This is a genomic window from Lutimaribacter saemankumensis, assembly GCF_900100005.1.
GTDB lineage: Bacteria > Pseudomonadota > Alphaproteobacteria > Rhodobacterales > Rhodobacteraceae > Lutimaribacter > Lutimaribacter saemankumensis.
On record NZ_FNEB01000009.1, the window covers coordinates 109,255 to 165,845 of the forward strand.

At 61.2% G+C, this 56,591-nt stretch carries 55 protein-coding genes and 1 pseudogene (2 of these 56 only partly in view); 43 read left to right on the forward strand and 13 right to left on the reverse strand.

The genetic code is table 11. The annotated features are described in order from the left end of the window. Positions 1-56 carry the start of a hypothetical protein gene (locus BLT50_RS19080; protein WP_175491500.1) on the reverse strand. The gene continues 340 nt to the left of window position 1, outside the view, so the window shows 56 of its 396 coding nt (coding positions 1-56); its start codon is at positions 54-56; its stop codon lies beyond the left edge, outside the window. Between the two features lie 176 nt (positions 57-232). Between BLT50_RS19080 and BLT50_RS15830 the strand changes: the two genes are divergently transcribed. From BLT50_RS15830 to BLT50_RS19090, 3 genes are read left to right on the forward strand one after another with little or no spacing between them, the layout of a single operon-like run. Continuing rightward, complete coding sequence (locus tag BLT50_RS15830; protein ID WP_139170549.1) at positions 233-829, forward strand: hypothetical protein; 597 nt, start codon at positions 233-235, stop codon at positions 827-829. A gap of 26 nt (positions 830-855) precedes the next feature. Then, complete coding sequence (locus tag BLT50_RS19085; protein WP_139170550.1) at positions 856-1,071, forward strand: hypothetical protein; 216 nt, start codon at positions 856-858, stop codon at positions 1,069-1,071. Positions 1,072-1,081: 10 nt separating this feature from the next. Further along, the gene (locus tag BLT50_RS19090; protein ID WP_139170551.1) at positions 1,082-1,261 is read left to right on the forward strand and encodes a hypothetical protein; all 180 of its coding nucleotides are present in this window, start codon (positions 1,082-1,084) and stop codon (positions 1,259-1,261) included. A gap of 767 nt (positions 1,262-2,028) precedes the next feature. Here the strand turns inward: BLT50_RS19090 and BLT50_RS15840 are convergent. Continuing rightward, entirely contained in the window at positions 2,029-3,345 is a 1,317-nt protein-coding gene (locus BLT50_RS15840) for a hypothetical protein (RefSeq protein ID WP_090029694.1), read from the reverse strand. A gap of 490 nt (positions 3,346-3,835) precedes the next feature. Between BLT50_RS15840 and BLT50_RS15845 the strand changes: the two genes are divergently transcribed. Next, the gene (locus BLT50_RS15845; RefSeq protein ID WP_090029696.1) at positions 3,836-4,063 is read left to right on the forward strand and encodes a hypothetical protein; all 228 of its coding nucleotides are present in this window, start codon (positions 3,836-3,838) and stop codon (positions 4,061-4,063) included. Positions 4,064-4,094: 31 nt separating this feature from the next. Then, entirely contained in the window at positions 4,095-4,799 is a 705-nt protein-coding gene (locus tag BLT50_RS15850) for an IS6 family transposase (protein WP_090029699.1), read from the forward strand. A 53-nt stretch (positions 4,800-4,852) separates the two neighbouring features. Here the strand turns inward: BLT50_RS15850 and BLT50_RS19095 are convergent. Beyond that, positions 4,853-4,993 (reverse strand): annotated as a pseudogene (locus BLT50_RS19095) (IS3 family transposase); the annotation flags it as partial. Between the two features lie 53 nt (positions 4,994-5,046). After that, complete coding sequence (locus tag BLT50_RS15855) at positions 5,047-5,562, reverse strand: SDR family NAD(P)-dependent oxidoreductase (protein WP_281241656.1); 516 nt, start codon at positions 5,560-5,562, stop codon at positions 5,047-5,049. Between the two features lie 179 nt (positions 5,563-5,741). Here BLT50_RS15855 and BLT50_RS15860 point away from each other — a divergent pair, with 179 nt between their 5' ends. Continuing rightward, entirely contained in the window at positions 5,742-6,518 is a 777-nt protein-coding gene (locus BLT50_RS15860; protein WP_090029702.1) for a short-chain dehydrogenase/reductase, read from the forward strand. Between the two features lie 15 nt (positions 6,519-6,533). Here BLT50_RS15860 and BLT50_RS15865 read toward each other — a convergent pair whose 3' ends face one another. Genes BLT50_RS15865 through BLT50_RS15885 form a run of 5 tightly spaced genes read right to left on the reverse strand, consistent with a single transcriptional unit; the run spans position 6,534 to position 12,077 of the window. Continuing rightward, entirely contained in the window at positions 6,534-8,195 is a 1,662-nt protein-coding gene (locus tag BLT50_RS15865) for an amidohydrolase (RefSeq protein ID WP_175491501.1), read from the reverse strand. 52 nt (positions 8,196-8,247) lie between these two features. Next, positions 8,248-9,276 (reverse strand): ABC transporter substrate-binding protein, encoded by a 1,029-nt coding sequence (locus BLT50_RS15870; protein ID WP_090029708.1) that lies wholly within the window; start codon positions 9,274-9,276, stop codon positions 8,248-8,250. Between the two features lie 27 nt (positions 9,277-9,303). Beyond that, positions 9,304-10,104: an ABC transporter permease gene (locus tag BLT50_RS15875; RefSeq protein WP_090029710.1), complete on the reverse strand. Its 801-nt coding sequence runs from the start codon at positions 10,102-10,104 to the stop codon at positions 9,304-9,306. Beyond that, a complete protein-coding gene (locus BLT50_RS15880) occupies positions 10,097-10,999 on the reverse strand; it encodes an ABC transporter permease (protein ID WP_090029714.1) in 903 nt (300 codons plus the stop codon). The genes BLT50_RS15875 and BLT50_RS15880 overlap by 8 nt, the downstream gene beginning before the upstream one ends. A gap of 4 nt (positions 11,000-11,003) precedes the next feature. Then, positions 11,004-12,077, reverse strand: coding sequence for an ABC transporter ATP-binding protein (locus tag BLT50_RS15885; protein ID WP_090029717.1), 1,074 nt, complete (start codon positions 12,075-12,077; stop codon positions 11,004-11,006). 275 nt (positions 12,078-12,352) lie between these two features. On the opposite strand from BLT50_RS15885, the gene BLT50_RS15895 reads away from it, so the two are divergent. From BLT50_RS15895 to BLT50_RS15965, 15 genes are all read left to right on the forward strand, one after another. Further along, positions 12,353-13,981 (forward strand): thiamine pyrophosphate-binding protein, encoded by a 1,629-nt coding sequence (locus BLT50_RS15895; protein ID WP_090029722.1) that lies wholly within the window; start codon positions 12,353-12,355, stop codon positions 13,979-13,981. Positions 13,982-14,087: 106 nt separating this feature from the next. After that, entirely contained in the window at positions 14,088-14,690 is a 603-nt protein-coding gene (locus BLT50_RS15900) for a hypothetical protein (RefSeq protein WP_090029724.1), read from the forward strand. Positions 14,691-14,718: 28 nt separating this feature from the next. After that, positions 14,719-15,108 (forward strand): carboxymuconolactone decarboxylase family protein, encoded by a 390-nt coding sequence (locus BLT50_RS15905; protein WP_090029726.1) that lies wholly within the window; start codon positions 14,719-14,721, stop codon positions 15,106-15,108. 128 nt (positions 15,109-15,236) lie between these two features. Continuing rightward, positions 15,237-16,919, forward strand: coding sequence for a sulfatase-like hydrolase/transferase (locus BLT50_RS15910; RefSeq protein ID WP_090029728.1), 1,683 nt, complete (start codon positions 15,237-15,239; stop codon positions 16,917-16,919). A gap of 147 nt (positions 16,920-17,066) precedes the next feature. After that, complete coding sequence (locus BLT50_RS15915) at positions 17,067-17,927, forward strand: lysophospholipid acyltransferase family protein (RefSeq protein WP_090029731.1); 861 nt, start codon at positions 17,067-17,069, stop codon at positions 17,925-17,927. Between the two features lie 306 nt (positions 17,928-18,233). Continuing rightward, positions 18,234-19,556 (forward strand): ABC transporter substrate-binding protein, encoded by a 1,323-nt coding sequence (locus tag BLT50_RS15920; RefSeq protein ID WP_090029846.1) that lies wholly within the window; start codon positions 18,234-18,236, stop codon positions 19,554-19,556. Between the two features lie 71 nt (positions 19,557-19,627). Then, the gene (locus BLT50_RS15925; protein WP_090029733.1) at positions 19,628-20,530 is read left to right on the forward strand and encodes a branched-chain amino acid ABC transporter permease; all 903 of its coding nucleotides are present in this window, start codon (positions 19,628-19,630) and stop codon (positions 20,528-20,530) included. Further along, on the forward strand, positions 20,530-21,468 hold the full coding sequence (locus tag BLT50_RS15930; RefSeq protein ID WP_090029735.1) for a branched-chain amino acid ABC transporter permease: 939 nt from the start codon (positions 20,530-20,532) through the stop codon (positions 21,466-21,468). Before BLT50_RS15925 ends, BLT50_RS15930 begins: the two co-directional genes overlap by 1 nt. Beyond that, positions 21,465-22,217, forward strand: a complete 753-nt coding sequence (locus BLT50_RS15935; protein ID WP_090029738.1) for an ABC transporter ATP-binding protein — start codon at positions 21,465-21,467, stop codon at positions 22,215-22,217. The genes BLT50_RS15930 and BLT50_RS15935 overlap by 4 nt, the downstream gene beginning before the upstream one ends. Then, entirely contained in the window at positions 22,214-22,894 is a 681-nt protein-coding gene (locus BLT50_RS15940) for an ABC transporter ATP-binding protein (protein WP_090029741.1), read from the forward strand. Before BLT50_RS15935 ends, BLT50_RS15940 begins: the two co-directional genes overlap by 4 nt. 80 nt (positions 22,895-22,974) lie before the next feature. Beyond that, positions 22,975-23,739, forward strand: a complete 765-nt coding sequence (locus tag BLT50_RS15945; protein WP_090029743.1) for a FadR/GntR family transcriptional regulator — start codon at positions 22,975-22,977, stop codon at positions 23,737-23,739. A gap of 28 nt (positions 23,740-23,767) precedes the next feature. Next, positions 23,768-25,366, forward strand: a complete 1,599-nt coding sequence (locus BLT50_RS15950; RefSeq protein WP_090029746.1) for a class I adenylate-forming enzyme family protein — start codon at positions 23,768-23,770, stop codon at positions 25,364-25,366. Positions 25,367-25,405: 39 nt separating this feature from the next. Continuing rightward, positions 25,406-26,605 (forward strand): acyl-CoA dehydrogenase family protein, encoded by a 1,200-nt coding sequence (locus tag BLT50_RS15955; RefSeq protein ID WP_245723414.1) that lies wholly within the window; start codon positions 25,406-25,408, stop codon positions 26,603-26,605. Further along, complete coding sequence (locus BLT50_RS15960) at positions 26,602-27,675, forward strand: phosphotransferase (RefSeq protein ID WP_245723415.1); 1,074 nt, start codon at positions 26,602-26,604, stop codon at positions 27,673-27,675. Before BLT50_RS15955 ends, BLT50_RS15960 begins: the two co-directional genes overlap by 4 nt. Continuing rightward, positions 27,672-28,457, forward strand: coding sequence for an enoyl-CoA hydratase/isomerase family protein (locus BLT50_RS15965; RefSeq protein WP_090029750.1), 786 nt, complete (start codon positions 27,672-27,674; stop codon positions 28,455-28,457). The genes BLT50_RS15960 and BLT50_RS15965 overlap by 4 nt, the downstream gene beginning before the upstream one ends. A gap of 3 nt (positions 28,458-28,460) precedes the next feature. On the opposite strand, the gene BLT50_RS15970 is transcribed toward BLT50_RS15965, so the two are convergent. Both BLT50_RS15970 and BLT50_RS15975 read right to left on the reverse strand, forming a co-directional pair. Next, on the reverse strand, positions 28,461-29,354 hold the full coding sequence (locus BLT50_RS15970; RefSeq protein WP_090029753.1) for a DMT family transporter: 894 nt from the start codon (positions 29,352-29,354) through the stop codon (positions 28,461-28,463). A 174-nt stretch (positions 29,355-29,528) separates the two neighbouring features. Beyond that, entirely contained in the window at positions 29,529-30,074 is a 546-nt protein-coding gene (locus BLT50_RS15975; protein ID WP_090029756.1) for a VPLPA-CTERM sorting domain-containing protein, read from the reverse strand. A gap of 351 nt (positions 30,075-30,425) precedes the next feature. Here BLT50_RS15975 and BLT50_RS15980 point away from each other — a divergent pair, with 351 nt between their 5' ends. The 5 genes from BLT50_RS15980 to BLT50_RS16000 all read left to right on the forward strand — a co-directional run bounded on the left by BLT50_RS15980 (position 30,426) and on the right by BLT50_RS16000 (position 36,190). Then, positions 30,426-31,403, forward strand: coding sequence for a response regulator (locus tag BLT50_RS15980; RefSeq protein ID WP_090029758.1), 978 nt, complete (start codon positions 30,426-30,428; stop codon positions 31,401-31,403). Next, complete coding sequence (locus tag BLT50_RS15985) at positions 31,390-31,752, forward strand: Hpt domain-containing protein (RefSeq protein ID WP_090029760.1); 363 nt, start codon at positions 31,390-31,392, stop codon at positions 31,750-31,752. Before BLT50_RS15980 ends, BLT50_RS15985 begins: the two co-directional genes overlap by 14 nt. Before the next feature lie 112 nt (positions 31,753-31,864). Further along, positions 31,865-33,895 carry a sensor histidine kinase gene (locus BLT50_RS15990; RefSeq protein ID WP_090029763.1) on the forward strand — a complete coding sequence of 677 codons (2,031 nt, stop codon included), beginning with the start codon at positions 31,865-31,867 and terminating at the stop codon, positions 33,893-33,895. Between the two features lie 175 nt (positions 33,896-34,070). Next, entirely contained in the window at positions 34,071-35,789 is a 1,719-nt protein-coding gene (locus BLT50_RS15995; RefSeq protein WP_175491502.1) for a PAS domain-containing sensor histidine kinase, read from the forward strand. A 20-nt stretch (positions 35,790-35,809) separates the two neighbouring features. Then, on the forward strand, positions 35,810-36,190 hold the full coding sequence (locus tag BLT50_RS16000; protein WP_090029767.1) for a response regulator: 381 nt from the start codon (positions 35,810-35,812) through the stop codon (positions 36,188-36,190). A 222-nt stretch (positions 36,191-36,412) separates the two neighbouring features. Here the strand turns inward: BLT50_RS16000 and BLT50_RS16005 are convergent, their stop codons facing one another. Continuing rightward, positions 36,413-37,819, reverse strand: coding sequence for a sensor histidine kinase (locus tag BLT50_RS16005; protein WP_090029769.1), 1,407 nt, complete (start codon positions 37,817-37,819; stop codon positions 36,413-36,415). Between the two features lie 341 nt (positions 37,820-38,160). Between BLT50_RS16005 and BLT50_RS16010 the strand changes: the two genes are divergently transcribed. From BLT50_RS16010 to BLT50_RS16065, 12 genes are all read left to right on the forward strand, one after another. Further along, positions 38,161-39,552 (forward strand): hypothetical protein, encoded by a 1,392-nt coding sequence (locus tag BLT50_RS16010; protein ID WP_245723416.1) that lies wholly within the window; start codon positions 38,161-38,163, stop codon positions 39,550-39,552. Between the two features lie 99 nt (positions 39,553-39,651). After that, positions 39,652-40,848, forward strand: a complete 1,197-nt coding sequence (locus BLT50_RS16015; RefSeq protein ID WP_245723417.1) for a M20 aminoacylase family protein — start codon at positions 39,652-39,654, stop codon at positions 40,846-40,848. A gap of 102 nt (positions 40,849-40,950) precedes the next feature. Then, positions 40,951-41,859 carry a LysR family transcriptional regulator gene (locus BLT50_RS16020; RefSeq protein WP_090029779.1) on the forward strand — a complete coding sequence of 303 codons (909 nt, stop codon included), beginning with the start codon at positions 40,951-40,953 and terminating at the stop codon, positions 41,857-41,859. A gap of 117 nt (positions 41,860-41,976) precedes the next feature. Further along, entirely contained in the window at positions 41,977-43,137 is a 1,161-nt protein-coding gene (locus BLT50_RS16025; RefSeq protein WP_090029852.1) for an ABC transporter substrate-binding protein, read from the forward strand. A 59-nt stretch (positions 43,138-43,196) separates the two neighbouring features. Further along, positions 43,197-44,186: an ABC transporter ATP-binding protein gene (locus BLT50_RS16030; protein ID WP_090029783.1), complete on the forward strand. Its 990-nt coding sequence runs from the start codon at positions 43,197-43,199 to the stop codon at positions 44,184-44,186. After that, positions 44,179-45,123: an ABC transporter permease gene (locus tag BLT50_RS16035; RefSeq protein ID WP_090029785.1), complete on the forward strand. Its 945-nt coding sequence runs from the start codon at positions 44,179-44,181 to the stop codon at positions 45,121-45,123. Before BLT50_RS16030 ends, BLT50_RS16035 begins: the two co-directional genes overlap by 8 nt. Then, positions 45,113-45,919 (forward strand): ABC transporter permease, encoded by an 807-nt coding sequence (locus BLT50_RS16040; RefSeq protein ID WP_090029788.1) that lies wholly within the window; start codon positions 45,113-45,115, stop codon positions 45,917-45,919. Before BLT50_RS16035 ends, BLT50_RS16040 begins: the two co-directional genes overlap by 11 nt. Before the next feature lie 17 nt (positions 45,920-45,936). Further along, on the forward strand, positions 45,937-47,361 hold the full coding sequence (locus BLT50_RS16045) for a gamma-aminobutyraldehyde dehydrogenase (protein ID WP_090029855.1): 1,425 nt from the start codon (positions 45,937-45,939) through the stop codon (positions 47,359-47,361). 214 nt (positions 47,362-47,575) lie between these two features. Next, positions 47,576-48,436, forward strand: coding sequence for an FAD binding domain-containing protein (locus tag BLT50_RS16050; RefSeq protein ID WP_090029790.1), 861 nt, complete (start codon positions 47,576-47,578; stop codon positions 48,434-48,436). Then, positions 48,436-48,918: a (2Fe-2S)-binding protein gene (locus tag BLT50_RS16055; RefSeq protein WP_090029793.1), complete on the forward strand. Its 483-nt coding sequence runs from the start codon at positions 48,436-48,438 to the stop codon at positions 48,916-48,918. The genes BLT50_RS16050 and BLT50_RS16055 overlap by 1 nt, the downstream gene beginning before the upstream one ends. Then, positions 48,915-51,179 (forward strand): xanthine dehydrogenase family protein molybdopterin-binding subunit, encoded by a 2,265-nt coding sequence (locus tag BLT50_RS16060; RefSeq protein ID WP_090029795.1) that lies wholly within the window; start codon positions 48,915-48,917, stop codon positions 51,177-51,179. The genes BLT50_RS16055 and BLT50_RS16060 overlap by 4 nt, the downstream gene beginning before the upstream one ends. After that, entirely contained in the window at positions 51,179-51,424 is a 246-nt protein-coding gene (locus BLT50_RS16065) for a MoaD/ThiS family protein (RefSeq protein WP_090029797.1), read from the forward strand. Before BLT50_RS16060 ends, BLT50_RS16065 begins: the two co-directional genes overlap by 1 nt. A 20-nt stretch (positions 51,425-51,444) precedes the next feature. On the opposite strand, the gene BLT50_RS16070 is transcribed toward BLT50_RS16065, so the two are convergent. Further along, positions 51,445-52,038 carry a helix-turn-helix domain-containing protein gene (locus BLT50_RS16070; RefSeq protein WP_090029800.1) on the reverse strand — a complete coding sequence of 198 codons (594 nt, stop codon included), beginning with the start codon at positions 52,036-52,038 and terminating at the stop codon, positions 51,445-51,447. Between the two features lie 122 nt (positions 52,039-52,160). Between BLT50_RS16070 and BLT50_RS16075 the strand changes: the two genes are divergently transcribed. The 5 genes in view from BLT50_RS16075 to BLT50_RS16095 are tightly spaced (at most 53 nt apart) and all read left to right on the forward strand, a layout consistent with a single transcriptional unit that may run on beyond the window. Beyond that, a complete protein-coding gene (locus BLT50_RS16075) occupies positions 52,161-53,297 on the forward strand; it encodes an NAD(P)/FAD-dependent oxidoreductase (RefSeq protein WP_090029803.1) in 1,137 nt (378 codons plus the stop codon). Beyond that, the gene (locus BLT50_RS16080) at positions 53,294-54,583 is read left to right on the forward strand and encodes a TRAP transporter large permease (RefSeq protein ID WP_342706709.1); all 1,290 of its coding nucleotides are present in this window, start codon (positions 53,294-53,296) and stop codon (positions 54,581-54,583) included. Before BLT50_RS16075 ends, BLT50_RS16080 begins: the two co-directional genes overlap by 4 nt. A 53-nt stretch (positions 54,584-54,636) precedes the next feature. After that, the gene (locus BLT50_RS16085; RefSeq protein ID WP_090029805.1) at positions 54,637-55,617 is read left to right on the forward strand and encodes a TRAP transporter substrate-binding protein; all 981 of its coding nucleotides are present in this window, start codon (positions 54,637-54,639) and stop codon (positions 55,615-55,617) included. A gap of 4 nt (positions 55,618-55,621) precedes the next feature. Beyond that, positions 55,622-56,167 carry a TRAP transporter small permease gene (locus tag BLT50_RS16090; RefSeq protein ID WP_090029808.1) on the forward strand — a complete coding sequence of 182 codons (546 nt, stop codon included), beginning with the start codon at positions 55,622-55,624 and terminating at the stop codon, positions 56,165-56,167. 10 nt (positions 56,168-56,177) lie between these two features. Beyond that, positions 56,178-56,591, forward strand: the start of a protein-coding gene (locus tag BLT50_RS16095; RefSeq protein WP_090029811.1) for a M81 family metallopeptidase. It continues 1,038 nt past the right edge of the window; the window shows 414 of its 1,452 coding nt (coding positions 1-414); it begins with the start codon at positions 56,178-56,180; the stop codon falls past the right edge of the window.

Genomic DNA, 56,591 nt, shown 5'->3' on the forward strand with positions numbered 1-56,591 from the left:
TATGCAGGCAGTGTGAGAAACGTAAGCGCCGCGATAGCAGCAACCAATTTCATCATATTTCCTTTATTCAATCAGGCTAGGCACTGCGCATGATCATTTTCGTTTGACCATAGTCTGCCCGATTTGTGCTGTTGCTGACAACATCAGGCACCCCGGACACGGGTGGGTTTTTGACATGCTTGAGGTGGATAGGCATTCTAAGAAAAGAATGAACTTCTGAGCGGGGTCGAAAATGCACAATTTTTTTCGCATTGCATCAACAGCTTTAATTGTAGCGCTTGGAACAATGCTGCCTACACAGACAAAAGCGGAGGTAACTAGCTGGAAAACGGTAGGCGATTGGGATGTTGATTTCTACTCAGGGCTACCGGGATGCTTAGCCAGCACCAACTATGAAGGTGGCACATTATTTATGATCGGCTTCATAAAGAGAGACGACAAAATTCTGTTGGATGTAACGCTAATGGATGACGCATGGGCAAGCATCGAAAACGGCAAGGAATACAACGTCAAAGTTTTTTTTGGTGATGAAACTCCTTGGACGCTCGAAATGACCGGGCGAGATTTCAATGGAAATCCAGGCTTAACCTTTTCTTTTGATGCCTCGACAGAGCAATCTGGGCAGTTTGCTAGAGAGTTCATGAAGGAAACCGAAATGAAGTGGTATTACAGAAATACCATGCTTGGGCATTACAGCTTGAGAGGCTCAAGACAAGCCTTTGATACGGCTGTCGAGTGCCAGAAATCCTTTCATGAGGCAGTCTCAGGCCTATCGGACCCCTTCGGTGGATCGTCTGGCAACTCGAACACTGACCCATTTTCCCAATAGGTTATCTGGCAGAGAGAGTGCCTGTCTTGAGCGAAGAAAAAGGAGCCCACATACTAGCTTGGATTATCGTTCCGATCCTTTGGGTAATGACTGGTGGGATGATGACGGTTCACTTTGTGTCGTTTGTGCTTGGAGCGACAAGTGCAGTGCTTCTGGGTGTAGGTATCTTTATTCCGCCAGTTGGGATCGTGAACGCACTTATCTTCCTTTTCACGGGTCAATCACTAAACGCCTATTTCTAGGGGAAATTCTATGGAATTTATGTGGATCATACCTGCTATGTTCTCGGTCTCGGGGGTCGTCGCCGGGCGTTACTTTTGGCAGGCTGGCGGATGGTTAAACGTTGTTTTTGCCCTGATCTGCTTTGGCACAGGTGTATTCTTTGCCTATGGCGCCGCTGCCCTTCTTGGCGTTGTACCTTTTGTTGGTTGAGCGCGAACTGCGCGCTAAGGCAGTTTCCGCACTTCACCTACCGCGAAGGGATTAACGCCTCCACCCCATTTCGTGGGTCGGTTTTGGTGCTGGCTTAGGCTTCGACCGTTCCACCTTTTTCCCTAATCCCTGCGCGGTGCTGTGGTCTTGGTGCTGACGCCTGTTTTGCTTCAATCCTTCTTCGCGGTTTCAGTGCCAGATAGAGCAAGATCTTCACGCATGTTTCTCCTGGTAGGGTATCTTTTACGCAACTACGCATTTGCGCTTTTAAGATATTCCGCAAGTGCGGCTTCCAATATCGCCTGGTGCGTCTGGCCAGTTTGGGCGGCATAAAGCCCCAGGCGGTTGTATGTCTCGCCATCGCCTGGTGCAACGTCGCGCCTTTGGGGTGGGCATGTGACAGGGACAAGCCATCCGAGATGGAAGCATGGTGGGCGGTCGCGGGAGGCGCAGATGATGCGCAGCTTGGCCAAACTACTTGGCGGGTTGTGAGGTCTGAAATGTGGATGGCCCGCAGCTACGTCAGCCAGGACAGCAATCACGAAGGTGGGCGCTCAAAAAATGATGCTTGCAAAGACGGTTTCTGAAGGGAAGAAGTTCTGAGACTTTGGCTGCCCTCGATCGGACACTGAGCTTTTCAACATAAAACAGCCGGGAGCTGCCATCTATCTCTTAACCCAAATCTGCAGCAACTGGCCTTCATCGCGTATGTCGCGAATATTAGCATACGCGCTGCGCTGCCATTCATGGCAGGCGTTTGGTGTTCGCTATTTTAGAGTTACGGTTGTGTCCAATTTGCTGCCGTCAAAATAAGTCTCTGTAAAGGTGACTTTTCCGTTTGCGGTCCGGTACGAGATTCTTTTGTTTTTCTCCCACTCGTACTGAGTCCGCCCAGGTTCATAGTCCCATAAAATGGAGAACGTTGCTTCACTTGAGTTGATGCCACAAAGAACTCGGAAAATCTTTCCATCAGCCGCCCTGCGGTATTCCGCCAAGTACACATCTTTAAAAGAGTAAGGGTTTGAGAAATTCGACGCGCTTGAAAGCTTTACATCGTCGAGAGAGGTCGCGCTCATAGTAGCCACTATTAGAGCCTTGCAAATCTCTTCACTCGTGTAAGGCCCCATATCTGAGGAAGTTTGCGTGCTGGGTCCTTTTTCTTCCTGTATCGTGCTAAGTTGATTATATATCGCGCTATATTGATTATATTTTTGACGATACTCTGAATTTTCAAAATCAAGAATAGTCAGCAGGCGGTACCCATCCATGTTTAACTTCGTCTCTGACGCCGGCAATGGCTTAACCATGGCCAGAGTAGCGCTTTCAAGCTCAGCGAGCTTGTATTCGCGAAGTGAGTCAATCTTTACTTCAGCAACTAAAATATTGCGAGCTTTTTCAAACTCCTTGTCTCTTATAGCAACTTCTAGGTCACGCATATTGTCTTGGAAATCCAAGACTTTTTGGTTTGATTTTTCGGCTGCGTTGACTTGGTTTTTGCACTCTTTTAGTTCAGCCTCAACAGAATCGCGCTTTGTTTGGCAAGCTGCTATCTCTGATTTTAGATTATTAATGGCAACGTTTTCATAATTCGTGTCAGTGGATATTAACTCAAAAAAAAGCGTCGAAATCTTGGCTTCAAATTCAGCCAGCCGTTGCTTTGGCTCTCCTCCTGGCTGTCTTAATGAAACCTCGCCCGCCTGCATCAATTCTTTGTATTTATCAATTTGATCTTCAAGCAATCCTACCTTGCCATTAATCTGTTCCACAAGCCTTTTAAAAAGTTCTTCATTTCCAACTGGCCAACCATCTAGTATTATGATCTGGCCTTTTTCAGAAAGAAAATACACGCCTTCATAATTGACTTTGCAAATGACGTTGTTTTGCGGGAACTCAACCTCATTGGGTGAAAAGATATAGGCTTCCCAAACTGCTGAATCTTTATCTAGATTGCGCCCCGTTGCTTTAGCAAAAATTTCTTGACAGGCTTTGATGTCGCCTGCCTCGTCAGCGAATACGGCAGTGCCTGTAGTGAACGCGCAAATGATGATGGAAAAAGCGGCGGTTGTATTGAAGCGCGTCGGCATTTACTCCCCCATGCAAGAATGCGTTCACTCAAGTCGCGCTCACGTGCGCGATTTTTTCAAATCAACGGTAAACCACACCAAGCAACTGTGTCACGGTGGTTTTTCCAAGTTCTTGGGCATAAACTCTCCGCTTCGAGCAGTCAGCTGAACCAGCGAAAGATGCTTATCAGGCTAAGACTCTTTGGCTGGTGGCTGCCAGTCGTCGCTGCCGGTTCCGAGATCCGCTATCATGAACCACCTAAGTCTTGCTGTATCAAACTGAGCTGGTCCATCCCGGAGCGGGCTTCTAAGCGGCGTCAGGCGGCGCGGAAGGGAGCGGCATCAAACAGGGCGAAGGCGCTAGCCCATGCTGAGAGCGTGTTGCCGATGATTGAGCGGATCAGGGCAGGGGCGCATCGTTTCCCGCGTTTTCTTCTCGTATAGGTCCGCAATCGAGCCAACCTTATCGGCGAGGTGTTGTTTGCGTGGAAGGATTGGCGCAGAATGCGGTATGAAATTTTTTCAAATTTTTGCAAAGCTACTTGCTTCCATAACAATTTGTACCCCAGCAACTGCTGAAACGCTGGAGTTTTTGTGTGAGTTCGACCGCTATCACAGCCCAGATGAAAACGTGCTCAAGTCTGCGGAAAACTTCCTGCTGGTCTTCAAGGTCGACGCAGTCACGAGAGAGGCTTACATGGAAGGCAACAATGGGTTTTGTCAGAAGGATTTCGGTTGAGACGGGCAGGACAGCCTCGTAGCGTCGAAACATGACCAGACCTGACCCGTTCAAGGGCTTCCACAGCAGCCCCGAGATCATCCGCCTGGCGGTGATGATGTACATCCGGTTCCCGCTGTCACTCCGGAACGTCGAGGACCTGCTCCACGAGCGGGGCGTCGATATCTGCCACGAGACCGTCCGCTATTGGTGGCAACGTTTCGGTCCGATGTTTGCAGCCGAGATCCGCAAGCGACGTGTGGCGGGTATGAAGTCGAGCCGCTGGCGCTGGCACCTGGATGAGATCTTCGTGAAGATCAATGGCGAGAGGCACTACCTTTGGCGGGCTGTCGATCACGAAGGGGAGGTGCTCGAAAGCTTTGTGACGAAGACCCGAGACAAGCAAGCCGCATTGAAATTCTTGCGAAAATCGATGAAGCGGCATGGTCAGCCCGAGGTCATCGTCACCGATCGGCTTCGTTCCTATGGTGCCGCCTTGAAGGAACTTGATGCGGCGAGCCGTCAGCAAACCGGCCGCTGGCTCAACAATCGAGCCGAGAATTCACATCTGCCGTTCCGACGACGCGAGCGGGCCATGCTCCGCTTTCGGCGGATGCGAAGTCTTCAGAAGTTCGTCTCCGTTCACGCCTCCCTCCTAAACCACTTTAACCAGGAACGAAGCCTCTCCAGCCGACCTCACTTCAAGGCCAACCGCGCCGCCGCTCTCGCTGAGTGGCGCGGTCTCTGCGCGGGATAAGGGACAATGCGACTGTCCTAGCAGAGACTGGTTCGCATTCGTCTGACAGCACCCTTGCGCCAGCGATAGTACGTCTGTTCAACAACGCCGATCTGTCGGATCGCGTCGAGACGGGACATGCCCTGTCCCATCAGCACCTCAACCTGTCGTAACTTCGAGACAATCTCTTCGGGCTTGGGTCGCCTGTTTGCCATTCTCGGTCCTCCGTTTCCTAAACATAGTGGTGGACCAGTTCAGTTGGGGAGGCTCACAGCGCGCCCTTGGACGCGGCGTAGGCGACAGAAGATCCGATCCCCTTGACGCCCGCAATCGATGAGGTGTTGAGAACCGCGCTGGACCGGCCCGTGGCCTGATGCGCCGCCGTCAGCAGTGGTTTGGCCGCCTGCAGCATCAGGTAAGGCCCGACGACATTGACCTCGTAGACATCCATGAAATCGGCCTTTGACAGCGCATCCAGGTCTGCATGATCGCGCGCGTGGCGGGTGATGCCGGCATTGTTCACCAGGATGTCCAGCCCGCCCCATTCACCCGCGGCCGCTGCCAGCGCGCGACAGCCGTCGGGATCGGCTACATTGGCCTGGACCAGCTTGACCTGCGCGCCTGCCGCCCGGCAGGTATCCGCCGCCTCTTCGGCGTCGGCCTTTGACCTGGAGTAGTTGATCACGACATCCGCCCCGCGTTCTGCCAGCTTGACGGCAATGGACCGGCCCAGCCCCGTGGCCGATCCCGTCACCAGCGCCTTGCGCCCCTCCAGATCCGACATGTCGTTTCTCCTGCTTGTCTCGGGTTGTGCGCGCAGAGTTGCATTGCCGTGACCGGAGGTCAAAGGCGGACCGCGCGGAGACTGGACAAAACCGCGCGGACGCGCACATCCTGCAGGGCCGGGACGCATCATCCGGCCCAGGGCGGTGGCCCGGTCGAAACAAAGGGGGAGGACAGGAAATGGACCTCGGATTGAAGGACAAGACGGTTCTGGTGACGGGCGGTTCGCGGGGTATCGGGTATGAAACGGCGCTGGCCTTTGCCCGCGAAGAGGCGCGGCCTGTCATCGCGTCGCGCGACGAGGCGTCGCTTGCCCGCGCGGCCGACGCGATCAAGGCCGAAACCGGCGTCGAGGTCGCGACCTTTGCCGCCGACCTTGCACAGGACGAGGCGCGCCTTGCCCTGGCCGAGGCGCATCCCGAAATCGACATCCTCGTGAACAATGCCGGCGCGATCCCGGGCGGTGGTCTGGCCGACGTTTCGATGCGGCGCTGGCACGAGGCGTGGGCTCTCAAGGTGTTCGGCTATATCCACCTGTCGCAGATTTACGTGCAAAGAATGAAGCAGCGTCAATCGGGGATCATCGTCAACATCATCGGGATGGGCGGGCGCGCGGTGCGCCCCGACTATATCTGCGGGGCGGCGGGCAACGCCGCGCTGATCGGTTTCACCAACGCGCTGGGGGCAGAAACGCCGGCCTATGGCGTGCGGGTGTTCGGGATAAACCCGTCGCCCACGCTGACGGACCGGGTGGTCGGGCTCTACCGGTCGCGCGCTGCATCGAAATTCGGTGACGAGGAACGCTGGAGCGAACTGCTCGACCAGGGGCTGATGCCGTTCGGACGCCTGAAAAAACCCGAAGAGGTCGGCGCACTGGCCGCGATGCTGTGCGCGCCGCAGGTCGAATACCTGTCGGGCACGGTGATCGACATGGATGGCGGCGGACAGTGGGGGTAAGGCACCCCCACCCGGTCACGCTTCGTATGTGACACGCCCGCCCGCGATGGTGATCTGTGCGCGGGCCTTGTCCAGATCCTGCGGGTCCATCGCCTCGAGGTCGTGGGACATGACCGCGACATCGGCCATCATGCCGGGCGACAGCCGGCCCTTGCGTGCCTCGTTGAACTCCACCCAGGCGTTGTCTGCGGTGTAGGATTTCAGCGTGTCATGCAGGCTCTGGCTCTGGTCGCGCCAGGGCGCGGGCATCTTCATGGGGGCCACGGCGGCCTTCACGTTCGGCATCACGTCCACCGGGATCACCGGCCAGTCGGTCGAAAACACCACCGGGGTTCCCGTGTCGCGGATATCCTGCCAGGCATAGGAGGTCGGGATCTGGTGGTCATGCAGCATCTTGCCCACACCTTCGGGCGGAAAGATGCCGCCGAAGGGCGCGTGCCCCGGCTGGATCGAGGCCACCACACCCATTTCGGCAAAGCGTGGCAGGTCGTCGGGATGCAGCACCTCGATATGTTCGATGCGGTGGCGGCTGTCGCGCCGGCCATTGGCGCGGATCGCCGCCTCGTAGGCATCGAGCGTCCAGCGAATGCCCTTGTCACCGATGGCGTGTACGGCGATTTGCAGGCCCATCTTGTCGGCGCGGATCACTGCCGCCTCGAAATGATCGTAGTCGAAAACCGCATCGCCCACGGTGTCGAGCCCCGGGTAGGGTTCCAGCATCAGCGCGGTCGAGCTTTCGACGACGCCGTCGATGAACATCTTGACCCGGTTGCACCAGACCCAGTCGCCCTTGTAGCGCGCGCGCATTTCCTCGGCCTCGGCAAAGCGGTCCAGGCTGTCGTGGCTTTTGAAATGGAACGGCACCTCGACGCGGGCCAGCAGGTCGCCATCGGCTTCGAGCTCGGACAGCAGTTCGAGATTGTAGAAATTGCCGTCCATGTTGTGCAGCCCGGTGATCCCGTGGCTGGCGCAGTGTTTCAGGCCGCGCGCGATGGCCGCCTTGTCTAGCGCGCGTTCCGCGGCGGTGGCGGGCGGCACGGGATCGGCCCCGGTGACAAGGCCCAGCATGTCGCGCCCGCCATGGCGCGTCAGCTTGAGCACCGGGGCATAGGCGCCGGGCTCGCGCAGCTCGCCCGTGGCGGTGCCGTCGGGGGCCATGACGATCTCGGCGCCCATGTCGACCGTGCCGCCATGCAGCAGGCCGGCAAGCTCCAATGCCTTCGTGTTGGCCCAGACGGTGTGATGATCGGGTGCGAACATCGCAAAGGGCCGGTCGGGCAGCGCCTTGTCCAGATCCTGCCGGGTCGTGTTCCGGCCCGGTCCAAGGATCGCGTAATCGGCCTGAACGGCGAAAACCACCTTGTCATCGGGGCATTGCGCCGACCATTCGCGCAGCTTCGCGGTCAACTGGTCCAGCCCCTGAACGCCGTAAAGGTCGAGATAGCCCAGTTCGACCGACCCGCCGAACAGATGCACGTGGCTGTCGATAAAGCCGGGCAGCACCGTGGCGCCGCCTGCGTCGATCACGCGCGTGCCGGACCCGGCCAGTGCGCGGATATCGGCGGTGTCGCCAACAGCCGTGATCGTGCCGCCCGAAATCGCCAGCGCCCCGGCGCGGGGTGTCGTGTCGTCGAATGTGATGAGGCTGCCGTTCAGGATGACGATATCGGGGGACATGGGTATCTCCGTGAAAGGAAAGGGCGGGCCACCAAGGCCCGCCCGCCGCGTGTTATTTCTGAAGCTCGGTCCAGATCGCGGTGTAGATCTTCTGCGCCTCGGGCGGGCAGGTCTTGGACAGCACGCCCGCCGCCTTCAGCTCGTCCGAGGGGTTCACCTCGGGCGCGTTCTTGAGGTCTTCGTCCATGTAGGCGTCAGAACCTTTGATGCCGTTCGCATACTTGGCGAAGTTCGACAGCATCGCCGCGTTTTCCGGCGCCATGATGAAGTTCAGGAACAGCTTGGCGTTCTCGACGTTCTGCGCATCGGCCACGATCGCGGCGTTGTCCATCCAAACGGGATAGCCGTCGATCGGATAGCCATAGGCGATATCGGGGTTCTGCAGGCGTGCCCGCATCGACGCGCCGTTCCAGTTCACGCCGGCGGCAAGGTCGCCCTTGGCGTATTTCTCGATGTTGCCGTAATCCATCGACAGCCAGTGGGTCTTTGCCTCGACCAGCTTGTCGCGGACTTTCTTCAGGACTTCCTTGTCGGTCGTGCACTGTTCGCCGCCCATGTAGTAGATGGCCGTCGACATCACATCCATCATCTCGGGGACGACGTTGATTTTGCCCTTCAGCTCATCGGGCGGATCGAGGTAGATCCCGGCGGTGTTGATGTCGCCGCCATAGACGCTGGTGTTGACCGTCATGCCCACGGTGCCCCATTGCCACGGCACGGTGTAGTTGCGGCCCGGATCGAACTCCACGTCCACCCATTGCGGGTCCATGTGCTTGAAGTTTTCCATCTCGTTGGGCTTGGATTCCATCAGCAGCCCTTCGGAGATGAAGATCGGCACATACGTGCCGGACGGCACGACGATGTCGAACCCATGGCCGCCCGCCTTGATCTTGGCCAGCGCGGTATCGTTGCTGTCGTAATCGGTGATCGTGACTTCGACCCCGTATTCCTTTTCGAATTTCTCGATCAGTTCGGGGCTGGTGTAGTTGCCCCAGTTGTAGATGTTCAGCGTGCCTTCGGCCTGTGCGGCCCCGGCCACGGCCAATGCGGCCAGTACGGCAAATGATTTGGTCAGTTTCATGGTGAACCCTCCTGTTGGTTCTGTCGGTTATTTCTTGTTTCTGCTGAGGAAAAAGAACGCGATGACAAGCACCACGGAAATCGCCAGAAGCGCCGTCGAGATCGCGTTGACCTCGGGGGTGACGACTCGGCGCAATTGCCCCAGCATGTAGGTGGGCAGTGTATCCTGCCCGGCGGATTTCACGAACTCGGTAATCACGACGTCGTCGAGCGAGATCACGAAAGCCAGCATCGCGCCCGCAAGGATCCCCGGCCAGAGCTGCGGCAGCGTCACCCGCCGGAACACGCGCCAGGGCGTGCCGTACAGATCCATCGCCGCCTGTTCCAGGCTCAGGTCCATGCCTTGCAGGCGTGCCCGTATGGGCATGTAGGCAAAGGGAATGCAGAACGCCGAATGCGCGATGATCAGGTAGAACAGCCCGGTATATCCGGTCGCGACCTTTATCATGGCGAAAAAGATCAGCAGCGCCACGGCGGTCACGATTTCGGGGACCATCAGCGGCTGGTTGATCATCGCGAAAACGAAGGTATAGCCGCGGAACGTGCCCTGGCGCGTGGTCGCCAGCGCGGCCAGCACGGCGCAGCTTGTGGCGATCACAGTGGCCCAGGACGCGATCACAAGCGACCGGATCGTGGCGGCCTGCACCTGTTCGTTCTGCCAGGCTGTCTGGTACCAGCGCCAGCTGAACCCTTCCCAGATCGCGACCGACGTGCCCGCGTTGAAGGAATAGACGACCAGCAGCACGATCGGCAGGTAGAGGATGACGAAACAGGCCATCGCGACCGTCGCGAACCCGGTCTGGCGGCGGATGTCGAAGCCCTTAGCCATGCCGCACCTCTTCGTTGCCCGCGGCACGGACGTAAAGGATCAGCGCCACCATCACGATGGCCAGCAGCGTCAGCGACAGCGCCGCGCCCAGTGGCCAGTTGCGGCCCGCGCCGAATTGCAGCTCGATCAGGTTGCCCAGCATCAACTGCTTGCCGCCCCCCAGAACCCGCGGCGTGACATAGGCACCCAGCGACGGCACGAAAACCAGGATCGACCCGGCGATCACGCCCGGCTTGGCAAGTGGGAAGATCACCTTGCGCAGCACCCGCCAGCGGGTTGCGTAAAGGTCATAGCCCGCCTCGACCAAGGTGAAATCGAACCGTTCGAGCGAGGCATAGATCGGCAGCACCATCAGTGGCAGATAGACATAGGCCATGCCCAGAAGGATCGCGAATTCCGTGAACAGCATCTGGATCGGCTCGTCGATGATCCCCAGCGCAAGCAGGGCGCTGTTCACCGTGCCCTCGGCGCGGATCAGTTCCATGATCGCGAAGGTGCGGATCAGCAGGTTCGTCCAGAACGGGATGATGATCAGCAACATCCAGATGTCGCGCTTTTCCTTGGGGCGCGTGGCGATGAAATAGGCGGTCGGAAAGCCGAAGATGAAGGTCAGCAGCGCTGTCATCAGCGACAGCTTGATCGACCGCCAGAAGATCGACAGATGCGCATCGGCAAAGCCGATTTCATCGGTAAAGAAATCCTGCTCCATGATGACGCTGAACCAGGCATCCCACGACAGGTTCCATTCCACACCGCCGTAATCGCCCGGCGTGAGAAACGAATAGATCAGCACGATCAGCAGCGGGCCTGACGCCGCGAAGACCAGAACCGCCAGCGCCGGGGCCAGAAGCAGCCAGCGGGACCGTGTCGCTCTTTTCGTGGCTGCGTCGCTCATCGGGTCAGTCTCTCAGCACCTGGCCGACACCGGGGGCCAGCGTGACCTCGACCCTGTCGCCCACCGTGCGGGTCTGGGCCTGGTCGGGCTGGTTCTGCTGACGCAGGACGAACCGCCCGCCGCCGTCCAGGTCCACGTGGTAATGCGTGTCGGTTCCGAAATAGACGACATTCGCAAGTGTGCCCGGCAGAACCGCGCCCGCGCCGCCGGACAGGCTGGCGTGTTCGGGGCGCACCGCCAGCGTCACCGGGCCGGGCGCGACGCCCTCGCCTGGGGCGCGAACCTGCGCCTCGGCGCCCGAAGGCAGGCGGACCGTGGCCTGTTCCCCCGCGATGGACAGCAATTCGACGTCCAGGAAATTGGTGTCACCGATGAAATCCGCCACGAACCGTTCGGCGGGGTGGTCATAGATGTCGCGCGGGCCGCCGATCTGCCGGATCTTGCCCGCGTTCATCACCGCGATCCGGTCGGACATCGTCAGCGCCTCTTCCTGGTCGTGCGTGACGAATACGAAGGTGATGCCGGTTTCGGATTGCAGCCGCTTCAATTCCAGCTGCATGTCCTTGCGCAACTTGAAATCCAGCGCGCTCAGCGGTTCGTCCAGCAGCAGAACCTTGGGCCGTGGCGCCAGCGCGCGGGCCAGCGCGACGCGCTGCTGCTGGCCGCCCGAAATCTCGGATGTCTTGCGGTCGGCCATTTCGGTCATGCGGACCAGCGCCAGCATCTCATCCACGGTTTTCTTGACCTCGGCGCGCGGCTTGTCGAGCATCTCCAGCCCGAAGGCTATATTCTGCGCGACCGTCATGTGAGGAAACAGCGCATAGGATTGGAAAACGGTGTTCACCGGGCGCTTGTAGGGGGGCAGGCTGACCAGATCCTGCCCATCGAGCGTCACCGTCCCCTTTGTCGGGTCGATAAACCCGGCGATCACCCGCAAGAGCGTGGTTTTCCCACAGCCCGAAGGGCCAAGAAGGGTGAAAAATTCGTTCTCGCGGATCGTGACCGAGACATTATCGAGCGCGGTGAAAGGAGCGCCGCGGCCGGTGAAAATCTTGCTGACTTCGTTGATCTCGATCACGTCTGAGCCCCCGATTCTTAATTTGATCAAAACTCAGCGCGGGTCCAAAAGCAAGTTTGCTGCGCGCTTTGCAGGCGGCGCAACGGGCATTTCGCGCCGGCGGTCAAGAATTGTGCAGGCCGAAAAATCCGCAGGCCCACCGGCGGCGGGCGGGTCACGCACAATGGCCGGACGCGGTCGATTTTCGCCCGTTTTCGCGGCGGTCCCTTGCATCCACCCCGGCCCGAAATGCAAGTTGGCGTCAGAGCGCGCACATGCAGAACAGGGGGTGATCCATGGCCGAAGACAAGATTTACACCTATCAATCCATCGCCAAGTCGGTGCAGGACCACGGAATCGACACCATGTTCGGCCTGATGGGCGACGCGAACCTGTTCATGGTGGATCACTACGTGCGCGCTTGCGGCGGCACGTTCGTTCCGGTCGCCTATGAGGGCAGTTCGGTCCTGATGGCTCTGTCATGGTCGCATGTCACGGGGCAGGTGGGTGTTGCCACCGTGACCCATGGACCGGCGCTTACGAACTGTGTCACCGCCCTGGCCGAAGGGGCGCGCGGCAACATCCCCATGGTGCTGCTGGCCGGTGATACGCCGGTGATGATCTCCCAGCATCTGCAAAGCATCGACCAGCGCGAAACCGTCAAGGCCGCCGGCGCCGGGTTCGAACAGATGCGGGCGCCGGAAACGGCCTCTTACGATTTCGCCAATGCCTATTACCGGGCGCGCGTCGAGCGGCGCCCCATCGTGCTGAACATGCCCGCGGATTTCATGTGGCAGGAGGTCGTGCACGAGAAAAAGATCTTTCCGGTCTTTTCCACCCCGTCCTACGTCCCCGAAGGCGACGGGCTGGACCAGGCGGTGGGCATGATCGCCTCGGCCCGGCGGCCGGTGATCCTGGCCGGGGCAGGGGCGGCGGGCGCGCGCGACCAGATCATACGCCTGGCCGACCGGCTCGAAGCGCCGCTGGCGACAACCCTCAAGGCCAAGGGGCTGTTCAACGACCACCCCTACAACATGGATATCTTCGGCACGCTCAGCACCGAGGCGGCCTATGATGTGATCGCCAAGGCCGATTGCGTCGTGGCCTTCGGCGCCAGCCTGCACAGCTTTACCACCGACCAGGGAAAGCTGATGAAGGGCAAGCGCGTCGTGCAGGTGAATGACGACCCGCGCGCGATCGGGCGCAACTTTCACCCCGACGCCGCGCTGGTCGCGGATGCCGGGCTGACCGCGGACAACATCGTCTACTGGCTGGACGAGGCGGAAATACCGGCGTCCGGCTTTACCGCCGAACTGGATATGGCCAAGCTCACCTGGCACCCGCCCGGCCAGCGCGACAAGGCGGCGCCGGGCACCGTCAATTATGTCTGGGCGCTGGACCGCCTGGAAGAGGCGTTGCCCAAGAACCGCTTGCTGACGACAGATGGCGGGCGCTTCATGACCGAGGTTTGGTGCCGTGTCTCGGCCCCCGATCCGCGCAGTTTCATGGCGACGACGAATTTCGGCTCGATCGGGCTGGGGCTGCAGGCCGCCGTCGGCATGAGCCTTGCCGACCCCGACCGTCCCGCCGTTCTGTTCACCGGCGACGGCGGTTTCATGATGGGCGGCGTGAACGAATTCAACACGGCGGTGCGGCTGAAACAGGATCTGATCGTAATCGTATGCAACGACAGCGCCTACGGCGCGGAACATATCCAGTTTCTCGACCGCAGCATGGATCCGGGCCTTTCGCAATTCGACTGGCCGTCCTTTGCCGATGTGGCCACGGCACTGGGCGGGCACGGTATCCTGGTGCAATCCGCCGAAGACCTTGAAGGCGCGCTGGAAAAGATCGAAAACCGCGACCGGCCGATCCTGCTGGAATTGCGGCTAGACCCGCACGACGTTCCGCGCATGCGCATCTGACAAAGCCGCGATGGACCTGTCGAGGGGCGTGCGCTAGGCTGGCGGCAATTGACTGCCGGCCAGTCCTTCTTTTTCGATACGTCATTTCCAACCGGCTGAAGGCCGCATGAGCCAGTCCAGCAGCGAAACACGCGTTCATGAAATCGTGCAGTCCCTGGCCTGCGGGTTCGAGGACTGGAAAACAGTATTCGGCGATCCGTGGTTTTCCGGCACGGTTTTCATGCTGGGCTATGGCGTGGCCGCTGTTCTCATGCTGCGCGTTGCCCGTCAGACCACGGGGCGCGAAGCCTTGTTCTGGCGCCTTTGCGCCATCGCCTTTTTCTTTCAGGTCGCGAACACGCATCTCGATCTGCACGCCTTCGTGGTAAGCTATGGCCGCTGCCTGGCGCGGGCGCAAGGCTGGTACGGCACACGCCACACCGTGCAGTATTTCGTTCTCGTCGGGTCGCTCGTGGCGCTGACCAGCGTCCTGTCGCTGTTGATGATCGTGTTTTTTCGCAGCATTTTCGGCAACCTGCTGCTGATCCTGGGGGTGGTCCTGGCGCTGGGCACCACGTTCGAAAAAGCGGTGAATTATCATGGGCTGGAGCAGTTGTACGCCGGCTATTTCGGGCAGTTTCGGGGCGTTGACCTGATCGAACTGGCCGGCGTGGCAATCGCGCTGCTTGCCAGCGTCCTGCGCTTGCGCAAATCTGCACGCGGCCCGTGAAGGGGCCCGCATCGCAAGGGAGGTCACGATGTCCGCATTCGACGAAGATCTGTTTCTCAAGGGGCTTGAACAGCGCAAGGCGACTTTGGGGGCCGAATATGTCGAACGGAACCTCGCCGCCGCAGATGACTTCACCCGCCCCTTTCAGGAGGCGATGACCGCATGGTGCTGGGGCTTTGGCTGGGGGGACGACGTGATCGACCCCAAGACCCGCAGCATGATGAACCTTGCGATGATCGGCGCGCTTGGAAAGATGACCGAATGGGAAATCCATTGCCGCGGCGCGCTGAACAACGGCGTGTCGCAGGATGAAATCCGCGCCATCATTCATGTGGTGGGCATCTATTGCGGCGTGCCGCAGGCGCTGGAATGCTTCCGCGTTGCGCGGAAGGTTCTGGCCGACGCGGAACCGCAATAACCGAGATTGCGCCGGCCGGCGTCAATCGCAGGTTCTAACCCCCTGCAACTGTTGCTAACCTGATCCCGCTACGAAAGGGAGGAGACGCCGCAGGCCCCGCGAAAAACCGGACTGCGCCGCAAGACATTATGGCCAAACCGAAAAACATCCTGTTCATCATGTTCGACCAGCTGCGCTGGGATTACCTGAGCTGCTACGGCCACAAGCACCTGCACACGCCCAATATCGACAGGCTTGCGGAACGCGGCGTCCGGTTCACCCGGTGCTACATCCAGTCGCCGATCTGCGGCTCGTCACGGATGAGCACCTATACCGGGCGCTACGTGCATTCCCACGGTGCCAGCTGGAACGGCATCCCCCTCAAGGTCGGCGAGATGACGATGGGCGATCACCTGCGCAAGGTCGGGATGGATTGCTACCTTGTCGGCAAGACGCACATGCGTGCCGACGAGGAAGGCATGGCCCGGCTGGGGCTGGAGCCGGACTCGATCATCGGCGCGCGGGTCAGCGAATGCGGGTTCGATGTGTTCGAACGCGACGACGGGATGCTGCCCGAGGGGCCCGACGGCTCTTACGACCCGGACGGGGCGAGGGAGTACAACAAGTGGCTCAAGGCCAAGGGCTACGAAAGCGACAACCCGTGGCACGATTTCGCGAATTCCGGCCTCGATGAAGACGGCAATGTGCTATCCGGCTGGTTCCTGAAAAACAGCACCGAGGCTGCCAACATCCACGAACCCGACAGCGAAACGCCCTATCTGACTGGGCGCGGGATCGAGTTCATGCAAACCCATGAGGGACCGTGGTGCTGCCACCTGTCCTATATCAAGCCGCACTGGCCCTATATCGTGCCCGAACCCTATGCCAGCATGTTCGGCCCCGAACATGTGCAGCCGGTGATCCGTTCGAACGCCGAACGCGAAAGCGATCACCCGGTGTTCCAGGCTTTCATGGGCAACAAGGTGGGCGAGGCGTTTTCGCGCCAGGATGTGCGCGACGCGGTGATCCCGGCTTATATGGGCCTGATCAAGCAGGCGGATGACCAGATGGGCCGGCTTTTCGCCTGGCTCGAGGAAACCGGCCGGATGGATGACACGCTGATCGTGCTGACATCCGATCACGGCGATTTCCTTGGCGATCACTGGATGGGGGAAAAGACGTTCTTTCACGACACGGCGACCGTCGTTCCGCTGATCGTCTACGACCCCAGCCCCGAGGCCGACGCCACGCGCGGCACGGTCTGCGACGCGCTGGTCGAATGCATAGATTTCGCGCCGACTTTCGTCGATTTCGCCGGGGGCGAGCCGCCGCTCCATATCCTCGAGGGCGAAAGCCTTTTGCCGATCCTGCGCGGGCAGGCCACCGACACGCGGCGCGGCTACGTGATCTGCGAATACGATTATTCGGCCTCGCCGGTGGCCCATGCGATGGGCGCCGAGGTGCGCGATGCGACCATGTTCATGGTGGCCGACAAGAAGTGGAAGCTGATGCATTTCGAAGGCGGCCACCGTCCGATGCTGTTCGATCTCGAAAACGACCCCGACGAACTGGTCGATCTGGGCGACAGCGATGAGCATGCAGAGGTCATCGCGCAAATGTATGACAAGCTGTTCGAATGGGCGCGCCGCCCCTCGCAGCGCACCACCCGCAGCGAAGAGCAATTGCGCGAAATGCGGACCAAGACCCGCCGCCGCGGCATCGTTCTGGGGGTCTATGACGAAAACGATACCCCGCTCGAGCTGACCGTGCGTTACCGCGGCCGCAAGGCGCCGAATATGAAAGACGGGCCGGGGGGGGCTAGCCAGCCGTGACGGGGCTTGGCGGTCAGTAAATGCCGTGACGTTCCGCCTGCCGCTTTGCCCGATGGTGCTTTATGTCACCGCACCCGCAAAGTAGAGTGTCGCGACGCCCCGCAGGCCAGACGTGCAAGTAACAGCCGGAAACCTATGATCTTTTAGATGGTGGACTATCTCATCAACCTTGTTGCAACGGCGATCATTCGATCGGCCTTGCTGCTGCCCTACGCGATCAGGGTCCGCTTTTTCGGGTGGGTCATGGCGAATTTCGTGGGCCGGATCGCCGGATACCTGAAGCGCGCGCGGTATCATCTGGGCTTTGTCTGGCCCGATATGCCCGATGTCGAACGGCGCCGGATCGCCCGTGCGTGCTGCAACAATTTCGGCCGCACCCTGATCGAAAATTACTCCGGCTCCGAACTGCAAAGTCGTGCCGAGGCCGCGCGGATCGTCGGTAATGGCCTTGCCGCCCTCGAAAAGGCCCGCGCCGAAAGCCGCCCGGTGATTTTCGTGTCGGGCCATTTCGGCAATTTCGAGGTTCCCCGCCGCGCGTTGACCGCGCGCGGCTTTGTCATTGGCGGTATCTACAGGCCCATGTCGAACCGGTACTTCAACGCCCATTACGAAAAGACGATGATGGATGTCTCGGGGCCCGTTTTCCCGCAAACGACCAAGGGGCTTATGGGCTTTCTTCGTGTGCTCAAGAAGGGCGGAATGGTCACGATCCTGGTCGATGTCCGGGGCGAAACATTCCCGGACCTGGATTTCCTTGGAAAGCCGGCCCCGACATCGACCTCGGCCGCGGAATTCGCGGCGCGCTTCAACGCGGTGATGGTCCCCTATTTCGGGCGTCGGTTGGAAAACGGTCTGGATTTCGAAGTCATCCTGGCCGATCCGATTCCGCCCGGGCAACCGTCCGAGATGATGCAGGCGGCCACCAACGCGATTGCCGATCTCGCCACAAGATACCCCGAGCAGTATTTCTGGGTTCACCGTCGCTGGCGTGACAGAACGGATATCTGACCGTCCCCGCCGTTGCCTTGCGCTTTGCTGGCAAGGCGATCCCTTCCAGACCATCAAAGTTTTGCCGCAACCCGCCCTGCGCGGGATAGCGCTGCGCTTCGGCTGTCGTTCTGCGCCGCGGCAAGGAATCTTCTTGACGCTTGGTCAGGCACATTTAATGTCCGACAAACGGACAATAGGGAACCGCGGCTGGGTGCTTTGCCCCGCGCGATTTCATCCGAATTCCGGGATGTTTCGGAGGAGGAGCCGATCCATCCCGGTCAACAGGGTCTGCGCGAGTCGCAGACCCGCAAAAGGGAGGAAGTCATGAATTCGACCAGCAAGAAGTTTGCAGGTGCGCTTACGGCACTTGCGCTCGCGGCGGGGGCCGCGGGTCCGGTTGCGGCACAGGATGATACGTTCAAGATCGGCGTCATCACCTTCCTGTCGGGCCAGGCCGCCGAAAGCTTTGGTGTGCCCGCTTGGAACGGTGGCAAGGTTCTGGTGGATATGCTGAACGAGGGCGGCAAGCTGCCTGCGCCCTATGACCAGAAGGGTTTTGGCGGAATGAATATCGAGGTCGTGCTGGTCGATGAAGCCGGCGGTGCGACCAAGCAGGTTCAGGAATTCCGCAACCTGGTGCAGCGTGAGGAAGTCGATGCCGTGGTCGGCTATGTGTCGTCGGGTGACTGCCTGGCCGTTCCGCCCGTCGCGGATGAATTGAAGGCGTTCACGATTCTCTACGACTGCGGCACACCGCGCGTCTTCGAGGATAACACCTTCGAATACGTTTTCCGCACCGCGGCGCACGCGACGATGGATAACGTCAGCCTGGCCCGCTACCTGAAATCCCGCGATGTCGCCATCGAAAGCTTTGCCGGCCTGAACCAGGACTACGCCTGGGGCCAGGACAGCTGGGCCGACTTCACCGGTGCGATGGCGCAGCTTTACCCTGATGCAGTCGTCAAGACGGCGCTGTTCCCGAAATTTGGTGCAGGCCAGTACGGCACCGAGATCTCGGCGCTGCTGCGCGAACGCCCGACGCTGGTGCATTCGTCCAACTGGGGCGGCGACCTGCAGGGTTTCGTGATCCAGGCAACCGCGCGCGGTCTGCATGAACGCTCGCAGATTGTTCTGTCGGCCGGCGACCACGTGATCCCGCAGCTGCAGCAGAAAATGCCCGAAGGCATCTATCTCGGCGCGCGCGGCGTGAACGGGCTGGCAGCAAAGGCACGCGGTGGCGAGCTGCAGGAACTGACCGACACGCTTTGGGACGCCTATGAGGCCGAATTCGGGGTCTTCCCGGTGCAGGCGCCGTTCCGCATGTGGCAGGCGCTCCTGGGTCTGAAGACGGCGGTTGAAAAGGCAATGGCCGAGAACGGTGGCAAGAAACCCACCAACGAGGAACTGGCCGCCGCCATGAAGGGCCTGTCCTGGGATGCGCCTTCCGGTCGTATCGAAATGGCGCTGGCCGACGGTCACCAGGCGATTCAGCCCAACGCGATCGGCACCACCAAGTGGAACGCCGAAAAAGGCGCGATGGAGTTGATCGACATCGAGTACTTCGACTCGCGCTGCGTCAACCCGCCCGCGGGGGTGAAGTCTGCCGACTGGATCGCGCAGGGCTTCCCCGGTGCGCAGTGTGACTGACGCCTGACTGCAAGCGCCCGCCGCCTTTGGGTGGCGGGCATCTTTCCCGGACCAAGATTTGGAGGCCGTAAATGGACCTCGCTGCAACCATCCTTGTCGATGGGCTCATATATGCTGGCTGGCTGTTCATCGTCTCTGTCGGCCTGACGCTGGTTTTCGGTGTGCTGAACATCCTCAATATCGCGCATGGCAGCCTTTACGCGATTGGCGCCTATGCCGCGGCCTCGATGGTTGGTGCCTATTTCGCCTGGGGCGGCGATGCCTTTCCCTATGGCAGCTATGTCGCGATGATCGTGGCTGCGCTTTTGGTGGCGCTGGTCCTCGGGCCCCTGCTGGAGCGCGGATTGCTGCGTTTCTTCTACGGCCGCGACGAGGTGCTGAACGTCCTTGTCACCTATGCGGTCTTTCTGATCCTCGAAGACGTGATGAAGCTGATCTGGGGCGTGAACCCCTATTTCGTCTACGAGCCTTACACGCTGTTGGGCGATGTCGAAATGGGTCCGCTTTTCTATGTCGGGTATGATTTCGCCGTGATCGCGGCCGCCATCATCGTCGGGCTTGCGGTCTGGCTGTCTCTCAACCGGACACGCATGGGCAAGGTCGTTCTGGCGGTGATCCACGACTCGGAAATGAGCCAGACAATGGGCGTGAACGTGCAGCGCATCTATCTCGGCGCGTTCATGGCAGGCGCTTTCCTTGCGGCCCTTGGCGGGGCGCTGACGGCGCCGATGATCTCGGTCACGCCGGGCCTTGGCGTCAACGTCATCATCGTGGCCTTCGCGGTTGTCATCATCGGCGGGCTGGGTTCGATCCCCGGTGCCGCGATCGGGGCCTTGATGGTGGGGATCAGCCGTGCCGCTTCGGTCCACATGCTGCCCGAGGCCGAACTGTTCATCATCTATTTCGTGATGGCCATCGTGCTGCTGTTCCGGCCCGAAGGCCTGTTTGCGAAAACCCAGGCGAGGAAAATCTGATGCGGACCAATCTGATGCTTTCCGCCGTGGGCGCATTTGTCCTGTTGGCGGCCGGAGCCGTCCTGTTGCCGGATTGGGCAATGTTCCTGTGCGCGATGGCGCTGGCCAAGGGGCTGGTCAGCCTCGGCATCGTCGGCATGATGCGGGGTGGGCTCGTGTCCTTCGGGCAGGGGCTCTATTACTGTCTCGGCGCTTACACGGCGACGCTGGTCGCCGGGCAATTGGGCGTATCCGACATCTTCTTGCTGACGCTGCTCAGTGCCGGGGTCTGCCTGGTCGTCGGTGCGCTTTTCGGGCCGCTGCTGGCAGGCTACCGCGGGATCTTTTTCGCGATGCTGTCGCTGGCGCTTTCGATGGTCCTTTACGGCACTTTGGCCAAGCTTACGGTTCTGGGCGGCACCGATGGCCTGAATATCGGCGCACCCACATTCTTTGGCTGGGACCCCGAAGGCCGGGCGCTGCAGACGGCGCTTTACCTCTATGTCGCGGTTCTGGTCGTCGTCGCGGGCACGCTGATGCGCATCTATTTCGACAGCGAGCAGGGGCTGATCACGCTGGCCACCCGCGACAACGAACTGCGGGTGGAGTATCTCGGCGCCTCGGTGCGAACGGTTATGAGCTATAACTATGTCTTCGGTGCGGTCCTTGGCGGGATCGGCGGGACGATCGCGGCGCTGGCGCTGGGCCATGTCGACCCGGAATTCGCGTTCTGGACGACATCGGGCGAGTTCGTTTTCGTCGCGATCCTTGCGGGCTACCTTTCGGTTCCGGCGGTGTTCGTCGCCGCGATCATCCTTGAAATGGTCCGCTCGTTCTCGAACCTCTATTTCCCCAACACCTGGCAGCTGGCCCTGGGGATCTTCCTTCTGATCGTGATCGTGGTCCTGCCCAACGGGCTTGGGTCGCTGGTCCGCCGCCGCAAAGGAGACGCAACGTGACACAAGCCGTTCTAGACGTTCGCGACGTGCAGAAATCCTTTGGCGCCGTCACCGCGGCCAAGGACATCAACGTGTCCGTCCCCGAAGGTGCCGTCTATTCCCTGATCGGCACCAACGGGGCGGGCAAGACCACATTCGTGAATATGGTGACCGGGTATATCAAGCCAGACTCGGGCGTGATCAATTTCGCCGGCCGCAACATCACCGGGATGGGGCCGCGTCAGATCACCCGGCTGGGCATCCACCGGTCGTTCCAGATTGCGCAGCTCTGCAACGAGTTGACGGTCGAGGAAAACATGGTGGTCGCCGCGACCATCCACAAATCGGCGCGGCCGTCCTTCTGGCGCAACGCACATGGCGCGGAGGCGCGCGAGCGGGCGCTGGCCACGCTCGAACGGTTCCGCATCGCCGAGCACCGCAACCGTCTGATCCCGGAATTGTCCGGCGGCGTGAAAAAACTGCTTGATATCGCCATGGCGATTGCCGGGCAGACCAAGGTGATGCTGCTGGATGAGCCCACGTCGGGTGTGGCCGCGGACGAAAAGTTCCCGATCATGGACCTTGTGATCGAGGCACTGCGCGCCGAGGGCGTGACCGTCATCTTCGTCGAGCACGATATGGACATCGTCACGCGTTATTCGGACCGTGTGCTGGCCTTCTACGATGGCCGGATCATTGCCGATGATGCGCCCGAAGAGGTGCTATCGGACCCCGATGTGCAACGCTATGTGACAGGAGGTGCGGCATGACGCTCAGGCTTGAGAATGTCGAGGTGACGATCCAGTCCGCACCGATCCTGCGCGGCGTCAGCTTTGAGTTGGGGGACGGTGAACGTTTGGGCCTTGTCGGGCGCAACGGCGCGGGCAAGACGACGGTGATCCGCACGATCACCGGCCTGGCGACACTGGCGGGCGGCAAGGTTTTCTGGAATGGCACGGATATTTCGGGGATGCCGCCGCGCGAAAGGGCCGAGCTGGGGTTCGGCTACATGCCCGAAGACCGGCGCCTCGTCCCCGAACTGACCGTCGAGGAAAACATGCTTTTGCCCGCCTGGGCGAACGATGCGATCGACGGGCCGAAGGGGCTGTCCTTTGTGTATGACCTGATGCCCGAACTGACCCAGATGTCGGGGCGCAAGGCGCTGTTGTTGTCGGGCGGTCAGCAAAAGATGGTGGCGCTGGGTCGCGCGCTGATCGCGGGGCGGTCGCTGCTGTTGCTGGACGAGCCTTTCGAAGGCGTGGCGCCGGCATTGGCCAAGCGCATTTCCGAGGTCATCGCCTCGCTGAAATCCGAAGGGCTGTCCGTTCTGATCGCGCAGTCGGAGCTTAGCCATTCGATGGAATTGCTGCAGCGCGAATGTGTCATCGAACGCGGCGAAATCATCAAGGAAACCGAATTGGGGGTCGCGGCGGAACCGCAGGGCTAAGCTGCGACAATGGGGCGGTGGCATTCCTGGCAGGGACGCGTATTCCGCCCCGAACGACAAGGTGACGATGGAAGAGTAAAATGGCACTTCAACCCAAGGCGCTTCGCGTTCAGCACGCTTACGAACAGGTCTCGACCGAGATCGAGGCGCAGATCCTGTCCGGGGATCTGAAGCCAGGTGACAGGTTGCCGTCGGAAACCGAGATGGCGACGATGTTCGGCATCAACCGGTCCACCGTCCGCGAAGGCATCCGCCGCCTTGAAAGCGAAGGTTTTGTCCGGCGCGTGTCGCCGCGCAAGATGGTGGTCAGCATACCCCGCATGGCCGAGTTGGCGTCACGGCAGACACGCGCGCTGAGCATGCTGGATGTCACTTTCGAGGAACTGTGGCAGGTCTCGGTCGCGATCGAGCCGCTGTCGGCCTCTCTTGCGGCGCAGAATGCCGATGCCGACGACATCGCCCGGCTCGAGGAAAACCACGCTGCCCTGCAGGCGGCGCAAACCGATGCGCCGGCCACGATCGAACTGGACACGCGGTTTCATTCGCTGGTCGCGGCTGCCAGCAAGAACCGTGTGCTGCAACTGGCCCGCGAACCGGTGGGCCTGCTGCTATACAGCGGGTTCGAGGCATTGGTTCCGAAGTTGCCGCAAGCGGCATCGCGCCAGATCGTGGCCCATGCCCATGTGATCGAAGCGATCCGCGCGCGGGATGCGATGCGCGCGCATGAGTGGATGCGCCGGCATATCGACGATTTCAAACGCGGCTATATCGAGGCCGGCTTGCCGCTGGATGCGCCGATTGCGGATTCAGCCGGGCCATTGCTGGAAACAGGCCATAACGCATGACCACGCGTCCCAAGGGAGATCGACACCAATGAGCGACAGGCCGGACATGCGCAGGGAACTGCATTTCGGGGACAGGGTTCTGGCCTGTTACGCCGACCGCCCCCACAGCGTTTTCGAAATCCTGCAGCAGGCCGTCGCCCGTTACCCCGATCATGAGGCGCTGGTGCATGACGACCGGCGCCTGACCTATGCGCAGCTGGACCGCGAGGTCGCGGCCGTCGCCGCGGGCCTTGCCCGGCTTGGCGTGGGGCAGGGGGATCGCGTGGCCATGCTGCTGGGCAACGGTATCCCCTTTGTCGTGGTCACCTATGCCGCGGCGCGGCTGGGCGCCGTGACCGTCCCGATGAGCATCCGCGACCAGATGCCGGGTATCCGCCACGCCATCACGAATTCGCAGGCAAAGGCGCTGATCGTGGAATCCGAGTTCGCCCCGCTGGTTCCGCCCGGCGCGGAGACGCCGGACCTGAAGGCGCGTATCGTGGTCGGCCCTGCCGTGGACGGTTTTTCCGGGTACGACAGCCTGTCGAAAACCGATGCCAGCGCTGCGCCGGCAGCCGACACCGCCGAAGAGGATGTCGCGACGATCCTATATACCTCGGGGACGACGGGCACGCCGAAAGGCGCAACGCTGACCGGGTTGGGTATCGTGCATTCGTCGACCAATTTCATGCGCACGATGGCGCTTGGCCCTGACGACACCACCATCGTCGTCGTTCCGATGAACCATGTCACGGGGCTGGTCGCCGGCATTCACACGATGATCCGCTCGGGCGGCTGCATCGTGGTTCAGCGTGAATTCAAGGCAGCCGGTTTCCTGGAATGTGCCGCGCGCGAAGCCATGACCTATTCGCTGATGGTGCCCGCGATGTATAACCTCTGCCTGCACAAGGCGAACCTGTCGGATTACGATCTGGCGCGCTGGCGCGTCGGGGGGTATGGCGGCGCCCCGATGCCCGCCGCCACCATCGAGCGGCTGGCCGAGGCGCTGCCCGGATTGGGCCTGATGAACGCCTACGGGGCGACGGAGACGACCTCGCCCGCGACGATCATGCCGGCCGAACACACCGCCGCGCGCCGCCTTTCCGTCGGGCGCCCGGCGCCCGGTGCGGAAATCTGCGTGATGGACGAGGCCGGCCACGAGGTCCAGCCGGGCGAAAAGGGCGAGATCTGGATAAGGGGCGCGATGGTCGTGCCGGGATACTGGCGCAACCCCGAGGCCGACGCCCGCGAATTCACCGCCGGGTTCTGGAAGTCGGGGGATATCGGGTCAGTCGATGCCGATGGCTTTGTCCATGTGCATGACCGCAAGAAGGACATGATCAACCGCGGCGGGCACAAGATCTACACGGCGATGGTCGAAAGCACGCTGGTCGCCTTTCCGGGCGTGGTCGAGGCGGCGGTCGTCGCCAAGCCGTGCCCGATCCTTGGGGAACGCGTGCATGCGGTCGTCTGCACCGGCCCCGATGGCGTGGACGAGGCCGCGCTGAGCGCGCATTGCGCGGCGCAGCTTGCCGACTACCAATGCCCCGAAAGCTTTACGATCGGCACAGCGCCCCTGCCGCGCAACGCAAACGGCAAGATACTCAAGCGCCAGATCAAATCCGATCTGGGCTTTGACGATACCTGAAACGGAACGCGCACGCACCATGATGGGAAAGAGAAAAAGATGATGAGCAAGCTACTGGAACGAAACGGGATTTCCCAGCGCGCCCTGGATATTTCCGACAGGGTCGAAGCCTTTGTGCGCACGCGCGTCGTGCCGTATGAAAACGATCCCCGCATCGGCCCGCACGGCCCCACCGACGAGCTGTCGAACGAATTGAAGGCGCTGGCCCGCGACGAAGGGCTGATCACGCCGCATATCCTGGATGACGGGGATCATCTGACCCAGCGCGAAACCGCCGCCGTGCTGATCCGTTCGGGGCTGTCGCCTCTCGGTCCGCTTGCCTGCCACACCTGCGCACCCGACGAGGGCAATATCTTTCTGCTGGGCAAGGTCGCCTCGCCCGAGATGAAGGAAAGGTTCCTCAAGCCGATGGTCGAGGGCAGGATCCGGTCGGCCTTTTTCATGACGGAACCGGCCGAAGACAACGGTGCCGGGTCTGACCCGATGATGATGCAGACCACCTGCCGGATGGACGGCAATCATTGGGTCGTCAACGGACGCAAGACCTATATCACCGGGGCCGATGGCGCGGGCATGGGCATCGTGATGGCGAAGTCCGACGATGGGGCCTGCATGTTCCTTGTCGACCTGCCGGACCCGGCGATCCGCATCGAGCGCGTGATGGACACGATCGACAACTCGATGCCGGGTGGCCATGCCGTCGTGACGATCGACAACCTGCGCGTTCCGGCCGACCAGATGCTGGGCGCGTCGGGCGAGGGATTCAAATATGCGCAGGTTCGTCTGGCACCCGCGCGGCTGTCGCATTGCATGCGCTGGCTGGGCGCCTGCATCCGTGCGCACGAAATCGCCACAGACTATGCCAACCGCCGGATGGCCTTTGGCAAGCCGCTGATCGACCACGAGGGCGTGGGCTTCATGCTGGCGGAAAACCGGATCGACCTGAAACAGGCCGAGCTGATGGTCTATTGGTGTGCGGACGTTCTGGACAGCGGCGACTATGGCACGACCGAAAGTTCGATGGCCAAGGTCGCGGTTTCCGAGGCGCTGATGCGCGTGGCCGACCGCTGCGTGCAATGCATGGGTGGGCAAGGCGTGACGGCCGATACGATCGTCGAGCAGGTGTTCCGCGAAATCCGCGCCTTCCGCATCTATGACGGACCGACCGAGGTGCACAAATGGAGCCTTGCGAAGAAGACCAAGCGCGACTGGGCCAAGCTGCAGGAAGCGCAGGCGTGACATCCCGCACCGCCAGCGCCGAGGACAATCTGGGAACCACGGCCGTTCGGCCGGGGTTCGGGTTTGACGAGGCGGCGCTGGCACGCTGGATGCAGCAAAACCTGGAGGGCTTTGCCGGACCGATGCAGGTGCGGCAGTTCAAGGGCGGGCAATCGAACCCGACCTTCCAGGTGAAGACCCCCGCGCGCAGCTATGTGCTGCGGCGCAAACCGCCCGGCCCGCTTGCGCGCGGCGCGCACGCGGTCGACCGTGAGGCACGGGTCATCGCGGCGCTTGGCAAGGTGGGTTTTCCTGTTGCGCGGCTGCTGGGGTTTTGTGGCGACCCGGACGTGATCGGCAGCGAATTCTTCGTCATGGAGATGGTCGAGGGCCGGATTTTCTGGGACGCGCGGTTCCCCGAAGTGCCGCAGGCCGAGAGGCCGGCCTATTTTTCGGCCATGAACGCAACGCTTGCGCGGTTGCACGCGATCGACCCGGCAGACGTGGGCCTGTCCGACTACGGGCGGCCGGGCAACTATTTTCAGCGCCAGATAGGCCTGTGGACGAAATCCTACCTTGCCGACACGGATGCGGGACGAAACCCTGGTATGGACAGGCTGATCGCGTGGCTGCCCGATGCGATCCCCGACAGCGATGAAACGGCCATCATCCACGGCGATTTCCGATGCGATAACCTGATCTTCCATCCGGTCGAGCCGCGGATCATCGCGGTTCTGGATTGGGAATTGTCCACGCTGGGCCATCCGCTGGCGGATTTCGCCTATCACGCGATGATGTACCGGATGCCCCCGGACATCGTGGCGGGGCTGGGCGGCACTGATCCCGTGCCGCTGAACATCCCGGCCGAACGGGCCTATGTCGCCGAATACTGCGCCAATACCGGACGCGACGGAATCGAAGGCTACGATTTCTATATCGCGTTCAATTTCTTTCGCATGGCGGCGATCTTTCATGGCATCAAGGGCCGGGTCATCCGGGGGCAGGCGGTTTCGGCCCATTCAGAGGCACGCGCCGCGCAGTTCGAACGGCTTGTGCGGTTGGCGGAACAGGCGGCGGAGGAATGCGTATGAGCGACACAGTCATACTTGAGATCGACCAAGGAATTGCGCGCATCACGCTGAACCGGCCGGATCGGGGCAACGCGTTGAACCAGGAGATGGCGGACGCGCTTTTGGCGGTTGCCTTGCGCTGCGCCAATGACGATGCCGTGCGTTGCGTGATCCTGTCCGGGCGTGGCCGCATGTTCTGTGTCGGTGGGGACGTGGGGGATTTCGCATCGAACAGCACGGCGATTGCCGGGTTCCTGTCGGGCCTTGCAGGCACGTTGCACCAGGCGCTGGCGCAGTTCGCCTCGATGCGCAAGCCTCTGATTACACAGGTGAATGGGCCGGCCGCGGGGGCGGGGATGAGCATGGCGATCTCGGGCGATATCGCGCTGGCGTCGGATGCCGCGCATTTCACCGCGGCCTATGGAGGCATCGGGCTGACGCCGGATGGTGGCATGACCTGGATGTTGCCGCGGCTTGTGGGGATGCGCCAGGCGCAGGATTTGATCCTGACAAACCGCCGCGTCGATGCGGCTGAGGCCGCCCGGATCGGCTTGATCACCCGCGCCCTGCCGCAGGACAAGCTGGACGGGGAGGCGGCCCAATTGGCCGAACGGCTGGCTGCGGGGGCCGTCGCCTCGATGGGCAATGCCCGCCGGTTGCTGCATGACAGTTTTTCGTCCGGCTATTCCAGCCAGATGGATCGCGAGCTGCGGGCAATCTCGGAAGCGGGCGAAGGATCTGAAGGCCGTGAGGGGATTTCCGCCTTTCTTGAGAAACGAAAGCCGGATTTCCAGGCGGGCTGATGCTCAGGCCGGAAGAGGGCGCCTCCGGCGCACGCTGATCAACAAACCGACGGTCAGCAGGACCAGGGCAAGTATGCTCAGTAGGCTGAGGCTTTCGCCAAGGATCAGGGCACCCAGCAGGCCACCACCCCCCGGCACGGCGGCCAGGATGGAAGAGGTGTTGCCATTGCCGATCGTGCGCGAGGCATGCGCGATCAGCAAGAGCCCGACAAGGTTCGGAACGAACCCCTGGTAGACGGCCTGCAACAAGAGCGGCTGCAGCGGGGCATCGGCCAGGCCCGAAGGCAACCACAAGGCCCAAACCGGCAGGTACAGCACGGCGTTGACCACCGTTCCGCAAAAAATGATCTGGATCGAACTGATCTTCCAGTGTTCGGACAGGATAACGTAGGACGAAAAGAACAGCGCGCCGATAAAGAAAAGCAGATCACCCTTCCAGGCGTCCGGGCTGGTGGTCGCAGTGCCGTCCCACGCAAGGACGACCGCTGAGACCAGGATCAGCGCGGCACCGAAAAGCTGCCTTGCGCCGGGCACGGCGCGAAACAGGATCAGGCCGAACACCATGCTGACCAGTGGCAGGACCCCGTTCATGAAGATCCCGCCATGCGCGGCAGGCGCATAGAGAAACCCCGAGAAAACGCAAAGGATATAGATTGGGCCAAGTATGAATGACACCACCGCGACCTGGATCAGGCGCAGCCCCCGCCAGGCCTTGTAATAAAGGCACAAAGGCAGGGCCACCAGCGATGCGAGGCCGTATCGCAGGGCGGTCAGGTCATAGATCGTAAGTCCGCTGTCGCTGGCGACGCGGCTGACGATCAGCCAGAATGACCACACGAAAACGATGCTCCACGCGGCCGCGTATCCGGTGAGTTGCGAAGGAGAGCCTGTGGTCATCTGAGCTGTGCCATGCCCTGGTTAAAAAGGTCTGCAGGCCAGCAGTAGGTTTTGCGCAGGACCGGCACAAGGGCAATCGGCGCGGTTCGTGGGGGATTGCGGAATGGCTTGTCGTGACAAAGAAAAAGGGCGGGCAAACAGCCCGCCCGATTTCGATGGTTTCGATGTCTGGTATCAGGCCATTTTCGCCTTGCGACGACGAAGCCATGCCATTCCGGCGATACCGGTCAGAAGCAGAGGTGCCCCGGCCGGCAGCGGAATGGCCCCCGTTGCGAACGACACGTCAAAAACGGCGGTGCCCGATCCCTGGCTGGCGAAGTTGAAGCTCATCGACGATGCCGTGAAGCTGCTCGATGTGACGCCCAGGGAGCTGGACCCCGCGTTGTAAGCCAACCCGGAAATTGCCGGCCCGGACAGAAGGCTCATGACGAAACCATTGAACGCGCCGGCCTGGAAACCCGCTTGGTTGCTATGGCCGACGATCACCTGCGATCCCGACACGTCGATGCTGACCGGCGCAAACCCTGAGCAACCCGCAGGATACTCGACCCCGGCCCCGACGACCTGGCTGCCGCTTGCACAATACAGCGTGCTGGTGTTGGGAAAGTAGAAGTTCACGTCGACAGTGGCGCCGTCCAACGTTGCCGCGTGCAGTTGCCCTGCTGCGGAAAGCGAAATTGTGGCGGCAAAGACGGCTGTAAGCAGTTTGAAAAGTCTCATAGATAATAACCTCCTAAATACTATTTCGGGAAATTTCCCGCATTGATACTATCACAGGTTAGGTGATCTGCCAAACCTGTGATTGTATGATCGGCGAAAAAGACTCCGTCTTGGGCGGCCGCGACATGCCTGCCTGGCTTAACCTATCGCCCGCATTTGCCCCCATTTTTTCACCGCTTGGGGTGGTATGCGTTTCCGGCGGCTCCCCTTGTGCGGGACCGTTCGCCAAAAGCGAGTAATTTGCCCTAAATTGCCATATTGTTGCCCCAGTTGAATCTCATACCTGAACGAAAGAAAAAACGGCCGCATTTTCTGGAGTTGTGCGGACCGGCAAGGTTTGAGGCGCAAAACATGAAGATCCTGGTAGTCGACGACGATCCACTGTTCCTTGAGCTGGCCGCGAGCCTGCTGAACTCGCTTGGCTACAACAGGCTGCATTTCGCCAAGAGCGCGGACGACGCGCTTTCCCAGATCGAGCAGGCGGCGACGCCCTTCGACTGTTTCCTTCTCGACATCCAGATGCCGGGGATGGACGGGATCGAACTGTGCGCCTGCATTCGTGACATCGAAACCTATCGGCATACGCCCATCGTGATGCTGACGGCGATGACCGAAAAGCACTATGTCGACGGTGCTTTCCAGGCCGGCGCCAGCGACTACATCACCAAGCCGATCGAGAGGATCGAGGTAAAGGCGCGGATGCGCAACGTCGAGGCGCTGCTTGCCGAACGCAGTCACACCGGGCTGGTGTCTCAGCAACTCAAGAATGCCGAGATCGATTTCGGCAAGTCAGTCCGTTTTGAAGATCCTGTCCTGCTGCATGACGCGGCATGGGTTCTGCCGTTTTCGAGCCTTGAGAATTATGTCCTTCGGCTGGGCAATATGCGGCTGTTCAACACCGTCGCATACGGGTTTCACATCGAAAACGCCCACGAAATCCACGCGCGTGCCTCGGGTCTGGAATTCATCGACATGCTGACGGACGTCTCGCGCGCGATCCGCGATGCTCTGAGCGCGTTTCCAAGTTTCCTGTCCTATGCCGGTTATGGAGACTTTTGCGCGCTCGTTCCGAAACTGGCGCATTTCGACCGATCCTTTGCACAATTGCAGATCAATGACGCGCTTCAACTGACCGCAGACATGAGCGGCGAACAAAGCTGGCCCGTGCCCAAGGTCAAACTGGGCGCTGCGCAGTCTTGCAAGCTTTTGTCGTTCAAGGATCCGACCGACATGCTCTATGGTGCGATCAAGAAGGCGCGCCGTGGCGGAGAGCGTGAGTTCGAAGGATTCACGCGCTGGCAGATGGGTGTTTCCGATGAAAACCGCTGAGGCGCGTGATACGTCCGGGCAGCTTGAGCAGGCGATAGAGGGATTGCGCCAAAAATTCCTGCGCGAACTCGATGAACGCATCTTTGCGTTCGAAGACGCGATGGCGCAGATACGAAATGGCAGCAACACGCAGCACGCATTGCGCCATATTCACGCCATGGCACACAAGCAGGCCGGCATCGCGCCATCGCTTGGATTTGCGCAGATCGGCGAGATTTCCCGCGACCTGGAAGGAAAAATCGAAAAAACCCTTTCGGACCCGGACTGCGCGGAAAAACATCAGGCTTGGCATAAGTCCTTGGAATTGTTGCTGGACGAGATGGAGCAGCAATTGCCTGACCTGGCCTAGTTGCCAAATAGCCCCACGAAAATCGGCAGTCGGACACTCTTTGGTTGAAACTTGCCGGCAAGGGTGGAACACTGCCTGAAAAACAAGGCAACAAACGCAAACGAGCACTTTCATGAAGACTTTTGTCTTGCGGCGGTGGTTTGCCATCGCGCTGAGTGTCGTTGTATCGGTTTCAGGTCTTTTTCTCGGCCTCTATCTCCAGCACCGCATGGTTCAGATCCATCGCGGGCTTCAGGCGGATGTAGCACGGGAACAGGCCTACGATGTTGCCAGCGAAATTCGACGCACATTGTCGTTTCACAAGATGTTGGCGGACTCGATCGCAAGTGCGGTCATGGCGGATCCGCAACTGGATCAGGGCAAGTTCGAAACCCTTGCGGCACCTTTCTTCAAGACCAATCCGGGTATCCTGAACATAGGTCTGGCCAAGGGCAGCACGATCAGGTTCGTCTTTCCTTTCGAGGAAAACAAAGGCGTTTTGGGGCTCGACTATCTTCGGACGCCATCCCAGGCCGGATCGTTCATCCGCGTGCGCGAAACGCGCCGGCCCGACTTTTCGGGGCCGGTTTACCTGGTGCAGGGGGGGCGCGGCTATATTCAGCGCGTACCTATCTATTTGCCGAACCCGTCGGGCAACGATGAGTTCTGGGGCATCGTTTCGGTCGTCACCGACGAAGAGGAACTGGTGCGCCTCACGGCGGAAAACCTGCAGCAGGACAAGGTCGCACTTGTCCAGGCCAGGGTTCCCGGCACTCCACGGGTTCGCGACTTGTGGGGTGATCCGTCCGTTCTGGAAAACGATCCGGTCACACAAACGATCAGGTTCGGTGGGGCGGAGTGGCTGCTTTCGGTGGCCCCGGCCAACGGTTGGTCGAACAGCACGTTCGCATCCCGCATGACCGTTGCGATCACGCTTGTCGCTACGGCTCTTTTGTTGGTTTTCGTCCTTTGGGCGCGGCATTTGATCCTGACGAAGAAACGGTCGTGGGAACAGCTTGCCGAAGCGATCGAAGTGATCGACGACGGATTTGCCCTGTACGATTCCGATGACAGGCTGGTTACGTTCAACTCTCGCTACAAATCGTATTACGGCGCCTCGTCCGATTTCATCCGGGCGGGAAAGACATTCGAGGAAATCCTGCGCGGCGGTGTCGCGAACGGGCAGTACCAGGTGCCCGAGGGCCGTGAAGAGCAATGGATCGCGGAACGTCTGGCAAAACACCGCAACCCGGAAGGGCCGGTCGAGCAATTGCTGGATGACGGCCGCTGGCTAAAGGTGTCCGAGGCCAAGATGCCCGATGGCAGCACCGTGGGATTTCGTGTTGACGTTACCGAACTGAAGCGGGCCCAGCAGGCGGCTGAACAGGCGAACAAGGCGAAAAGCGAATTTCTCAACACCGTCAGCCACGAAATACGGACGCCGTTGTCGGCGATCATCGGATTTTCGTCGATGGTGCAGAACATAAAGGTGATGCCGGAATACGAAACGCTGGCCGCCGCTTTGAATGACAAGAAATCAACCGTTGCAGAACGCGTGGACGCGCTTGCCGCGCTAGAGGTTCTGATCCAGCGGCTATCGCGCCGGATCGACGCCAACGGCAAGCACCTTTTGAATGTCATCAACGACATATTGTACTGGAGCCGGCCGGAAGGCTCGGATGATCAGACCCAGTACCGGCCCGTCGCGGTGGACAAGATCGTGCAAAGCGTGGCTGACCAGCTTTCGGTGATTGCAGACGAAAAGGGAATCGATCTCGTGCTGGACACGAGTGCTGCAAACGTGATGGGCGACGATGTTCGCCTCAAGCAGCTTGTTCTCAACCTGGTCGGCAATGCCTTGAAATTCACCGAGCAGGGGGTGGTCCGCCTGGCCGTGGAAACCCGGGGCGACGTCATCGCAATCGAAGTGAGCGATACTGGGTGTGGCATCCCAGACGACTGTTTTGAAAAGATATTCCAGTCATTCACGCAGCTCGACAGCGGGCTGACGCGGCGCTATGGCGGGTCGGGTCTGGGGCTGACGATCTCGCGTGATATTGCACAGAAGCATGGCGGAACAGTCACTGTTTCAAGCGAATTGGGCGTTGGCAGCACGTTCCTTGTCACCTTGCCTGCGCACAAGGATCACGCGCTGGCAGCATGATCGGCCTCGCGGTTTGAAACCTCGGCGTAGACATGCAATCACCGTAGATCATATTGTTTACAAGATTGAGCCCTTTATTGGACCGATTTTTTTGTCAATTTCCTAGCGTAAGCAAACAGGCCGGCGTAAATGGCCTTACTGAAGAGCAGGTTAGGATATGTTAAAACAGTGTGTCGTGTCCAAGTCGCTGGCGATGCTCGTCGGATTCTTGTTTGTCCTGATGACAGGTATTGCCGGGGCCTCGTACTTTTTTGCGCCAGGCTTCGCGGATAACCCGGCTCTTCAATCGTTTTTCACACGATATCTTGCCATCAGTGCGGCAGCCGCCCTGCTGGCTGTCATTTCGATCCGTCTGCTTTGGAACGCCCAGTTCAAGCGCTTCGAAGAGCGTCAGGAAAAGATCCTTCAGTTCCAGCAAGACGTGATGGACCGGCAGGTCGAGCTGCTGTCCTCGAACGGTGCCACATGCATTCTCGATTCGTCCGGCAAGGTGGTCGCAGCCAGCGAAGGGCTTTTCGATATGCTGGGCATCCCGTCCACAGATCTTGTTGGCCAGACGCTTGAAGACGTGGTCCCGTGCTTCAAGCAAGAAAGGCTCCGCAAGGCACTGGCCGATGCGCATGAAAGCGGCAAATTCTGGAGCGGCGAGGTTTCCGGCTACCCGACACCGGATCGGGGCCACGTTATCGCGGAAATGACCGTGATCCCGCAAATCGACAAATCCGGTGAAAATCACCAGGTTCTGCTGGTCCTGTCCGACAAGACACAAGATAGGATTTCCGAGACGAACCAGTTTCTGGGGCTCATGCTCGAAGAACTGCAGGAGGAAATCTATGTCTACGAGGCCGAAAGCCTTGGCATCCGTTACCTGAACCAGTCCGCGCGGGAAAGATGTGGCTGGTCTGTCGATACTGCACGCAAGCACAAGATTTCCGAAACCATCCCGCATTTCAATATCGACCTGTTCAAGAAACATGTCGGCCCGCTGCTTGCGAAAGAGCAGGACTCGGCGACGATAGAAATCCGAAGCGCCGACGATGTGGTCGAGGTGGTCACACGCAAGATGACGGGGCTCGACGGAACGAAACTGTTCGTATCCAGCCTGCGTGACCTGTCCCATCGCAGCGAGATCGAAGCCGCGAAGATGCAGACCGTTTCGATGGTCAGTCACGAACTGCGCTCACCTCTTGCATCGATCAAGGGGTCATTGTCGTTGTTGAAATCCGGTTCACTCGGAGAATTGTCCCCGTCGGTTTCCAAGGTCGTCGAAATCGCCGACCGCAACAGCGAACGCCTTTTGTTGATCGTGAACGACATCCTCGACCTTGAAAAGATCCGGTCGGGCAAGATGGATTTCTCGACAACACCCATCGGGCTGGGGGCGTTGCTCGCCGAGGCGATCGAGGCAAACCAGCCTTATGCCGATCGCCATGGTGTGGATCTGCGCCTTTCGGATGTTCCTGAAAACGCGACCGTCGCCGTCAACCAGGACCGGATCATGCAAGTGCTGACCAACCTGCTTTCGAACGCGATCAAGTTTTCGGACACAGGCGATACCGTTCTTCTGGGCGTGGAAAACGAAGGAGATGGTTGGCGGATCTCGGTGACCGATAACGGGCCGGGCATGCATGAGCAGGCGATCGCAGAGATTGGCAAACCGTTCAACCAGCACAAGCCGCTGGACGGCAAAAAGCGCGAGGGGACTGGCCTGGGCCTGACCATCGTAAAGCAGATTTTGGGCTATCACGGGACGAAATTGGCTGTAGAAAGCACGATAGGAGCGGGCTCGACCTTCTCGTTCGCGCTGAAGTCTTCGGGCGCTGCGGGAGAAACCGTGAGCCTGAAAAAATTCAGTGGCGCCGCGGGTGAAAGACCCCGGACGCTGCATTCGTAAAGATCTAGGGAGAGAGTTTCGTGTTGCTTGAACGTATTCTTCATGTCGATGACGACGAGGACATCCGGACGATTGTTCAAATCGCTCTGGAAACGATAGGGCAATTCGAATTGCGCCAGTGCAGCAACGGTATGACCGCCATCGCCGAAGCGCAGGTATTCGTGCCCCAACTTCTCTTGCTCGATGTAATGATGCCGGAAATGAGCGGGCAGGAAGTCCGTTCCGCCATCGAGGAGATCCCCGGCATGGAACGGGTCAAGACTGTTTATGTCACGGCCAAAGCCGAAGACGATTTCGCCAAGGAACTGCGGGCACAGGGTGCTGTCGCGGTCATTACGAAGCCGTTTGATCCGATGACGCTGGCAGACAATCTGCGTTCGATCTGGGCCGAAGCCGTCTGATAACCGAACGCGCTGCGCCTGCCGCGATCGGGCGCTTGCCCCGGTATTCACGAACACCACAATACAACGGCCTCTTCGCTGCCCTGTGAAACGGGCAAGCGGTTTGTCACCCCGTTCGCCAGTGGCGTCCTGCCCCGCTCATGCCCAAGGGGCATGACACGCGGTTGCGTTCAGGACGTGCGGTTCAAGGGTTGCAGAGGGTGGCCGACTGCCAGTGCCGTGTCAGAGGGCGGGCGCCACGGCCTTGTGGGACGATGTCGGCGCGTTTGCGGCGACCTGTTCCATTTCCACATAGAACTTGGTGCCCTGTCCGATCCGGCTTTCAAAGCCGATCTTTCCGCCATGTGCTTCGACGATGCGGGCAGCGATATGCATGCCCAGACCAAGCCCTTCGGCCTTGCGGTGATCGGACGAGTCGAGTTGCTGGAAGGCCGAAAAGACCTTGTGCTTTTCATGGTCGGGGATGCCGATACCCTGGTCCTCGATCGAGAACAGACCCTTTTGCCCGTTCCGCTCCACGTTCACGGTGACCGTCTGATTGGCGTTCGAGAATTTCACGGCGTTGGACAGGATGTTGGTCACGACCTGCTTCATCCTGTTCTTGTCTGCGGAAACGATCACGTCCTTGTCGACATGGCCCAGTTTGATCGTCACCGCCCTGCGGCTTGCCACGGTCATCATCTCGTCCACCGCTTCCGAGACCAGCTCATCCAGTTTCACGTCGGAGAACTGGTAGGAAATCTTGCCGTCGCCCATTCTCTGAAGGTCCAGAAGATCCTGGATCAGCGCGGTCAACCGGATGCTGTTACGATGCGCCACATCGAGGATCTTCCTGAAGCTTTCGGGCACAGGGCCGGCGACACCGCCGATGATCAGGTCAAGCGACCCCTTGATAGACGTCAGCGGCGTGCGCAGTTCGTGGCTGACGATCGAAAGGAATTCGGACTTCGCCCGAGCGGCGCTTTTCGCCCTTTCGTGTTCGCGTTCGAGAACCTTCATCTGGCCGATCTTTTCGGTATAGAACGACAGGAAATTCCGCGCACATTCGACAATGAAGCTGAGAACGAAGATCGTCGTGAAAAGCTGAATCCACATCTCCGAGGTCACTTCCTCGGCCAGGATTATGTCGCGCGATGCAATGGTGACGATCGACACAAGATAGATCGAAAGCCGCACGAACAGGATCGAAACGAACTGATAGTTGTTCATACAGGCAAATATCGACGCTGCGATCAGCACGAAAATCGGCATGAAATGCGATGTCGGACCCTGAAGGATACTGATCACGATGGAAAAGATGCTGATCACGCACGCGCTGAGAACCGTGCTGATCAGCAATTTGCGCTTCATGTCGCGCATTCCGGTCTTTTCGAACTTGTCGGGGTTCAGCGCGATCGAGAATACGCGCTGGTCGTAGATCTCGGAAATCCAGATAAACGCGTAACAGATCGCTGTGACCTGCCAATCGTAAAAGATCGAGGCCAGGATCGCGATCGCGGTATAGCTGGTGAAACGCTGCCAGAACAGCTTGCGACCAATGCTGGCATAGTCGTGCAGCCGCCGCTTGAAATCATCAAGCGCCTGATCGGGGCGCCTGCTGCTTTCGGAGGTTGTCACTATGGTCTGCATCGAATCCCTGGCTCAATAAACAATTTTATCTCTGGATACTGCGCGTTTGGGTTGTTTTTTCTGTGGGCAAAAAGGGCCAATTTTGGGAAAATCCTAGGTCCGATATCCGCCGGGAAAAGGGCGTCTTTGCCTCATTAACGGATCGGACCGCGGTGAAACTGCGATGTCGGCCCGCGGCTTTCTCGGGTCAAGGGAGCCCCGCGCTCTGGGCTTTCGTTGCGTTGTGCGTCATAGATGCCCGTGTAATTCCAGAGTGTTAAAAGGGCGGCCCCGGACCAAATTGACGGAATTCACCTTCCGGCGGGAACGGGGCGGTTCGTCAATCGCACAGGGAACGGGGCATGGCTTTATCAGGTATGATCGACCGCGTGGCTGCAAGTTTGCTGGTCGGTCTTACCTGCCTGTTCGGGCTACGCGAATGGGGGGTGGCGATCCCGGCATCGCTTATCCAGATGCCGGCCCTGCTTGTCGTGATCCTTCTGGGCATCCGCGTGCGCGCCACGCGCAAGGCATTCATCCTTGCCGCGATCGGGCTGTCGGTTTGGCTTGCCCTTGCGGGACAGGATTGGCTGGGCATATCGCGCAACGGCCTGGAGAAGGCCGCGTTCATCGCCGCATTCTTCACGGCGCTTTCAACGCTGCGTAACGTGGCGGAAACCTCGCCCTCTCTCAGAAAGGCGGGGCGGTTCCTCGCCAGTCAGCCGCCCGGCCGCCGCTACGGGGCATTGACGGTCGGCGGTCATCTTTTCGCTCTGCTTATCAACTACGGGTCAATATCGCTTTTGGGCGGGCTTGCTTCGCAATCCGCCAGGTCCGAGCCCGATCCGTTGATCCGCCGGCTCAGAACCAAGCGGATGCTGCTGGCAATTCAACGGGGGTTCATCGCATCGCTGCCCTGGTCGCCGCTTGCCTTTGCGATGGCGGTGACCACGGCCGTGATCCCAGGGGCGTCCTGGGCCACGGCGGTTCTGCCGGGGTTGGGATCGGCCGCGATTATCCTTGCGACCGGCTGGGCGATGGACAGCATTTTCAAGCCGCGGCTTGCCAACCCGCCAAAGCGAACGCCGGTCGAAGGGTCCTGGGCGCTTCTTTCGCCGCTCTTCGTGTTGCTGGCGTTGCTGGCGGTCACGGTTCTGGGCATTCACTTTGCACTGGATATCCGTGTTGTCGGCATCGTCATGATCGTGGTCCCGGTCATCGCAATCGCCTGGGCCCTGATGCAACACCGAAGCCTTGGCGCGGATGCGGATTTCACAATTCGGGTGCGGCGTTACCTGGACGAAGAGTTGCCGGGCTACCGCGGCGAACTCGTTCTTCTGATGATGGCGGGTTACATCGGAACGGTCGGTGCACCGCTGCTGCAACCTCTCGTGTCCGGGCTTGGGTTCGACACCGATGCCGTGCCTGCATGGATGATCCTGGCGCTGTTGGTGTGGATTATTCCCGTGCTGGGCCAGATCGGCATGAATCCAATCCTCGCCGTCACGCTGATTGCGCCGCTCATTCCCGACCCGGAGCCTCTGGGCGTGGCGCCATCCGCGCTTGTCGCGGCGATCGCGTCCGGCTGGGCGCTCAGCGGTGCGACATCGCCCTTTACCGCGACGACGCTGTTGATCGGGTCGTTCGGCGGTGTCAGCGCGCTGCATGTGGGGCTGAGATGGAACGGGGGATATTTCCTGGTTACGGCGGTTCTGCTGACGGTCTGGGTTCTGGCCTACGGTTTGCTGCTTTAGCGATCGAGGCGTGACCGACCGCGTCTGGCATGCATCTTCTTCTCGCGCCGGCCATCGTTGTCCGGTATTTCATGTTCCATGCTCAAAAGGAGGCCCGCCGTGACCGAACCCGCGCTGAAATCCCGCCACCACAACCGCATCACCGACCTGCAGGACGAGATCACGGCATGGCGCCGCGATTTCCACGAACACCCCGAAATCGGGTTCGAAGAAACGCGCACCGCGGGCATCGTGGCGCAGAAACTGAAGGAATTCGGTGTCGATGAGGTTGTGACCGGCATCGCGAAAACAGGCGTGGTCGGCATCATCCACGGCGAAAAGGACGGCCCCATGATCGGGCTGCGGGCCGACATGGACGCCTTGCCGATGCAGGAACACGGCGACGTGGCTTGGAAATCGCTCAATCCCGGGAAGATGCATGCATGCGGCCACGACGGCCACACCGCCATGCTGCTCGGCGCGGCGAAGATCCTTGCCGAAACACGCGATTTCGCCGGGTCGGTCGCGGTCATTTTCCAACCCGCCGAAGAAGGCGGCGGTGGCGGTGGCGTCATGGTGCGCGAAGGGCTTTTCGATCGGGCAGATTGTCAATCGGTCTGGGGCCTGCACAACTGGCCGGGAATGCCGTTGGGCCAGTTCTGCGCGCTGGAAGGGCCGATCATGGCGGGCATCGATTATTTCGACATCACGATCAAAGGGCAGGGCACACATGCGGGCCTGCCGCATCTGGGCGTCGACACCGTTCTGGCCGCCGCACATCTTGTCACCGCGATCCAGAGCGTACCGGGCCGCAACGTTTCGCCCCACGAAACGGCAACCATCGGCGTCTCGATGTTCAAGGGTTCGGATGCCTACGTCGTCATGCCGGACGAGGCGGTCATCGGCGGGTCGGTGCGCTATTTCGATGCGGCGACACGCGACATGGCCGAAGCGCGGATACGCTCACTGGCCGAAGGGATCGCGTCCGGTTTCGGTGCCGAGGCGATCATCGACTATCGCAAGAATTACCCGCCGACGGTCAACCATGCCGCCGAAACCGGAACGGCCGCCGAAGTGGCAGCCGCCCTGGTGGGCGAGGATATGGTCCTGCGGGAAAGCGAACCCTGCATGGCGGGCGAGGATTTTTCGTTCATGCTGAATGAACGGCCGGGCAATTACATCTGGATGGGAACCGATCAACCGGGACGGAACAACGCTATGGTTCACTACCCCGATTACGATTTCAACGACGCCGCGATCCCGGTTGGTGTCGGATACTGGCTGGGCCTGGTGGACCGGTTGCTTTCGGCGCGATGATGGCAGCGGCCCATATGGGCCGGGCCGGCGCGGGCATGCCTGTTTGCCTTGCCTCCCGGTCCGTGTCACTTTCCTGGCCATGACGGAACCGGGCTGGCCTGCATGTCCCTGACACTCAAACAACTTCGGTATTTCGTGGCGGCAGCGAACCAGGGTTCGGTCAGCAAGGCCGCACATGCCTTGTCGATCTCGCAAAGCGCTGTGACCGAAGCCATCAAGGAATTGGAAGCGTTCCTGGGTGTGCAACTGTTTCTGCGCCACTCGCGCGGCATGACCGTGACACCCGAAGGCCAGCAGTTTCTGCGTCATGCGATCTCGATCCTTGCCGAGGTCACCAACGCGTCGCGTGTCGTGTCGGCCGGATCCCGGCGCGTCACGGGTCGGCTGAACCTGGGTGTTACCTCGCTGACGGCGGGGTATGTTCTGTCCGACGTCCTGTCGCGTTACAGGCGGCTAAACCCGGATGTCGAGGTGACCGCCGTCGAGGATACGGGCGAGTATCTTGAACACCTCATCGTCGGCGGTGAACTGGATGTGGCGGTGATGGTCACGACGCACTTGCGGGATTCCCAGGCGCTGCAATCCGAAATCCTCGAGGTGTCGCCGTTCCGTCTTTGGCTGCCAATCGACCACCGGCTGAACCGGCAGCAAAGCATCGCACTGTCCGACGTGGCGGGTGAGCCGCTAATCGTTCTGGATGTCGACGAGATGGAGCAGGAGGCGGTCAAACTGCTTTCGGCCTTCGGTGAAAGGCCACGGATCGCGTTCCGCACCCGCTCGGTCGAAGCGGTGCGCTCGCTTGTCGCGACGGGGGCGGGCGTTGCCCTGTTGCCAGACCTGGTCTACCGGCCGTGGTCGCTGGAAGGCGACCGTATTCACAGCCGCGACGTGTCGGGCGCCTTGCCGGTTGTGCAGGTCGGTCTGGTGTGGCGGCGCGGCCTTGCCATCCCCGATGCCGCGCGCGAATTCGTGGCGGTCGCACAAGCGCAGCACGATGTGAAGGCGCGTTAATACAGCTATCGGAATTTTCGATACCGTCCGTTCTGATAATTGAATTTGCGATACGCACGAATCCTCCTCATGCTCTGCGCAAAACTGCGCAAGCAAAGCAAACGGGGAGTCAGAAAAATGAAATCCATCCTGAAGTCATGCACGGCGTTGTGCTTTTCGGTCGGCGTCGCTGTGACGCCGGTCGCGGCACAGATGACCGAAATCGGCGCGGGCGAGGGCGAACTGAATATCGTCGCCTGGCCCGGCTACATCGAACGCGGTGAAACCATGTCCGAGTTCGACTGGGTCACCGGCTTCGAAGAAGCCACCGGCTGCAAGGTGAATGTGAAGACGGCCAATACCTCGGACGAAATGGTCGCCCTGATGAACGAAGGCGGTTTCGACCTTGTGACGGCTTCGGGCGACGCGTCCCTGCGGATGATCGCCGGCAAGCGGGTTCAGCCGATCAACACCGACCTGATCCCAAGCTGGAACACCATTGACGACAGGCTCAAACAGGCGCCCTGGCACTACGTCAACGACACGCATTACGGCGTTCCCTACATGTGGGGCCCGAACGTGCTGATGTACAACACCGAAGTCTTTGGCGACAACGCCCCGACCTCGTGGAACGTGGTGTTCGAGCCGATGAACCTGCCCGACGGTCAGCCCAACGAAGGGCGCGTTCAGGCCTATGACGGCCCGATCCACATCGCGGACGCCGCTCTTTATCTGATGACGCACAAGCCCGAGCTTGGCATCGCATCGCCATATGAGCTGAACCAGGACCAATACAACGCCGCGCTTGATCTGCTCCGTCAGCAGCGCACGCTGGTCAGCCGCTACTGGCATGATGCGTTCATCCAGATCGACGACTTCAAGAACGAGGGCATGGCCGCATCGGGGTCTTGGCCGTTCCAGGTGAACCTGCTGCAATCCGATGGCGCCCCCATCGCCAGTGTGATCCCCGAAGAGGGCGCGACCGGCTGGGCCGATACCACGATGATGCATGCCGAGGCCGAGAACCCGAACTGCGCCTACATGTGGATGGAACATACGCTGAGTTCGAACCTGATGTCCGACCTTTCGGTCTGGTTCGGCGCCAACCCGGCGGTTCCCGCCGCCTGCACCGATGGGCGCGGCATGCAGACCGCAGAAGGCTGCACAAAGAACGGGTTCGACGATTTCGACAGGATCCGTTTCTGGCAGACGCCCGTGTCGAAATGTGACAGCCAGGGTGAATGCGTACCCTATTACCGCTGGGTGTCCGATTATATCGGCGTGATCGGCGGTCGCTGACCCGAAGACAACAGGCCTGCCGCGTCCGCTTTGCGCGGCAGGCGACTACGGAACGTTTCATGACAACAGCAATCGCCTTTCGCAGGGTCTCGCGCCACTATGGCGAGGTGCGGGCAGTGGATGCCGTCGACCTCGAAGTGACCGAGGGCGAGTTCTTCGCGATGCTCGGCCCGTCCGGGTCGGGCAAGACGACATGCCTGCGGCTCGTGGCGGGCTTTGAACGCCCCACCGCGGGTGAGATCGAAATTTTCGGCCAGCCCTGCAGCAAGGTGCCGCCCTATCGCCGCCCGGTGAACACCGTCTTTCAGGACTACGCGCTGTTTCCGCATCTGAACGTGCGCGACAACGTGGCCTACGGCCTGATGATCGCGCGCGTCGGCAAGGCCGAACGCCATCGCGCGGCGGAACAGGCGTTGGAGATGGTGGCGCTGCCGGGCTATGCGGATCGCAAGCCCTCGGCCTTGTCGGGCGGGCAACGACAACGCGTGGCGCTCGCGCGCGCGCTGGTAAACAAGCCAAAGGTGCTTTTGCTGGACGAACCGCTTGGGGCGCTCGACCTCAAACTGCGCGAACAGATGCAGGTCGAACTCAAAAGCCTGCAGCGCCAACTCGGCATCACGTTCATCTTCGTGACGCATGATCAGGGCGAGGCGCTGTCGATGGCCGACCGCGTTGCCGTGTTCAACGAAGGCCGGATACAACAGGTCGGCCGCCCCGAGGATATCTACGACCGGCCGGAAACGCCGTTCGTCGCGGATTTCGTGGGCTCGTCGAATGTTCTGCCCCCCGAGATCGTCGAGCGGCTGACAGGGCACCGGGCCCATGCCAGCCTGCGGCCCGAGGCGGTGCGCCTGCAACCCGGCGGGCATGATGCGCAGGTGGTCGAACTTGCCTTTCTCGGCGCGGTCACGCGCCTGACGTTGAAAATGGAGGGCCAGGCACTGACCGCCCTCGTGCCAAAGGGGCAGGCGCTGCCCGAAAAGGGAAGCACGGTGCAAATCGGTTGGGACAACGATGCGCTGCACCTGATGGGGTCGCGCGATGGCTGAGACCGCAGCCCATCACCCGGCCCCGCGCGGCCCGGTAGACCGCTTGTCGGACCTTTTGTGGCGGCGTCAGGGTTTGCTGGTTCTTCTACTGATCCTGCCGCCCGCGCTTTGGCTGGGTGTCATCTATCTCGGGTCGCTTTTCGCGCTTCTGGCGCAGAGCTTTTTCTCGATCGACGAGTTTTCCGGCCTCATCAACTATGAATTCACGCTACGCACCTATGGCGAGCTGTTCCGCGCGGCAAACCTCGACATCATCCTGCGCACGGTCCTGATGGCCGCCAGTGTCACCATCGCTGCGGCGGTCATCGGTTTTCCCGTGGCTTATTACGCGGCGCGCTATGCGCGGGGCCGTTGGAAAGCCCTGTTTTACCTGGGTGTGATGCTGCCGCTGTGGTCCAGCTACCTCGTCAAGGTCTATTCCTGGAAGCTGATCCTGGCCAAGGAAGGCATCCTGAGCTGGCTGTTCGAAACCCTGCATCTGACCTGGTTGCTCGAGGCCTATCTTTCGCTTCCGGTCGTGGGGGGCAATTCGCTGTCGGTCAGTTGGACCGGAACGTTCCTTGTCTTTCTCTACGTCTGGCTTCCCTTCATGATCCTGCCGATCCAGGCCGCGCTGGAACGCGTGCCGCCTTCGATGCTCGAAGCGTCGGGCGATCTGGGCGCACGCCCTGGCCAGACCTTTCGCCATGTTCTGCTGCCCCTGGCGCTTCCGGGGATCGTTGCGGGCTCGATCTTCACCTTTTCGCTGACCCTGGGCGACTACATCATCCCGCAGATCGTCGGCACATCGGCGCGCATGATCGGGCAGGCGGTATACCAGTTCCAGGGAACGGCCGGAAACATCCCGCTCGCTGCGGCCTTTGCGGTCGTGCCGATCGTGATCATGGGCGTCTATCTTTACGTCGCCAGACGCATGGGGGCTTTCGATGCACTCTGATCGCGCGCCCCTGGGATTGAAGATCGCGGCCGCGGCCGGGCTGCTGTTCATGCACCTGCCGATCCTGCTGATTTTCGTCTACGCCTTCACCACCGAGGACAAGAGCTATCAATGGCCACCTCCGGGCTACACGCTGAAATGGTTCGGCGTGACTTGGGCCCGCCCCGACGTGTGGGAGGCCCTGTCGCTGTCGCTGCGCGTGGCTGCCATTTCGACGCTTATCGCCCTTGTCCTCGGAACGCTTTGTGCCGCGGCCGTCGCGCGCACCCGGTTCTTCGGGCGCGAGACGATATCCCTGCTTGTGATCCTGCCGATCGCGCTGCCGGGCATCATTACCGGCATATCCCTGCGCTCTGCGTTCAATCTCGGGGATATCCCCTTCAGTTTCTGGACCATCGTTCTTGGGCACGCCACCTTCTGCGTGGTCGTCGTCTACAACAACGCGGTCGCCCGGTTCCGCCGCACGAGCGGCAGCCTTGTCGAAGCGTCGATGGACCTGGGCGCCAATGCGTTCCAGACGTTCCGCTTTGTCATCCTGCCCAACATCGCAACCGCACTGCTGGCTGGCGGGATGCTGGCCTTCGCGCTCAGCTTCGACGAGGTGATCGTGACGACCTTTACCGCCGGTCAGCAGCAGACCCTGCCGATCTGGATGCTGGAAGAGCTCGTGCGCCCGCGCCAGAGGCCCGTCACAAACGTGGTCGCGATGGTTGTGGTTCTGGTGACATTCCTGCCGATCCTCGGCGCCTATTACCTGACCCGCGGAACGGAATCCGTCGCTGGTCAGGGCAAGTAACAACAGGGAGATTCATGATGGAAACCAACATGCTTATCGGCGGCGCCTTCGAGGCCGGAACGGATACCGAGGAAAACGTCCTGAACCCCCGCACCGGCGAAGTGATCCTGAAGATGCCCGAGGCGGATCCCGGCCAGATCGACCGGGCGGTGATGGCCGCGCGGGCGGCCTTTCCGGCATGGTCGCGCACCACGCCCGCCGAACGTTCGGCCAAGCTGCTGGCCATTGCCGACGCTGTCGAGGCAAAGCTGGAAGACCTCGCCGCGCTCGAAGCGTTGAATTGCGGAAAACCCATAAACGAAGTCCGCAACGAGGAAATCCCCGCCGTCGCGGATTGCTTCCGGTTCTTCGCCGGTGCGGTGCGCAACATGCACGGCCCTGTCGCCGGCAACTACCTTGCCGGACACACCAGCATGGTCCGCCGCGATCCGATCGGTGTGGTCGCCTCGATCGCGCCGTGGAACTATCCGATCATGATGATGGCCTGGAAACTGGCCCCCGCCCTGGCCGGGGGCAACACCATCGTGATGAAACCGTCGGAACAGACGCCGCTTACCGCCTTGGCCTTTGCGCGCATCCTGTCCGATATCCTGCCCGAAGGCGTGGTGAACGTGATCGTGGGGCAGGGGGCGACCGTCGGCAGCACGCTGATCAATCACCCGCAGGTCGACATGATCTCGATCACCGGGGATGTGGCCACGGGCAAGAAGGTGCTGATGGCCGCCTCGAAAAGCGTGAAGCGGACGCATCTGGAGCTGGGCGGCAAGGCGCCGGTGATCGTGCTGGACGATGCCGATCTGGGGCGCGTGGTCGAAGGGTTGAAGGCGTTCAGCTTCTACAATGCCGGGCAGGACTGCACCGCGGCGTGCCGTGTGTATGCCGGTGCGGGTATCTATGACCGGCTTGTCGCCGAACTGACGGACGCAGCAGCGAGCATCGTCTACGCGAATGCCGACGACACGGCAAACGAAATCCCGCCGCTGATCTCGCCCCGGCAGCGCGACCGTGTCGACAGTTTCGTGCAGCGCGCCGCCGAGCAGAAGCATATCGAGATTACCACAGGGGGCAGTCCGCATGACGGCAACGGGTTCTACTATTGCCCGACCGTCGTCGCCGGCGCGCGCCAAACCGACGAGATCGTGCAGCGCGAAGTTTTCGGGCCTGTTGTATCGGTCACCCGCTTCACCGCGGACGATCCGGTCGTCGACTGGGCCAATGACAGCCAATACGGCCTCGCGTCGTCGGTCTGGACGCAGGATATCGGCCGTGCGATGGAGATATCGGCCGGGCTGCAATACGGTTGCACCTGGATCAACACGCATTTCATGCTGACAAACGAGATGCCGCATGGCGGGCTGAAGCAATCCGGCTATGGCAAGGACATGTCGATGTATGCGCTGGAAGACTACACCGCCGTCCGGCACGTCATGATCGCGCACTGAACAATGGTGGGCGGGCCAGGAAAACAGGAGCTGCGGCACCGGAACGCAGGCTTGGCGCAAGCGGTCGAACAGGCCGGAAACGCGCCCGCGCCCTGGCGTCGTGCGGCCCCGGGAAACCGCCTGCCGATGGCATCGCCGGGCGCGAAACGATTGATTTTTTGTCAGCTGGCTTCGATAGTCACTGCAAGGGCGCTTGGCAGAAAGGAAACATCCGATGCGCTATGAACGACCGGAAACGATCGGGGATGCGACGGCCCTGCTGGCCTCTGCAAAAGGCCGCGCCTTTGTGCTGGCTGGGGGGACGGACCTGCTTGTGCGCATGAAAAGCGACGCGTTCGAGGCCGATATGGTTGTCGACATCAAGGCGGTCGCCGGCATGTCCGACATCTCGGAAACGGCGGACGGGTTCGAAATCGGCGCCGCCGTCCCATGCGCCGCGCTTGGTGAACATGCCGGGCTCGTTGCCGCCTGGCCCGGTGTCGTCGAGGCCGCCAACCTGATCGGTTCGACGCAGATACAGGGCCGGTGCACGATGTCGGGCAACCTGTGCAACGCATCGCCCGCAGCCGACAGCGTGCCGGCATTGGTCGCGGCAGGCGCGCGTGTGCGGATCGCCGGCCCCGATGGCACGCGGATTGTTCCGGTCGAGGACGTGCCCCAAGCGCCGGGTAAGACGACCCTTAAGAAAGGCGAATTCATCGCCGCGATCCTGTTGCCGAAGCCCGCACAGCGGTCTGGGGATGCGTATCTCCGTTTTACGCCCCGCACTGAAATGGACATCGCCGTTGTCGGTGTCGGCGTGCAACTGGCGCTTGATGCAAAGGGCGTGGTCGAAACGGCACGGGTCGCCCTGGGTGCGGTCGGGCCAAAGGTCGTGCTGGCCGAACAGGCGGCAGACACGATCATCGGCACGGCGCTGGATGACGCGGCACTCGAAGCCCTTGCCGAGGCATGCTCGGCAGCCAGCAACCCTATCGACGACAAGCGGGGCACGGCGGCGTTCCGCAAACATGTCGCTGGCGTGCTTGCACGGCGGGCGGCGAAAATCGCGTATGAACGCGCAGGAGGTAAGTGATGGCTTCGGTGTCTGTCTCGACGACCTTGAATACGGATGAGGTCGAATTTCTCTGCCAGGCGGATGAAACCCTGCTTGACGTGTTGCGCAACCGCCTTGGCCTGATGGGCGCGAAAGAAGGCTGCGGCACGGGCGATTGCGGTGCCTGCAGCGTCATCATGGACGGTCGGGTCGTGTGTTCCTGCCTGGTGCTGGGGGCCGAGGCCCAGGGCAAGACGATCGAAACCATCGAAGGCATGGCGCAGGGGAGCGAACTGCATCCTCTGCAAAAGAAATTCATCGAACACGCCGCGCTTCAATGCGGTGTATGCACGCCCGGTTTCCTGATGGCGGCCAAGGCGCTTCTGGATGCGAACCCGTCGCCCACCGAGGAAGAGATCAGGTTCTGGCTGGCCGGAAACCTGTGCCGGTGCACCGGGTATGACAAGATCGTGCGCGCGGTCGCGGATGCGGCGGCGGAAATGAGAGGGGAAGCGTCATGAGCTTTGATGCCGAATTTCGAAACCAGCAGTTCAAGTCTGTCGGTTCCCGTCCGCTGCGGCCCGATGGCATCGACAAGGTCACCGGGCGCGCGCGCTATGGTGCGGATTTCAACATGCCGGGTCAGTTGGTCGGGCGCGTATTGCGCAGCCCGCATGCCCATGCGCGGATCGTCAGGATCGACACATCCCGCGCCGAAGCGGTCAAAGGCGTCAAGGCGGTCGTCACCGCTGCCGACCTGCCCGACCTGACGAACGGCGATGCAGAGCTTTTGCACATTCTCGACAACTGCATGGCGCGAACCAAGGCTCTCTACGATGGCCACGCTGTCGCAGCGGTGGCCGCCATCGACGCAAAGGCCGCCCGCGAAGCGCTGAAACTGATCGAGATCGAATACGAAGTCCTGCCGCATGTCGTCGATGTCGATGCGGCCGCGCAATCCGATGCACCGCTGATCGATGAGACCCTTTTCACCGGCGGGGTCGAACCGAAGCCCGCAAAACCGTCGAACGTGGCGAACCGTTCCGAATTCGGGCACGGGGATGTCGACGCGGGTTTTGCACAGGCCGACGTGATCGTCGAGCGCAGCTTCCGGACCGAACAGGCGCATCAGGGCTATATCGAGCCGCATGCCTGCGTCGCAAGCTGCAACCCCGATGGCACGGCCGATATGTGGGTGTGCACCCAGGGTCATTTCGTCTATCGCCAGATTTGCGCCGACCTGCTGGGGCTGGAGGTGTCCAAGCTGCGCGTCACCTCGTCCGAGATCGGTGGCGGTTTCGGCGGCAAGACCCACGTCTGGGCCGAACCCGTGGCGCTGGCGCTGTCGCGCAAGGCCGGGCGGCCGGTCAAGCTGGTGATGTCGCGCGACGAGGTGTTCCGCGCCTCGGGCCCGACCAGCGCGACATCGATCGACGTCAAGATCGGCGCGCGCAAGGACGGCACGATCACGGCGGCCGTCGCGCATCTGCGGTACACCAATGGCCCCTATCCGGGCATGTGGGCGGAGCTGGGTGCGATGACGTCCTTTGCCTGCTACGACCTCGAGAACGTCAAGACGGTCGGGTACGAGGTGCTGGTGAACCGGCCCAAGGTCGCAGCCTACCGTGCGCCATCCGCGCCGATGGCCGCTTTCGCCGTGGAAAGCGCGATTGACGAGCTGGCCGGCAAGATCGGCATGGACCCTGTCGCCTTCCGTATCCGCAACGCCGCCAAGGAGGGGACGAAATCCAGCTACGGGCCGGTATATGGCCCGATCGGAATCGGCCCGACGCTTGAAGCGGCACAATCGCATCCGCATATGAGCGCACCGCTGGGTCCGAACCAGGGCCGCGGCATGGCATGCGGTTTCTGGTTCAACTTCGGCGGCCAGACCTGCACCGACCTGAACGTCAACGCGGACGGAACCGTGACGCTTGCCGTGGGAACCGTCGATGTGGGCGGGTCGCGCGCATCGCTGTCGCTGATCGCAGCCGAAGAGCTGGGCATCGCCTATGACGATGTCAAAGCGGTCGTCGCGGATACGGCAACTCTGGGCTACAACGACATGACCGATGGCAGCCGTGGGACGTTCTCGTCCTCGATGGCGACGATCTCGGCGGCGCGCAACGCCATCGACGTCATGCGCCACAGGGCGGCGCTGACATGGGATATCCCGGTCGAAGACGTGGTCTGGGAAGACGGCCATGCCAAGGCGCGCGGTGAAAACTACGGCAATCTCGCGCCGCTGTCGGTCAAGGACATCGCGGCGGAGTCCGGCAAGACCGGCGGGCCGATTGCCGGGCACAGCGAATTGGTCGCCGATGGCGCGGGCGTGTCCTTTGCGACGCATATCTGCGATGTCGAAGTGGACCCGGAAACGGGTGCCACCCGCATCATCCGCTACACCGTGATCCAGGACGCGGGCAAGGCGGTGCATCCTTCCTATGTCGAAGGGCAGTATCAGGGCGGGGCCGCACAGGGCATCGGATGGGCCTTGAACGAGGAATATATCTATGGCGAGGACGGGCGCCTGCAGAACCCCGGTTTCCTCGATTACCGTATTCCCGTCTGTTCCGATCTTCCGATGATCGACACGCAGATACTGGAGATTCCCAACCCCAACCATCCGTATGGCGTGCGCGGGGTGGGCGAAACGTCGATCGTGCCGCCGCTTGCGGCGATCGGCAACGCGATCTCGAACGCGGTGGGTGTGCGGATGTCCCATATCCCGATGTCGCCGCCGCGCATCCGCGCCGCGCTGGACGGAGGGGCCGGTTCCTGATGGTCGAGGTGACGCTATGGGGCGGTCTCGTGCCCCTGGCCGAAAACCAGAAAACGATCACGGTCGAGGCCGGGACGGTTCGCGAATTGCTGCGCAAGCTGCAGGAGCGCTATCCCGGCCTGAAGTCGGCAATTGAAAACGACGTCGCGGTGGTCGTCGATGGTGTCGTCTACCGCGATGACCGGTCAAAGGAACTTGCCGCAGATGCCGAGGTTTTCCTGATGCGCCGGCTTGCGGGCGGATAACGTCCGACAAGACCTGCGTCCTAGGCGCCCGCCCCCGGAACGCAGACCACAAGGATGCGCGCATCGCGGTCGCCGCCGGACGCATAGAGATGGCCGACCGCGCTATCGAAATAGATGCTGTCCCCGGCCTTCAGGCACACGGGGTCGCGGTCTTCGACGAACACCGTCACCTCGCCTTCCATGACGATCAGGAATTCCTGGCCGGGATGGCGCACGAAATCTTCGAAATCCACGAATTCACGCGCCTTGAGCGATCCCATCATGGGGGTCATCGCCTTGTTCCACAGATCGGGGAACAGCATTTCGTAGACGTAGTTCTTGGTTTCCTGGCGCTTGAATTCGCCCTTGCGCGCCACGGCAAAGCTGCCGGGCTCAAAGCTTTGGCCGTCGGCGTTGAAAAACGCCGCAAGATCGACATCGAGCCCCCGGGCAAGCTGCGACAGCCGGTCGTAAGTCAGCGAGATCACCCCGCGTTCCGCTTTCGAGATCGTCGAAATCGCAAGACCCGAACGTTCGGCCACCTCGGCAAGCGTCCAGCCGCGGTCGCCGCGCAGCTGCCGCAGGCGCTTGCCAAAACTGGTGCGTGGATTCGGGGCATCTTTCGCGTCTGTCATTGTGCGACTTTACGTGCATCTGCCCGTGTCTCCAAGAAATTTTCCGATTGGAAAAAAGTGTTTTTCCGATTGGAAAATCGGTGCTACGCTTTTTGAAAGGGAATGGCTCAGGGACGGTATTCATGGCGCAGGGCGGCGAACAGGCCGACTATATCGTGATCGGCGCGGGCATGGCGGGGGCGTCGGTCGCGGCGGAATTGTCCCGCCACGCGCGGGTGATCCTGGTCGAGCGCGAACCGCAACCCGGCTATCACACGACCGGGCGGTCTGCCGCGCTGTTCACGATGGCCTATGGCCCGGCGGTGATCCGGGCGCTTTCCCGCGCCAGCCACGACTTCTTTCGCGGTGTGGGGCCGGGCGACCCGCCCGGCGATCTGATCCGGCGGCGCGGTGTTCTGTTCGTTGCGCGTGACGACCAGGCGTCAGAGCTTGCCGCCTTGCAAGGCGAACTGGGCGATGCGGTTGAGCCGGTATCCGCCACCATGGCCCGCGACCTTGTTCCACTGCTGCGCCCCGGCTATGCCACTGCCGCTCTTTTCGACCGTCACGCTGCGGATATCGAGGTGCATGGGCTGCACCAGCACTACCTGAAATCTTTCCGCGCGCGGCGCGGTGCGCTGCACCTTAAGTCCGAGGTTGTCGGGCTTTCGCGCGTGGGCGGCGACTGGTTGGTTGAAACCCGGGATGCTGCCCTGCGCGCGCCCGTGGTGATCAACGCGGCCGGCGCCTGGGCCGACGAACTGGCGCGGATGGCGGGCCTTGCACCGCTTGGCCTGCGCCCGTTGCGCCGCACGGCACTGTTGGTCACGCCGCCCGGCGGCATCACGCCGGACCCATGGCCGATGGTCGTCGACGTGGCCGAAAAATTCTATCTCAAGCCCGATGCCGGCAATCTGTTGATTTCACCTGCAGACGAGACCCCATCGCCGCCCTGCGATGCGCAGCCCGAAGAGCTGGATGTTGCGATCTGCGTCGACAGGATCGAAACCGCCTTCAGCATCGAAGTGCGCCGGATCGAGCACAAATGGGCCGGCTTGCGCAACTTCCTGCCCGACGGCAACCCGGCGGTCGGATACGACCAGGACGCCCCCGGCTTTTTCTGGCTTGCCGGGCAGGGGGGTTATGGCATCCAGACCGCCCCCGCCATGGCGCGTGCGGCTGCGGCCTTGGCCCGCGGCGTCGATTTGCCCGGCGACATACAGGATCAGGGCGTGACGCCCGGCGCCTTGTCCCCGGCGCGGGCGGGGTTGGCGGCATGATGGTGTGGGTCGGTCTTGCCGGGGCGGCGTTCCTGTTTTCGGGGCTCGCCATCGCCTATGTGATCGGCGGTGCGGCCGTCCTTGCCTTCATCGCGACAGACAATGCCCGATACCTTGCGATCCTGCCGCAGCAGATCTTCTCCAAGATCGACGTGTTCGCCCTGATGGCGATGCCGCTTTTCATCCTCGCGGGCGAATTGATGAACCGCGGCGGTATCACCGGCGCGCTGATCAACCTGTCCATGGCGCTGGTGGGCAGGGTCCGGGGCGGCCTGGGGCATGTGAACATCCTGACATCGGTCTTCTTTGCCGGCATCTCGGGGTCGGCCGTTGCCGACGCGGCGGCCCTGTCGAATACGCTTGTCCCCGAGATGCGGCGGCGCGGCTACAGCCTGACCTATGCCAGCGCGGTGACGGCAGCGTCTTCCATCATCGGCCCGATCGTGCCGCCATCGATCATCCTGATCTTTTACGGCGCGCTGATGGGCACGTCCGTGACGGCCCTGTTTCTTGCGGGGATCGTTCCTGGTCTGGTGCTGGCGGCGGCGCTGCTTGTGATTAACGCCATTTTCGCCATCCGGCAGGATCACCCGCGCGTGGCCCCGCAGGACATGCCCCCGTTTCTGCCCACGCTGTTGCACTCGCTTCCGGCGCTTTCTTTGCCGATCATCATTCTTGGCGGAATCGTTTTTGGCTGGATGACACCAACCGAGGCGGCGGCCGTGGCCGTGTTCGCGGCGCTGGGCGCGGGATGGTTCTATGCCGGGTTGTCGGCCGGGTCCGTGCTGGCGGCCCTGCGGCGGACCGCGATCCTGTCGGGGTCGATCTTTATCATCATCTGTGCGGTTTCCGCGCTCGGGCATCTCGGCGCGCTCGAGCGCATACCCGAGGCGATTTCGGACATGGTCGCGCATCTGGGGCTTGGGCCGGTCGGCTACATGCTGGCGATGAACGTGATCTTTCTGGTGGCGGGCATGGTGCTGGATATCCCGGTGGCGCTGGCGCTTTTGGTGCCGTTGCTCGCACCCGTCGCGTTGGAGCAGGGGGCGGACCCGGTGCATCTGGGCATCGTCTTGTGCTTCAACCTGTGCATCGGGCTTGTTTCGCCACCGATGGGCGGTTGCCTGCTGGTCGTCTCGGCGGTGACCGGTGTGAACTACTGGAAACTGGCCCGCGCGGTCATTCCCTTCGTGCTGACCCAGATCGCTGTTCTGGCGCTGCTGATAAGCGTGCCGGGGCTGAGCCTTTGGCTGCCGCGCGCCTTCGGGCTGGGCGGTGGCCCATGACATTCAACGGATAACGACAACAAGACGACTGAAACCAAACAGGAGGAAAAATCATGAAACTGACGCAGATAATTACCGGTAGCCTTTTCGCCGCCGCGCTTGCGGTGACGGGTGGCGTGGCATCGGCCCAGGTCAAGATCGCGCTCGACAGCCCGCCCGACCTGGAAGGGTCCGGGTCTTATGTCTGGGCGCATACCTTTTCGACCTATCTAAACGACAACGGGATGGCGGCCGAAGAGTTCCAGCGTGGTGCGCTCGGTGGTGACGACGAACTGTTCGACCAGGTAAGCCAGGGGCTTTTGGAAGTGTCGATGTCCCCGCTCAATATCGTGGGCTCAATCGACAAGCTGATATATGGCCTGCGCCTTCCGTATTTCTTCAAGGACATGGCAGAGGTCGACCGTGCCTTGAACGAAGGCGGGATGCTTGAGCGGATCAACGCGGCGACGACGCCCGAAGGCGTCCGTGTGCTGGCGGTGAATACAGTCGGGCAGGCCAGCGGTATCTTCAACACCAAGAAACCGGTGCAGTCGGTCGCGGATATGGCGGGCTTGCGGATGCGCGCGCTCGATGAAAGCCAGATCGAGCTCTATGAGGCCTGGGGTGCGGCGGGCACGATCGTCAGCTGGGCCGAGGTGCCGAATGCCCTGCAAACCGGGGTGGCCGATGGCTATCTCAACCCTGCCTTCGTGCCGCTGCTGTTCGGGCACACCGATTTCATCAAACATTTCACCGATGCGGCAATCTCGCCGTCGCTGCGGATCACCATCGTATCCGAGGACTGGTACCAGGGCCTGTCGGATGCGGACCGCGCCACCGTAGACGCGGCCGCCGCCGCCGCGACGCAGGCCAACCGCGACTGGCTGAAAACCCAGGATGCGGTTCTGGGCAAACTGGAACAGGCCGGTGTGACCGTCGTCAAGCTGGACGAGGCTGCACGCCAGGAGTTCCGCGCTGCCTCGGCGCCGGCCTACGAAAGCGGTTTGCTGACCCAGGATCAGATTGCGGCCTGGGAAGCGGCCAAAGCGGACTGATTGCATGAAAGCCATGGCCAGAAACCTCGACCGGCTTTCGGTCCTGCTGAACAGCATCGCCCTTTGGGGGGCGGTGCTGGCAGTGCTGGCCATGGTCTTTGCCGCTGGATGGCAGGTGCTGGCGCGATATGTTCTGGATGCCCCGCCGATCTGGACCGAGGAGCTGGCTCGCCGCGCGATGGTCTGGGCCGGGATGCTGGGTGCCTCTTGCGCGTTTCGTGCCGGGTCCGACCCGACGCTGTTCCCGTCCATGCAATCGGTGCGCGGACATCCGGGGATGTTGCTTGCGCTGATCCGCGCCGCGGCCGTGCTGATCTTTGCGGCTCCGGTGATCTGGTACTCGGTGTTCAATGCCAGGATGGACATGGCGCGGGGCTTTCTCGGGCGGAGTCTCGGCCGTCAGGCCGAAATGCTCGATATCCCGATGATCTGGTTCACCGCGGCCGTGCCGCTTGCGTTCGTTCTGATCGTGATTCACCTCGCGGCCCGGCTGGCAATGCAGGCCTCGGGGCAATTGCCGGTCGCCGAACCGGCCAATGAAACCCAATAGGATTTGAGACATGAAACTGTTCATCGCCGGTCTGAGCACCGAAACCAATTCCTTTTCGCCGATGCCCACCGGCATGGCCAGCTTCGAGGAAGGCTCGATCCACCATGGCGACGCCACGAAGGATGCGCAGATGTACTGGACCGCGCCCCTGCATATCTGGCGTGCGGCGGCCGAGGAAAAGGGATGGGAGGTGGTGGAATCCCTGTCCGCCCATGCGCAGCCTGGCGGCCCGACCGTCAAGGCGGTCTATGAAGGTTTCCGCGACGAGATCATCGCCGACCTGCGCGCTGCGGGCGGCGCGGATATTATCCTGCTGGCCTTGCATGGCGCGATGATCGCCGACGGCTATGACGATTGCGAAGGCGACCTGATCGCCCATTGCCGCGCGGTTGCCCCCGATGCGGTGATCGGCGGCCTTCTTGAT

Excerpts from the sequence above, each read along its gene's own strand:
- BLT50_RS16020 (WP_090029779.1), top strand. The coding sequence starts at position 40,951 with ATGTCCCTGACACTCAAACAACTTCGGTATTTCGTGGCGGCAGCGAAC.
- BLT50_RS15830 (WP_139170549.1), top strand. The coding sequence starts at position 233 with ATGCACAATTTTTTTCGCATTGCATCAACAGCTTTAATTGTAGCGCTT.
- BLT50_RS15915 (WP_090029731.1), top strand. The coding sequence starts at position 17,067 with ATGGTGGACTATCTCATCAACCTTGTTGCAACGGCGATCATTCGATCG.
- BLT50_RS15860 (WP_090029702.1), top strand. The coding sequence starts at position 5,742 with ATGGACCTCGGATTGAAGGACAAGACGGTTCTGGTGACGGGCGGTTCG.
- BLT50_RS16055 (WP_090029793.1), top strand. The coding sequence starts at position 48,436 with ATGGCTTCGGTGTCTGTCTCGACGACCTTGAATACGGATGAGGTCGAA.
- BLT50_RS16030 (WP_090029783.1), top strand. The coding sequence starts at position 43,197 with ATGACAACAGCAATCGCCTTTCGCAGGGTCTCGCGCCACTATGGCGAG.
- BLT50_RS16080 (WP_342706709.1), top strand. The coding sequence starts at position 53,294 with ATGATGGTGTGGGTCGGTCTTGCCGGGGCGGCGTTCCTGTTTTCGGGG.
- BLT50_RS15970 (WP_090029753.1), bottom strand. The coding sequence starts at position 29,354 with ATGACCACAGGCTCTCCTTCGCAACTCACCGGATACGCGGCCGCGTGG.
- BLT50_RS15865 (WP_175491501.1), bottom strand. The coding sequence starts at position 8,195 with ATGTCCCCCGATATCGTCATCCTGAACGGCAGCCTCATCACATTCGAC.
- BLT50_RS15975 (WP_090029756.1), bottom strand. The coding sequence starts at position 30,074 with ATGAGACTTTTCAAACTGCTTACAGCCGTCTTTGCCGCCACAATTTCG.
- BLT50_RS15920 (WP_090029846.1), top strand. The coding sequence starts at position 18,234 with ATGAATTCGACCAGCAAGAAGTTTGCAGGTGCGCTTACGGCACTTGCG.
- BLT50_RS16070 (WP_090029800.1), bottom strand. The coding sequence starts at position 52,038 with ATGACAGACGCGAAAGATGCCCCGAATCCACGCACCAGTTTTGGCAAG.
- BLT50_RS15845 (WP_090029696.1), top strand. The coding sequence starts at position 3,836 with ATGAAATTTTTTCAAATTTTTGCAAAGCTACTTGCTTCCATAACAATT.
- BLT50_RS16035 (WP_090029785.1), top strand. The coding sequence starts at position 44,179 with ATGGCTGAGACCGCAGCCCATCACCCGGCCCCGCGCGGCCCGGTAGAC.
- BLT50_RS16010 (WP_245723416.1), top strand. The coding sequence starts at position 38,161 with ATGGCTTTATCAGGTATGATCGACCGCGTGGCTGCAAGTTTGCTGGTC.
- BLT50_RS16060 (WP_090029795.1), top strand. The coding sequence starts at position 48,915 with ATGAGCTTTGATGCCGAATTTCGAAACCAGCAGTTCAAGTCTGTCGGT.
- BLT50_RS16075 (WP_090029803.1), top strand. The coding sequence starts at position 52,161 with ATGGCGCAGGGCGGCGAACAGGCCGACTATATCGTGATCGGCGCGGGC.
- BLT50_RS15925 (WP_090029733.1), top strand. The coding sequence starts at position 19,628 with ATGGACCTCGCTGCAACCATCCTTGTCGATGGGCTCATATATGCTGGC.
- BLT50_RS15955 (WP_245723414.1), top strand. The coding sequence starts at position 25,406 with ATGATGAGCAAGCTACTGGAACGAAACGGGATTTCCCAGCGCGCCCTG.
- BLT50_RS15895 (WP_090029722.1), top strand. The coding sequence starts at position 12,353 with ATGGCCGAAGACAAGATTTACACCTATCAATCCATCGCCAAGTCGGTG.
- BLT50_RS15950 (WP_090029746.1), top strand. The coding sequence starts at position 23,768 with ATGAGCGACAGGCCGGACATGCGCAGGGAACTGCATTTCGGGGACAGG.
- BLT50_RS15880 (WP_090029714.1), bottom strand. The coding sequence starts at position 10,999 with ATGAGCGACGCAGCCACGAAAAGAGCGACACGGTCCCGCTGGCTGCTT.
- BLT50_RS15910 (WP_090029728.1), top strand. The coding sequence starts at position 15,237 with ATGGCCAAACCGAAAAACATCCTGTTCATCATGTTCGACCAGCTGCGC.
- BLT50_RS15850 (WP_090029699.1), top strand. The coding sequence starts at position 4,095 with ATGACCAGACCTGACCCGTTCAAGGGCTTCCACAGCAGCCCCGAGATC.
- BLT50_RS15990 (WP_090029763.1), top strand. The coding sequence starts at position 31,865 with ATGAAGACTTTTGTCTTGCGGCGGTGGTTTGCCATCGCGCTGAGTGTC.
- BLT50_RS15875 (WP_090029710.1), bottom strand. The coding sequence starts at position 10,104 with ATGGCTAAGGGCTTCGACATCCGCCGCCAGACCGGGTTCGCGACGGTC.
- BLT50_RS15930 (WP_090029735.1), top strand. The coding sequence starts at position 20,530 with ATGCGGACCAATCTGATGCTTTCCGCCGTGGGCGCATTTGTCCTGTTG.
- BLT50_RS15985 (WP_090029760.1), top strand. The coding sequence starts at position 31,390 with ATGAAAACCGCTGAGGCGCGTGATACGTCCGGGCAGCTTGAGCAGGCG.
- BLT50_RS15940 (WP_090029741.1), top strand. The coding sequence starts at position 22,214 with ATGACGCTCAGGCTTGAGAATGTCGAGGTGACGATCCAGTCCGCACCG.
- BLT50_RS16050 (WP_090029790.1), top strand. The coding sequence starts at position 47,576 with ATGCGCTATGAACGACCGGAAACGATCGGGGATGCGACGGCCCTGCTG.
- BLT50_RS16045 (WP_090029855.1), top strand. The coding sequence starts at position 45,937 with ATGGAAACCAACATGCTTATCGGCGGCGCCTTCGAGGCCGGAACGGAT.
- BLT50_RS15945 (WP_090029743.1), top strand. The coding sequence starts at position 22,975 with ATGGCACTTCAACCCAAGGCGCTTCGCGTTCAGCACGCTTACGAACAG.
- BLT50_RS16040 (WP_090029788.1), top strand. The coding sequence starts at position 45,113 with ATGCACTCTGATCGCGCGCCCCTGGGATTGAAGATCGCGGCCGCGGCC.
- BLT50_RS15900 (WP_090029724.1), top strand. The coding sequence starts at position 14,088 with ATGAGCCAGTCCAGCAGCGAAACACGCGTTCATGAAATCGTGCAGTCC.
- BLT50_RS15965 (WP_090029750.1), top strand. The coding sequence starts at position 27,672 with ATGAGCGACACAGTCATACTTGAGATCGACCAAGGAATTGCGCGCATC.
- BLT50_RS19090 (WP_139170551.1), top strand. The coding sequence starts at position 1,082 with ATGGAATTTATGTGGATCATACCTGCTATGTTCTCGGTCTCGGGGGTC.
- BLT50_RS15870 (WP_090029708.1), bottom strand. The coding sequence starts at position 9,276 with ATGAAACTGACCAAATCATTTGCCGTACTGGCCGCATTGGCCGTGGCC.
- BLT50_RS16025 (WP_090029852.1), top strand. The coding sequence starts at position 41,977 with ATGAAATCCATCCTGAAGTCATGCACGGCGTTGTGCTTTTCGGTCGGC.
- BLT50_RS16085 (WP_090029805.1), top strand. The coding sequence starts at position 54,637 with ATGAAACTGACGCAGATAATTACCGGTAGCCTTTTCGCCGCCGCGCTT.
- BLT50_RS15980 (WP_090029758.1), top strand. The coding sequence starts at position 30,426 with ATGAAGATCCTGGTAGTCGACGACGATCCACTGTTCCTTGAGCTGGCC.
- BLT50_RS16090 (WP_090029808.1), top strand. The coding sequence starts at position 55,622 with ATGAAAGCCATGGCCAGAAACCTCGACCGGCTTTCGGTCCTGCTGAAC.
- BLT50_RS16005 (WP_090029769.1), bottom strand. The coding sequence starts at position 37,819 with ATGCAGACCATAGTGACAACCTCCGAAAGCAGCAGGCGCCCCGATCAG.
- BLT50_RS15905 (WP_090029726.1), top strand. The coding sequence starts at position 14,719 with ATGTCCGCATTCGACGAAGATCTGTTTCTCAAGGGGCTTGAACAGCGC.
- BLT50_RS15840 (WP_090029694.1), bottom strand. The coding sequence starts at position 3,345 with ATGCCGACGCGCTTCAATACAACCGCCGCTTTTTCCATCATCATTTGC.
- BLT50_RS15855 (WP_281241656.1), bottom strand. The coding sequence starts at position 5,562 with ATGTCGGATCTGGAGGGGCGCAAGGCGCTGGTGACGGGATCGGCCACG.
- BLT50_RS16065 (WP_090029797.1), top strand. The coding sequence starts at position 51,179 with ATGGTCGAGGTGACGCTATGGGGCGGTCTCGTGCCCCTGGCCGAAAAC.